The sequence below is a fragment of the Symplocastrum torsivum genome, assembly GCF_059505465.1.
The window spans coordinates 1-56,299 of sequence record NZ_JCACKQ010000022.1 but is presented as its reverse complement, the minus strand read 5'-3'; the positions used below and the strand labels follow the sequence as shown (position 1 = coordinate 56,299).

57 protein-coding genes and 1 tRNA gene (1 of these 58 cut by a window edge) are annotated in these 56,299 nt (G+C 45.3%); 25 read left to right on the top strand and 33 right to left on the bottom strand.

Going from position 1 to position 56,299, the window contains the following annotated elements; genetic code table 11:
- From AC5JL3_RS07795 to AC5JL3_RS07785, 3 genes are all read left to right on the top strand, one after another.
- Positions 1-382: the 3' portion of a Uma2 family endonuclease gene (locus AC5JL3_RS07795; protein WP_496073941.1), read on the top strand. 302 nt of this gene lie to the left of the window's left edge; the window shows 382 of its 684 coding nt (coding positions 303-684); the start codon falls outside the window, past its left edge; its stop codon occupies positions 380-382.
- Between the two features lie 128 nt (positions 383-510).
- Positions 511-747, top strand: coding sequence for a hypothetical protein (locus tag AC5JL3_RS07790; RefSeq protein WP_496073940.1), 237 nt, complete (start codon positions 511-513; stop codon positions 745-747).
- Between the two features lie 8 nt (positions 748-755).
- Positions 756-1,238, top strand: coding sequence for a PIN domain-containing protein (locus AC5JL3_RS07785; RefSeq protein WP_496073939.1), 483 nt, complete (start codon positions 756-758; stop codon positions 1,236-1,238).
- A 78-nt stretch (positions 1,239-1,316) separates the two neighbouring features.
- On the opposite strand, the gene AC5JL3_RS07780 is transcribed toward AC5JL3_RS07785, so the two are convergent.
- Positions 1,317-3,170, bottom strand: a complete 1,854-nt coding sequence (locus tag AC5JL3_RS07780) for a nuclease-related domain-containing DEAD/DEAH box helicase (RefSeq protein ID WP_496073938.1) — start codon at positions 3,168-3,170, stop codon at positions 1,317-1,319.
- 417 nt (positions 3,171-3,587) lie between these two features.
- Positions 3,588-4,193, bottom strand: coding sequence for a hypothetical protein (locus AC5JL3_RS07775; RefSeq protein WP_496073937.1), 606 nt, complete (start codon positions 4,191-4,193; stop codon positions 3,588-3,590).
- Between the two features lie 231 nt (positions 4,194-4,424).
- On the opposite strand from AC5JL3_RS07775, the gene AC5JL3_RS07770 reads away from it, so the two are divergent.
- Complete coding sequence (locus tag AC5JL3_RS07770) at positions 4,425-5,396, top strand: NAD-dependent epimerase/dehydratase family protein (RefSeq protein WP_496073936.1); 972 nt, start codon at positions 4,425-4,427, stop codon at positions 5,394-5,396.
- Between the two features lie 228 nt (positions 5,397-5,624).
- Positions 5,625-5,915 (top strand): DUF1830 domain-containing protein, encoded by a 291-nt coding sequence (locus AC5JL3_RS07765; RefSeq protein WP_496073935.1) that lies wholly within the window; start codon positions 5,625-5,627, stop codon positions 5,913-5,915.
- Positions 5,916-6,156: 241 nt separating this feature from the next.
- Here the strand turns inward: AC5JL3_RS07765 and AC5JL3_RS07760 are convergent, their stop codons facing one another.
- Both AC5JL3_RS07760 and AC5JL3_RS07755 read right to left on the bottom strand, forming a co-directional pair.
- Positions 6,157-6,357 carry a CsbD family protein gene (locus tag AC5JL3_RS07760; RefSeq protein WP_496073934.1) on the bottom strand — a complete coding sequence of 67 codons (201 nt, stop codon included), beginning with the start codon at positions 6,355-6,357 and terminating at the stop codon, positions 6,157-6,159.
- A 140-nt stretch (positions 6,358-6,497) separates the two neighbouring features.
- On the bottom strand, positions 6,498-7,427 hold the full coding sequence (locus AC5JL3_RS07755; protein ID WP_496073933.1) for a hypothetical protein: 930 nt from the start codon (positions 7,425-7,427) through the stop codon (positions 6,498-6,500).
- A gap of 183 nt (positions 7,428-7,610) precedes the next feature.
- Between AC5JL3_RS07755 and AC5JL3_RS07750 the strand changes: the two genes are divergently transcribed.
- The 4 genes from AC5JL3_RS07750 (at position 7,611) to AC5JL3_RS07735 (ending at position 10,906) form a co-directional block, all read left to right on the top strand.
- Entirely contained in the window at positions 7,611-8,249 is a 639-nt protein-coding gene (locus AC5JL3_RS07750; protein ID WP_496073932.1) for a DNA-3-methyladenine glycosylase family protein, read from the top strand.
- Between the two features lie 46 nt (positions 8,250-8,295).
- The gene (locus AC5JL3_RS07745; protein WP_496073931.1) at positions 8,296-9,183 is read left to right on the top strand and encodes a phosphodiester glycosidase family protein; all 888 of its coding nucleotides are present in this window, start codon (positions 8,296-8,298) and stop codon (positions 9,181-9,183) included.
- Between the two features lie 189 nt (positions 9,184-9,372).
- Positions 9,373-10,338, top strand: coding sequence for an ATP adenylyltransferase family protein (locus AC5JL3_RS07740; protein ID WP_496073930.1), 966 nt, complete (start codon positions 9,373-9,375; stop codon positions 10,336-10,338).
- A 4-nt stretch (positions 10,339-10,342) separates the two neighbouring features.
- The gene (locus AC5JL3_RS07735) at positions 10,343-10,906 is read left to right on the top strand and encodes a Uma2 family endonuclease (RefSeq protein ID WP_496073929.1); all 564 of its coding nucleotides are present in this window, start codon (positions 10,343-10,345) and stop codon (positions 10,904-10,906) included.
- 143 nt (positions 10,907-11,049) lie between these two features.
- On the opposite strand, the gene AC5JL3_RS07730 is transcribed toward AC5JL3_RS07735, so the two are convergent.
- Positions 11,050-11,122: transfer RNA gene (locus tag AC5JL3_RS07730), tRNA-Ala, on the bottom strand.
- A gap of 139 nt (positions 11,123-11,261) precedes the next feature.
- Between AC5JL3_RS07730 and trhO the strand changes: the two genes are divergently transcribed.
- Positions 11,262-12,245: an oxygen-dependent tRNA uridine(34) hydroxylase TrhO gene (gene trhO, locus AC5JL3_RS07725; protein ID WP_496073928.1), complete on the top strand. Its 984-nt coding sequence runs from the start codon at positions 11,262-11,264 to the stop codon at positions 12,243-12,245.
- Here the strand turns inward: trhO and AC5JL3_RS07720 are convergent.
- Together AC5JL3_RS07720 and AC5JL3_RS07715 are read right to left on the bottom strand one after the other, a co-directional pair.
- Positions 12,196-12,858 (bottom strand): class I SAM-dependent methyltransferase, encoded by a 663-nt coding sequence (locus AC5JL3_RS07720; RefSeq protein WP_496073927.1) that lies wholly within the window; start codon positions 12,856-12,858, stop codon positions 12,196-12,198. The genes trhO and AC5JL3_RS07720 overlap by 50 nt on opposite strands.
- Before the next feature lie 453 nt (positions 12,859-13,311).
- Positions 13,312-13,557, bottom strand: a complete 246-nt coding sequence (locus AC5JL3_RS07715; protein ID WP_192220596.1) for a GIY-YIG nuclease family protein — start codon at positions 13,555-13,557, stop codon at positions 13,312-13,314.
- Between the two features lie 200 nt (positions 13,558-13,757).
- On the opposite strand from AC5JL3_RS07715, the gene AC5JL3_RS07710 reads away from it, so the two are divergent.
- Positions 13,758-16,436, top strand: a complete 2,679-nt coding sequence (locus AC5JL3_RS07710) for a WG repeat-containing protein (protein WP_496073926.1) — start codon at positions 13,758-13,760, stop codon at positions 16,434-16,436.
- Between the two features lie 204 nt (positions 16,437-16,640).
- Here the strand turns inward: AC5JL3_RS07710 and AC5JL3_RS07705 are convergent, their stop codons facing one another.
- The 3 genes from AC5JL3_RS07705 to AC5JL3_RS07695 form a co-directional block, all read right to left on the bottom strand.
- A complete protein-coding gene (locus tag AC5JL3_RS07705; protein WP_192220599.1) occupies positions 16,641-16,985 on the bottom strand; it encodes a ribulose bisphosphate carboxylase small subunit in 345 nt (114 codons plus the stop codon).
- A gap of 69 nt (positions 16,986-17,054) precedes the next feature.
- Positions 17,055-17,444, bottom strand: a complete 390-nt coding sequence (gene rcbX / locus AC5JL3_RS07700; RefSeq protein ID WP_496073925.1) for a RuBisCO chaperone RbcX — start codon at positions 17,442-17,444, stop codon at positions 17,055-17,057.
- 91 nt (positions 17,445-17,535) lie between these two features.
- Complete coding sequence (locus AC5JL3_RS07695; RefSeq protein ID WP_496073924.1) at positions 17,536-18,966, bottom strand: form I ribulose bisphosphate carboxylase large subunit; 1,431 nt, start codon at positions 18,964-18,966, stop codon at positions 17,536-17,538.
- A 592-nt stretch (positions 18,967-19,558) separates the two neighbouring features.
- Between AC5JL3_RS07695 and AC5JL3_RS07690 the strand changes: the two genes are divergently transcribed.
- Entirely contained in the window at positions 19,559-20,674 is a 1,116-nt protein-coding gene (locus tag AC5JL3_RS07690; RefSeq protein WP_496073923.1) for a ligand-binding sensor domain-containing protein, read from the top strand.
- A gap of 111 nt (positions 20,675-20,785) precedes the next feature.
- On the top strand, positions 20,786-21,574 hold the full coding sequence (gene panB / locus AC5JL3_RS07685; protein WP_496073922.1) for a 3-methyl-2-oxobutanoate hydroxymethyltransferase: 789 nt from the start codon (positions 20,786-20,788) through the stop codon (positions 21,572-21,574).
- A gap of 264 nt (positions 21,575-21,838) precedes the next feature.
- Here panB and nthA read toward each other — a convergent pair whose 3' ends face one another.
- From nthA to AC5JL3_RS07670, 3 genes are read right to left on the bottom strand one after another with little or no spacing between them, the layout of a single operon-like run.
- The gene (gene nthA, locus AC5JL3_RS07680; RefSeq protein ID WP_496073921.1) at positions 21,839-22,483 is read right to left on the bottom strand and encodes a nitrile hydratase subunit alpha; all 645 of its coding nucleotides are present in this window, start codon (positions 22,481-22,483) and stop codon (positions 21,839-21,841) included.
- A gap of 10 nt (positions 22,484-22,493) precedes the next feature.
- Complete coding sequence (locus AC5JL3_RS07675; RefSeq protein ID WP_496073920.1) at positions 22,494-22,778, bottom strand: SH3-like domain-containing protein; 285 nt, start codon at positions 22,776-22,778, stop codon at positions 22,494-22,496.
- A gap of 7 nt (positions 22,779-22,785) precedes the next feature.
- Positions 22,786-23,091: a hypothetical protein gene (locus AC5JL3_RS07670; RefSeq protein WP_496073919.1), complete on the bottom strand. Its 306-nt coding sequence runs from the start codon at positions 23,089-23,091 to the stop codon at positions 22,786-22,788.
- 250 nt (positions 23,092-23,341) lie between these two features.
- On the opposite strand from AC5JL3_RS07670, the gene AC5JL3_RS07665 reads away from it, so the two are divergent.
- From AC5JL3_RS07665 to AC5JL3_RS07650, 4 genes are all read left to right on the top strand, one after another.
- On the top strand, positions 23,342-24,010 hold the full coding sequence (locus AC5JL3_RS07665) for a GIY-YIG nuclease family protein (protein WP_496073918.1): 669 nt from the start codon (positions 23,342-23,344) through the stop codon (positions 24,008-24,010).
- A gap of 286 nt (positions 24,011-24,296) precedes the next feature.
- Positions 24,297-24,692, top strand: a complete 396-nt coding sequence (locus AC5JL3_RS07660; RefSeq protein ID WP_496073917.1) for a J domain-containing protein — start codon at positions 24,297-24,299, stop codon at positions 24,690-24,692.
- 230 nt (positions 24,693-24,922) lie between these two features.
- Positions 24,923-25,558, top strand: coding sequence for a DUF4351 domain-containing protein (locus AC5JL3_RS07655; protein ID WP_496073916.1), 636 nt, complete (start codon positions 24,923-24,925; stop codon positions 25,556-25,558).
- A gap of 97 nt (positions 25,559-25,655) precedes the next feature.
- Positions 25,656-26,306, top strand: coding sequence for a Uma2 family endonuclease (locus AC5JL3_RS07650; RefSeq protein WP_496073915.1), 651 nt, complete (start codon positions 25,656-25,658; stop codon positions 26,304-26,306).
- A 188-nt stretch (positions 26,307-26,494) separates the two neighbouring features.
- Here AC5JL3_RS07650 and AC5JL3_RS07645 read toward each other — a convergent pair whose 3' ends face one another.
- Positions 26,495-27,583, bottom strand: a complete 1,089-nt coding sequence (locus AC5JL3_RS07645) for a class I fructose-bisphosphate aldolase (protein WP_496073914.1) — start codon at positions 27,581-27,583, stop codon at positions 26,495-26,497.
- A 186-nt stretch (positions 27,584-27,769) separates the two neighbouring features.
- Entirely contained in the window at positions 27,770-27,895 is a 126-nt protein-coding gene (locus tag AC5JL3_RS07640) for a hypothetical protein (protein ID WP_496073913.1), read from the bottom strand.
- A 113-nt stretch (positions 27,896-28,008) separates the two neighbouring features.
- On the opposite strand from AC5JL3_RS07640, the gene AC5JL3_RS07635 reads away from it, so the two are divergent.
- Complete coding sequence (locus AC5JL3_RS07635) at positions 28,009-28,773, top strand: alternative oxidase (RefSeq protein ID WP_496073912.1); 765 nt, start codon at positions 28,009-28,011, stop codon at positions 28,771-28,773.
- Positions 28,774-28,801: 28 nt separating this feature from the next.
- On the opposite strand, the gene AC5JL3_RS07630 is transcribed toward AC5JL3_RS07635, so the two are convergent.
- Together AC5JL3_RS07630 and AC5JL3_RS07625 are read right to left on the bottom strand one after the other, a co-directional pair.
- On the bottom strand, positions 28,802-29,842 hold the full coding sequence (locus AC5JL3_RS07630) for an SGNH/GDSL hydrolase family protein (protein ID WP_496073911.1): 1,041 nt from the start codon (positions 29,840-29,842) through the stop codon (positions 28,802-28,804).
- A 391-nt stretch (positions 29,843-30,233) separates the two neighbouring features.
- The gene (locus AC5JL3_RS07625; RefSeq protein ID WP_496073910.1) at positions 30,234-31,646 is read right to left on the bottom strand and encodes an S-layer homology domain-containing protein; all 1,413 of its coding nucleotides are present in this window, start codon (positions 31,644-31,646) and stop codon (positions 30,234-30,236) included.
- 185 nt (positions 31,647-31,831) lie between these two features.
- On the opposite strand from AC5JL3_RS07625, the gene lepB reads away from it, so the two are divergent.
- Positions 31,832-32,491, top strand: a complete 660-nt coding sequence (lepB, locus tag AC5JL3_RS07620) for a signal peptidase I (protein ID WP_496073909.1) — start codon at positions 31,832-31,834, stop codon at positions 32,489-32,491.
- A 22-nt stretch (positions 32,492-32,513) separates the two neighbouring features.
- Here lepB and AC5JL3_RS07615 read toward each other — a convergent pair whose 3' ends face one another.
- Both AC5JL3_RS07615 and AC5JL3_RS07610 read right to left on the bottom strand, forming a co-directional pair.
- Positions 32,514-33,062: a helix-hairpin-helix domain-containing protein gene (locus AC5JL3_RS07615; protein WP_496073908.1), complete on the bottom strand. Its 549-nt coding sequence runs from the start codon at positions 33,060-33,062 to the stop codon at positions 32,514-32,516.
- 5 nt (positions 33,063-33,067) lie between these two features.
- Positions 33,068-33,463: an NINE protein gene (locus AC5JL3_RS07610; protein WP_496073907.1), complete on the bottom strand. Its 396-nt coding sequence runs from the start codon at positions 33,461-33,463 to the stop codon at positions 33,068-33,070.
- A 275-nt stretch (positions 33,464-33,738) separates the two neighbouring features.
- Between AC5JL3_RS07610 and AC5JL3_RS07605 the strand changes: the two genes are divergently transcribed.
- Positions 33,739-34,062 (top strand): DUF1825 family protein, encoded by a 324-nt coding sequence (locus AC5JL3_RS07605; RefSeq protein ID WP_192220622.1) that lies wholly within the window; start codon positions 33,739-33,741, stop codon positions 34,060-34,062.
- An 887-nt stretch (positions 34,063-34,949) separates the two neighbouring features.
- On the top strand, positions 34,950-35,186 hold the full coding sequence (locus tag AC5JL3_RS07600) for a hypothetical protein (protein WP_348259542.1): 237 nt from the start codon (positions 34,950-34,952) through the stop codon (positions 35,184-35,186).
- 86 nt (positions 35,187-35,272) lie between these two features.
- Here the strand turns inward: AC5JL3_RS07600 and crtW are convergent, their stop codons facing one another.
- The 3 genes from crtW to AC5JL3_RS07585 form a co-directional block, all read right to left on the bottom strand.
- Entirely contained in the window at positions 35,273-36,103 is an 831-nt protein-coding gene (crtW, locus tag AC5JL3_RS07595) for a beta-carotene ketolase CrtW (protein ID WP_496073906.1), read from the bottom strand.
- Positions 36,104-36,222: 119 nt separating this feature from the next.
- Positions 36,223-37,347 carry a THUMP domain-containing class I SAM-dependent RNA methyltransferase gene (locus AC5JL3_RS07590; RefSeq protein ID WP_496073905.1) on the bottom strand — a complete coding sequence of 375 codons (1,125 nt, stop codon included), beginning with the start codon at positions 37,345-37,347 and terminating at the stop codon, positions 36,223-36,225.
- A gap of 27 nt (positions 37,348-37,374) precedes the next feature.
- Complete coding sequence (locus AC5JL3_RS07585; protein ID WP_496073904.1) at positions 37,375-38,076, bottom strand: DNA-binding response regulator; 702 nt, start codon at positions 38,074-38,076, stop codon at positions 37,375-37,377.
- Between the two features lie 115 nt (positions 38,077-38,191).
- Between AC5JL3_RS07585 and purT the strand changes: the two genes are divergently transcribed.
- The gene (gene purT, locus AC5JL3_RS07580) at positions 38,192-39,364 is read left to right on the top strand and encodes a formate-dependent phosphoribosylglycinamide formyltransferase (protein ID WP_496073903.1); all 1,173 of its coding nucleotides are present in this window, start codon (positions 38,192-38,194) and stop codon (positions 39,362-39,364) included.
- A 64-nt stretch (positions 39,365-39,428) separates the two neighbouring features.
- Here purT and AC5JL3_RS07575 read toward each other — a convergent pair whose 3' ends face one another.
- The 8 genes from AC5JL3_RS07575 to AC5JL3_RS07540 form a co-directional block, all read right to left on the bottom strand.
- A complete protein-coding gene (locus AC5JL3_RS07575; RefSeq protein ID WP_496073902.1) occupies positions 39,429-39,626 on the bottom strand; it encodes a hypothetical protein in 198 nt (65 codons plus the stop codon).
- 39 nt (positions 39,627-39,665) lie between these two features.
- A complete protein-coding gene (locus tag AC5JL3_RS07570; RefSeq protein WP_496073901.1) occupies positions 39,666-40,127 on the bottom strand; it encodes a hypothetical protein in 462 nt (153 codons plus the stop codon).
- 61 nt (positions 40,128-40,188) lie between these two features.
- Entirely contained in the window at positions 40,189-43,200 is a 3,012-nt protein-coding gene (locus tag AC5JL3_RS07565) for a hypothetical protein (RefSeq protein ID WP_496073900.1), read from the bottom strand.
- Positions 43,201-43,398: 198 nt separating this feature from the next.
- Positions 43,399-44,691 carry a histidine--tRNA ligase gene (gene hisS, locus AC5JL3_RS07560; RefSeq protein ID WP_496073899.1) on the bottom strand — a complete coding sequence of 431 codons (1,293 nt, stop codon included), beginning with the start codon at positions 44,689-44,691 and terminating at the stop codon, positions 43,399-43,401.
- Positions 44,692-44,716: 25 nt separating this feature from the next.
- Positions 44,717-45,037 (bottom strand): hypothetical protein, encoded by a 321-nt coding sequence (locus AC5JL3_RS07555; RefSeq protein WP_496073898.1) that lies wholly within the window; start codon positions 45,035-45,037, stop codon positions 44,717-44,719.
- Positions 45,038-45,086: 49 nt separating this feature from the next.
- Positions 45,087-46,028 (bottom strand): hypothetical protein, encoded by a 942-nt coding sequence (locus AC5JL3_RS07550; protein ID WP_496073897.1) that lies wholly within the window; start codon positions 46,026-46,028, stop codon positions 45,087-45,089.
- A 349-nt stretch (positions 46,029-46,377) separates the two neighbouring features.
- Positions 46,378-47,154: an RNA polymerase sigma factor SigF gene (locus AC5JL3_RS07545; RefSeq protein WP_496073896.1), complete on the bottom strand. Its 777-nt coding sequence runs from the start codon at positions 47,152-47,154 to the stop codon at positions 46,378-46,380.
- Between the two features lie 672 nt (positions 47,155-47,826).
- Positions 47,827-48,663 (bottom strand): photosystem II manganese-stabilizing polypeptide, encoded by an 837-nt coding sequence (locus AC5JL3_RS07540; protein WP_496073895.1) that lies wholly within the window; start codon positions 48,661-48,663, stop codon positions 47,827-47,829.
- Positions 48,664-49,026: 363 nt separating this feature from the next.
- On the opposite strand from AC5JL3_RS07540, the gene AC5JL3_RS07535 reads away from it, so the two are divergent.
- The 3 genes from AC5JL3_RS07535 to rdgB all read left to right on the top strand — a co-directional run bounded on the left by AC5JL3_RS07535 (position 49,027) and on the right by rdgB (position 51,593).
- Positions 49,027-49,365 (top strand): hypothetical protein, encoded by a 339-nt coding sequence (locus AC5JL3_RS07535; protein WP_496073894.1) that lies wholly within the window; start codon positions 49,027-49,029, stop codon positions 49,363-49,365.
- A 152-nt stretch (positions 49,366-49,517) separates the two neighbouring features.
- Positions 49,518-50,948 (top strand): phosphoglucomutase/phosphomannomutase family protein, encoded by a 1,431-nt coding sequence (locus AC5JL3_RS07530; protein ID WP_496073893.1) that lies wholly within the window; start codon positions 49,518-49,520, stop codon positions 50,946-50,948.
- Between the two features lie 72 nt (positions 50,949-51,020).
- The gene (gene rdgB / locus AC5JL3_RS07525; RefSeq protein ID WP_496073892.1) at positions 51,021-51,593 is read left to right on the top strand and encodes an RdgB/HAM1 family non-canonical purine NTP pyrophosphatase; all 573 of its coding nucleotides are present in this window, start codon (positions 51,021-51,023) and stop codon (positions 51,591-51,593) included.
- Between the two features lie 95 nt (positions 51,594-51,688).
- Here the strand turns inward: rdgB and AC5JL3_RS07520 are convergent, their stop codons facing one another.
- The 3 genes from AC5JL3_RS07520 to AC5JL3_RS07510 all read right to left on the bottom strand — a co-directional run bounded on the left by AC5JL3_RS07520 (position 51,689) and on the right by AC5JL3_RS07510 (position 56,146).
- On the bottom strand, positions 51,689-52,027 hold the full coding sequence (locus AC5JL3_RS07520; RefSeq protein WP_192220638.1) for a P-II family nitrogen regulator: 339 nt from the start codon (positions 52,025-52,027) through the stop codon (positions 51,689-51,691).
- Positions 52,028-52,186: 159 nt separating this feature from the next.
- Positions 52,187-55,906, bottom strand: a complete 3,720-nt coding sequence (locus AC5JL3_RS07515) for a hypothetical protein (protein ID WP_496073891.1) — start codon at positions 55,904-55,906, stop codon at positions 52,187-52,189.
- A 36-nt stretch (positions 55,907-55,942) separates the two neighbouring features.
- Positions 55,943-56,146, bottom strand: coding sequence for a UPF0175 family protein (locus tag AC5JL3_RS07510; protein ID WP_496073951.1), 204 nt, complete (start codon positions 56,144-56,146; stop codon positions 55,943-55,945).
- Positions 56,147-56,299 lie beyond the last annotated feature (153 nt).

Here is a 56,299-nt window from a genome sequence, read left to right as displayed (position 1 = left end):
CGATTTAGTGCTGTATGTCGGAGAAGGTGTCCCACAATGGCAAGAAGGGGAACCGCGTCGAATTGACTTGACTCAATGGCGAGTTCCTGACTTGGTGGGTGAAATCTCTGACACAACGCTGGCAACTGACCTAGATGAAAAGAAAAAACTCTATGCTGATCTGGAAATCCCTGAGTATTGGGTAATTGACGTGTTGGGGAAACGAGCGATCGCGTTTCGGTTGCAACCCGATAAGAAGTATCAGCAATGTGTTTACTCTGTAGCGTTGAAAGGATTGCCAATTCCCCTCCTAGACCAAACCTTAGAACGCCTGGTTGAGGGAACTAATATTAGTGCGGCTAGCTGGTTTGCCCAACAAATTACTGGTTTGAATGTAGAGTAGTAGCGCTTCATTTGCAGGTCAATTGCACCCCAACTTGCGATCGCATTATCATCTATCCCAAGAGTGATCGCACTCTTCACCTCCCTACAATGATTGATGTAATAATTCAGTTTATTGAGTCAAAAGTGATGATAAATACAGAAGTTGTTAAAGGCATTGCCTCGGAAATACAGATATTTCAAGATATTGAGCAAAAGGAGAGCTTTTTATTTGTTCTTGGTGCTTTAACTGCCAGAGTTATTAGCTTAAAGAAAGCAGCAGAAGTCATGGATGTAGAGCCGGAAGTCTTTCTGAAACTACTAGATTTGATAGGGTTTGACTACTCTTTTTTATCAAAAGAAGATGTTTCGATGGAAAGAAGCTAGTAATTCTGGTGAAAATTGTTTTCAATTCGTCCCCTTTGATTTTCCTGGCTCGATTGCATTTCTTAGAAAAATTTGTTAACTTCTTGGGCGAGTTTTATCTGCCAGAAGTAGTAAATGATGAAATCAAGGCTAAACAGGACGAAGCTAGCGAATATATTCAACGTTTAATTGATGACAAAAAGATAGAAGTTAAAGGAACAAATCTAATTTCCTTGGCTAGCAGTCTGAATGCACGTCTTGGCAAAGGGGAGTCAGAAGCGATCGCACTAAGTACAGAATTACAAGCTGATTACGTTGTTCTAGATGACTTTGCAGCTAGAAGAGAAGCTATGCGATTAGGGTTGAATGTCAAAGGTACTCTAGCTATTATCAGGAAGCTGAACTCAGAAGGTAAAATTACTATTGGTAGCTTGGAAGAGCTTTATCAACGACTGATGGCGATTAATTTCAGAGTCAAGCGATCACTATTTGATGCCATCTTTGAAGATTGAGCGGGAGGCTGGATACTAGGTACATAGAGCGATCGCATGAAAGTGGAGAGTGGGGGAAGTGCGATCAGTATCTACTGACTATGCCTTGTGCATTGCTTTCAGTACATTTTCAATAAAAGTATTTACATCTGACTTAATTTTTGTCTTAACGCAAATCACACATTCAAAAGCTGAGCGTGAAAAGGTTATGTAACCAAGATTTTTCAAGCTAATGTTGGTTTTCTGGCATAAACTTTCTAGTTGTTCAATACCGAAGATAATAACACGCCTTCCTTCAATACCACGAGCACTGTGAAAGGTACACAGTCTTACCATATTAGGTTGTGCAATATCACGGCGGTAATCATCATTTGTATAATCGATAAAATCGATTTTCAGTCCTTCTATTGCTTTCAGAGCGCATATACGCTCTATTCCATTAGTATCTGGAACCAAAACTAAGCAGTCAAGAGGACAATCACCTCGGCTCTTATCTAAGAGTTCAATTTGATTTTTAATTATTCTCTTGTATTCATCACTAATGATTTCGATATAAAAAGAAAAACCAAAATCATCACTGCATGATTCATCAATGTTGATCAAGCTAGGAGGTTGCCCGTCTGGTCTCTCAAATAGTAACGGTTGTATAATTTTGCTATCAGTTTTTTTATCAATTTTACTCAGAGGTTCTTCTATTTTATTAACATCAAGACCAGCCTCATAAAAAACATGAGCAAATTTAGCCATAGGCGCAGCATTACGGAAGATTCGTCTTAAGCCTATCTCCCTACTAGCGTTTTGCTTAAAGTTCTTAAGCCACTCTGCTGATTGACCATACAGTTCCTGACCTGAGCCAGCAGCCACACAAACTGTAGCATTTGGTGTACTCAGTAATTCAAGTATTTCCAGTGCCCAGTCTTTCATATCCTGAGCTTCGTCAATTAGAACAGTTTCGTATTTCGGCAAACTATGAGCGATTTTTTTCATTTTTTTGAGTACAAGTTCCCCCCATGTATCGTGATCTTCTGCCCATTGCCCGTCAGAATACCCTCGTGCGATAGCAAAAATGTCTTGCACAAAAATATGCCCTTCAGCTTTCGGTAGTTTTTGTGAGTAAGAAAATATCCTGCGAATATCAGCAGCCAGTACTTTGTTGAAACATACAAAAAGTACCTTCTTCCGTCCCTCAAAGGCATGATATGCTCCAATCTGGAGCAATCTAAAAGTTTTTCCTGTACCTGGATAGCCGTAATAGAAAATACGCTTTTCGCTGTCTGGAGAAACTTCCTTTAGTGTCTCTCTGGAGACCTTATCTTCAATAATCCTTAGCTTGTCTAGATCGCTTGGCGCTGCTTTCTTCCTGGCTTCTACGGAAAGGCATTCTTTGACCTTATAAAGTTGGTCTTCTTTGTGAAAGTGTGGATATCTTGGAGGTTCTTTTACTGGAGGATTTGACCAAATGTACTTAAGCCTATCCAATAGAACATCAAGACCACTTTCAATATCCTCTTTAAAGAGCATTCGCTCAGAAAATTCTCCTACGACTCGCTCATCATCCCAACAACGATTCCATCCTTCGCGAGATATCAGTGGCCAACAAGCTGTTCCTACAAGAAATGGAAGTTTTCGATAAGGCATCTGAGGGCGTAAATAGTTACGCAATGAATTTAAAGCTCTGTCAGCTTGCCTACATGGAGAATCATCTACAGGACGCTTTTGAATCTGATAACTTTCCCAGCCAAAAAACTCTATAGCTTCGAGAATCACAGCCTTAACTTCAATAATGAACACGCCCTTTGCTTCATGCCATAGCAGAACATCGATATCACGAACTCCAGGAATAAAATCAAGCCCGAACCAAAGGTGAAGCTCCGGATCATCGAACGAGGTAAGTTGCTTGGCAAGGTTTCGCTCACCTGGACGCTTTGGAAGCTTAGTGTAACACTGGGTCATAGTTGTAGTCTTATTCAAGCAATGGTTAGGGAACTTGCTGGCTGATAAATTTCAGAATACTTACTTATAGATTTCCCTGACATCCTGATAAAGGAACGTAGGAACCCGATACAACATCAAATCTAGAGTTACCGCACGGTTTTGACGATGAAAACACCAAATTGCCAGATATCTCAGTTGTCACACCACTATACAAAATAGCCTCATCTGACTCTAGCCAAGTATCCAGAGCAATCAATTCCACCGCTAGCTGTGTAAACCCTCGCGTTAAGTCTGCCTGCTTAGCTTCTACTATGAAATTCGATGGAATGAATCATTCCAGAGAACACAACAAAACCTTAAGGCTGCGGCAAAACGTGCCAAACAGGAAATTGCTGAGGGGCAAGCTACTGTGATGGACTCATCGGGAAGCGATCGCTAACCTTCCTGCACCATCCACACCAAAAAGCCCAAGATTTGTTCCACAGGAGGAAGGGGGTAAATTATCAAGTCAATAGTTATAGTTTGCCCTTCCAGTTTCAGGAATTGCCACTGAACCCCGTTGCTAACGCTGCCATAGATAATGGGGATAGATTTTTCCTTAGACTCATTAAACTTTTGTGCCGCAACCATCTCCGCCACACATTGCCCAAACCCTGTTTTTAGGTCAGCCTGTTTTGCTTCTATAATCACTACAGCTGGAGCCTCGATCGCCAACATTTCAGCAGAGCGACTAATCAAGAAATCACAGCGTCCATTCAGCCCTAAACTTTCATCAACAGTAAAATCTTCCCCAGAGAACAGCGTCACTTTGCGATCGAGAATCCGTCGTACCTCTACCAATACAGGAGTGATAATTAATTCTGAACGTGCTTTTTCGCTGCCCGTTGCGATCGCAATGGGTAAAGTTTCCTCCAGATAGTCTCGTAAAGTATTAGAAGGTGAGATAGGAGCAATCTCTGGTAAAAAACGAATCCCTTCTCTAGTAGAAAGGTTAAAGGCTTCTTTAACTTTAGTGATGGTTGTGAATTGACTGTAGGGCATAAGAGAAGAGTTAGCAGATCAAGAGAGTGATAACGATCGCTCCTATGTGCGATCGCTACTCGTCATAGTTTACTGACTTGGTGAGTGAAATCTCTCACACGACGCGGGCGATCGCTTTCCTGTTCATGCCGTACACATAGCCCTTCAGGATGAGAGAATTTGAACTGAATTAGCAACAGGCTGAACTGGCAGCACGGGAGAGAATGCACTCATGCAGATAAAGGAGAAGCAATGAAAGCGTTCGTAACGGGAGCAAACGGATTCACAGGCTCTCACTTAGTGAAAGCGTTGGAACAGCAAGGTAATTCTGTTGTTGGTCTAGTTCGCAAGTCCAGTAATCTAGAGCGTCTATCGGATTGCAAGGTGCAACTCGTTTACGGCGACATTACTGATCGGGATGCACTCCAGAGTGCCATGACTGGAGTAGATACAGTGTTTCACACCGCTGCCTATGTAGAACTGGGGCTTGTTGATGCTATTCAGATGGAACGGGTGAATGTTGAAGGTACCCGTGCTGTAATGGAAGCCGCTCAATCCTCCGGCGTGTCTAAAGTAGTTTATTGCAGCACAATTGGTGTACTTGGTGATACCAAAGGTCAAGTTGTTGATGAAACCTTCCAACGGACACAGGCTGATTTTTCCTCTGCTTATGACCGTACAAAGTACCAAGCTCAACAAATAGTAGACGAATTTGCCGCTCAAGGCTTGCCTGTTGTGAGTGTCTTACCTTCTGGGATTTTTGGTGCAGATGACCCTCATTTTGGCCCTGTGATGCAGCAATTTCTCAAAGGAAGACTGAAATTGTGGGCAGGAGGCGATCGCGTTACGGGTATCGTCCATGTCGATGACTTAGTGGCGGCGATGATTCTAGCCGTAGAAAAAGGTAAACCTGGAGAACATTACATCATTTCTGCGGGTGACCTTACCACTCGTGAAATGTTTAATCTTCTTAGTCAAGAAACAGGGATTCCAGCACCGAGTGAAGCTCCCAAATCCATAGTCAGATTAGCCGGAAACCTACTTGATCCAATCGGACATTTACTCAAATGGCAGCCCCCCTTAAGTCGAGAGCGTGTTCACTATATTTATGACCGTTGTGTGCGGGTAGATGCCACGAAAGCGCGTCAGGAACTGGGTTGGCAACCTCGCTCAGTCCCAGAAACCTTGCGGGAGATTGTTGGAACAATGAAAGCAAACTTGTGAGGCAGATGCGATCTAAAAAACCAGTCGTACCCGATGAGCAATTTTCCCAGAAAAAGCAAACTCCTCAACTAATAGACAGAGGGTTGTTTCCTTACTGCAACTTAAACAGGCTAATGCTTCTCCTAGGCTCAAGTTGAACACAAACTCATCCATAAGTTAGACATTATGCAGACACCACCCTAAACATCAGCCTTTGATACTGAAAACAGAAGTAAGCGGTTTTCCTCCATGAATTCACTGGTAACTGATTCCTGCTGCCAAGTTCTCTGTGGCTATGCCAACACCACAAGCGCCGTACAAATTATTCGGATTGTCAATATTCCTAACTGGTACTTCGAGAAGGTGATTTTTCCAGGGCAACGTCTTTTATTTGAGGCTAACCTCGATGCAGAACTAGACGTTTATACCAGTCGCTTTGGTCAACCTGTCTTGGTAAAACAGATTCCTGCTATTTACCTGCAAGTTGAGCAGGGTTCTGAATCTATAAGTGGTAGTAGCACAAAAGTGATGAGCAACTGATTCTCCAAAATCTCCTTTTACCACCTAGCGGCAGTGGGATAAGCTTAACGTTCGAGGTGGATTTAGCTTAGACGTTAATGTGTATCTAAGCATTTATACTTAGATATCTAGTAGATTTGGCGGATGCCTACAACCAAGTATTTTTGCGAAGATTATATTGTAAATCGCAAGCACTCAACAATTTAGATTAGATAACACCTCAGCAAAATGTCTGAGGTGTTTCATTTTTTGCCGTTTCAGATCAGTCAGCTGAGACAACATCAATGTTTTCGTTTTTAGCTTCGTCTTTTTTATCCTCTGCTATCTGACGAATCTCAGCTTCAGCCTGCTTAGCTTGACCTTCCATCTGAGTGTCAGAGTCTCCTGTGACATTACCTACAGCTTCAGTGATTTTCCCCTGGATGTTCTGAGCCGTTGCCTTTGCCTTTTCTTCTAAACTCATGATTTGTCTCCATAGTTCTAGACTGAACTTCCATTGCAACAAGAAACATGAGCTTGTTTCATCTACTTTTTTGCTGAATTATTACAGCAATTTGCCTTCTGCCTTCTGCCTTTTTTGCTTCGGGAATTGGCGCTTGGTTTTTAGGGACTACTAGGAGAACTTGAGTCGGGTGATGTTGCATCTGGAATGTTTGAGGCGGGTGCTGTTGTGCCTTGTGCAGGAGAACTTGAGTTCGGTGGTGGTGTTGTCGCACCTTGAGCAGGAGCGCTTGTATCCGGAGCCAATGTATTGTTGTTACAGCGCGAATTCAAGGGAAACTTCTGACACAAACTCTGTACCTCTTGTGGAGAAGGCTTGCGTTCTGGAGCTAATAAGGCTTCAAGAGTGGCAAAAGGTCGCGTATCTTGGCAACGTGAATTCAAGGGGAACTTCTGGCACAAACTTTGTACCTCTTGTGGAGAAGGTTTGCGTTCTGGCACTGGAGACGCTTCGGGAATACTAAAAGGTAGTGTCGGCGTTGGTAGTTCCTCTGGTGGACTCGGCAAAGTTATAGCTTGAGGTGAGGGTATAACAGTCGCTTCTGGTGTCTTTAAGGAAGATTCAGCTTCAGCCGCAGCAAAAGGTGGTGTTGCTACTACTCTTTCTGGTGGGCGCAGCGAGATTAAAGCTTGTGATGAGAGTCTAAAGGCAGGTTGAGATTTTGTTGGTGATGAAAGGGTGCTGGAAACTGCTACTTGTCTAGGGGCAATTGGAGGTGATGTCGTCACAGAAGCGATCGGTTGTGCAGGGCGTGCCAATACGGGTTTAATTTTCTTTGGTAACGGTTTGATGTCGAGAGCCAGAGGTTGTACTGAAGGCGCTGAGACTGGCTCTTTCGCGGAAGATGGTAGTAGCAGCTCTTTCGCTTGGTCAGGTTTTTTTAGTGATGGCTTGGCATCGGGAGCAACTACAGGTTGACTTGAACTATCGTTGGTCGCTATTGGCGCTTTAGGTGTCAAGGCTATTACTAGACCTACTATAGGAAGCGTAACAGCATTAAAAATCCATAGGGTCGGAGTCAGTTTAGGCATATCGTCAGCACCCCCATTCGTTAACTGAATGATACTACTCGCTCTCGAAAGCGTCGGATAAAATCTTAAACTCCTTCCGTTTGGATTTCTCTGATGATTCTCAGCACATTTCTGGGATAAAGAACTAAGGTAGCATCACCTTGCTTCAATATGTGATCCAAGCGTCTGAAGTCGGAGGGGAAAATGAATTACTCAGTTGCGATCGCCTTTTTATTGCACTCAGATCCTGTCCTAGCAAAAGTCATTGAAGAAGTTGGCCCTTGCCAACTTCTTCAGAGTCAACCGGAGGGAGACTTGTTCTTTTGCCTATCCCGATCAATTCTGCATCAACAACTCTCCACCAAGGCAGCGGGTACTATCCACTCCCGGTTTCTCCAGCTTTACCCTGATAGCGAGTTTCCGACAGCACTAGATATCCTCAATACACCCGACGAAGACCTCCGTCGTGTTGGTATCTCACGTCCCAAAATCTCTTATCTCAAAGACCTAGCTCGTCATGTGATTGAAGACTTGCCTACTCTTGAAGAGTTGGACGTGATGGATGATGAGTCTATTATCACAACCCTGACGCGGGTTAAAGGCATTGGACGTTGGACTGTTCAGATGCTCCTAATCTTCCGTCTCAAGCGGTGGGATATTCTACCTGTTGATGACCTGGGGATACGAGCAGGTATTCGGAAAGTCTATGGTCTTGAGACACTGCCTGACCGAAAGACTACAGAAAGCTTCGGACAACGTTGGAAACCTTATTGCAGCATTGCCTCGTGGTATCTGTGGCGCAGTCTGGAGATGAAACCGCAGCCAATCGTGACAACTCTTTAGCCAATTCTGATTCGTCTTGCCGTTATTGGGCTACAGGAGAAACGGTGTGAGAAAAATTTTTGCGTTGAGCTTGCTCATAATCGGCTTAGGGATTGTACTGCTATCTATCTCTCATAAGGAACCTCCGAGAACAGCCTCTTCAACGGTTGAGCCTCTGCTAGAGAAAGAGGTTCAATACAAGTCCTACACCTTGGAGTCAAGTGTTGTTCACACCTTGTTGATTCCAGGGGATAGTCGTTTTTTGGTGATTCCTGCTGTCTCCCAGGAACTCAGCAGTTTGGAAAGCTTTGCTCAAAAGCATGAGGCTGTTGCAGTAATCAATGGAGGCTTTTTTGATCCACAAAATCAAGAATCTACATCTTACGTTGTCCAGCAAGGGGTTTTAGTGGCTGACCCTCGCAAGAACGAGCGGCTGATGGACAATCCCAAATTAGCGCCTTACTTGGAGAAAATCCTTGACCGAACGGAGTTCCGACGATATCGTTGTGGGTTAACTGTTGGCTATGATATTGCCCTTCACAGTGAACCCACTCCAAAAGAGTGCCAGTTAGTGGATGCTTTGGGAGGCAGCCCTCGCTTGTTGCCAGAGATAACTTCTGTTGCAGAGGGTTTTTTGGATGTTGAGAACGGGTTAGTGATCCGAGACTCGCTGAATAGCCGTCAATCTAACGCTCGGAGTGCGGTTGGCATTACTCGCGATCGCAACATTCTTTTGGTGATGGTGGCTCAACAACCTCTATCTCAAACCAGTGGGATGTCTTTAGCCGCACTAGCTGACTTCATGAAAACTCTAGGGGTTGAAAAAGCGATGAATCTGGATGGGGGAAGCTCTTCTTCGTTTTATTACAAGGGTAAGACCTTTTACGGGAAAGTGGGCAATGAGGGGAATCCGCTAAGGCGACCTGTTTTGTCTGTTCTACTCGTTAAAGATTAGACTTCTTGCATAAATCCTGGAATGCCCCCTAAATTCCCCAATTTTGGGGGACTTTTTTCAAGACAGGTATAGTCAGCAATAGGCTAAGCCAGACTATGATTGAGTCGCAAGGTGAGGCACTGGCAATCGGGCGATTGTTAGGCTTTTACTAATAGATGCGTTTGAGAAGCGGATGTTTGAGGTTTGACTATGCCCAACGAAGAACAAAATGCACGGGAAACACTACAGCTAGAACCGGGCACGTTGTGGGATAAAGCGATCGCACAAACCGAATACGCAAAAAGCTGTGGCGCACTTCAGTTTCTCCCAACCGAGTATGAGTTCATAGAGCAAGATGGGATTAACTTCCTCGTTCGAGTTTTGCCTCACCTTGTACGCAAAGATGAGGCGAAAAAGAAGCAGGACAAAGATACTGCCAATTCAGGAAAAGGCTTTAATCCATTCCTACCCTACGAGGAAGACTTGTTTGTTGCTGATATTTCTGACACGCATCTGTGTCTGTTGAACAAATTCAGCATTATCGACCATCATCTGCTCATTGTGACGCGAGCGTTTGAGGAGCAGGAAACTTGGCTCACGCTACAAGATTTTGAGGCGATGTGGGCGTGTCTTAATGAAATTGATGGCTTGGTGTTTTACAACGGAGGAAAGATGGCTGGGGCAAGTCAGCGACATAAGCACTTGCAACTCGTTCCACTACCACTTGTAGAAGAGGGACTAAAGATACCGATTGAACCTGCGATCGCATCTGTTATATTTCAAGACTCTGTTGGGACTACAACTCGCTTCCCCTTTGTTCATGCGATCGCCAAGCTAGACTTTCATCCAGAGAAATCTCCACTAGCATCTGCCGCGTCTACGCTTGAGTGCTATCACAATCTCCTCCGGGCAGTGGGTTTGATTAGCGATACCCCAGTGAATGGAGAAAAACAATCGGGTGCCTACAATTTTTTGGCAACACGAGATTGGATGCTGGTAGTACCACGAGCGAATGAGTGTTTTTCAGACATCTCCGTGAACTCGTTAGGATTCGCGGGTACCCTCGTAGTACGTTCCGTTGAGCAAATGAATCTACTAAAAGATAAAAGTCCGATGACGGTACTAACGAGTGTTGCTGTACCCACGGCACTTGAAACTGAAGGATTAAAGAGGTAATGCTATGACAACGGTACTGAATTTGGAGCCAATTACTACGCTGACACGGGAGCAGTTTTTTCAATTGTGTCAAGCGAATCCGGATTTACAGCTTGAACGTTCACCTAATGGAGAATTAGTTATTGTGACGCCTATTGGTGGTGAAAGTGGCAATCAAGAAGCGAGTTTGATTGCGAAGGTCGTGGTCTGGAATGAACAGACTCACTTAGGTGTGGTGTTTAGCTCTCAGACTGTATTTAGTTTACCCGGAGGTGGCGATCGCTCTCCCGATGTTGCTTGGGTAGAGTTGCAACGGTGGCAAGGATTGAGTCAGGAGGAACGGGAGGGGTTTCCGCCGATTTGCCCGGATTTTGTAATTGAGTTGCGTTCTCGCACGGATAGGTTAAAGCCGCTACAGAATAAGATGCTGGAGTATTTAGCGAGTGGGGTGCGGTTAGGTTGGCTGATTAATCCTAAGGATAAACAGGTGGAAATTTATCGCAGGGGGCAAGAGGTGGAGGTGGTGGAGATGCCTGTGCTGTTGTTGGGGGAGGAGGTGTTGCCGGGGTTTAGTTTGGAGGTGAAATAGGTAAGGATAAGGGATGAGTTGAGGATAGTAGCAGATTTTTGGGTGAGCGATCGCTTTTCTCCGCGTCAGTACTTACGCAGAACCTCTACCTGTAGGGTGCGTCCTGACGCACCCTACTACTAAAGTGTTATTCGACTTTTTAGTGGAGGTTAGCGGACTCGAACCGCTGACATCCTGCTTGCAAAGCAGGCGCTCTACCAACTGAGCTAAACCCCCAAGCACTAAAATAGTGTAACGCAAGAATGGAAACTTATCTACCATAGTTATCTTACTCCTTATCGTTCCATTCTTGATAGAGGATGAAGAAAAAAGATCAGGGGTATATCATCATCTTGTAGCTGAGTGCCTGTAAAGTATGCAACAAGCCGAATGTAGCACCTCTATCTCTCAGTCGATCGGGAAAATGACCCAGGTTGTTGCAACATTTTATAAATTTGTTAAGTTGCCGGACTTTGCTGAGAAACAAAGTTCATTGGTGGAATACTGCGAAAAGCAGGGTATCAAAGGGACAATTCTTCTTGCGGCAGAAGGAATCAATGCCACTCTCTCTGGTTCACGTCAGGCAATTGATTCAGTTCTCGCTTTTATACGCTCCGATCCACGTCTAGCTGACTTGGAACACAAAGAGTCTTATACTGATGCTCCACCCTTTGACCGTCTGAAAGTTCGGTTGAAGAGTGAAATTGTCACCTTGGGCATTCCTGAAATTGATCCGAATGACCAGGTTGGTACTTATGTTAGCCCGAAGGATTGGAATGAGCTGCTGTGCGATCCGGAGGTACTGGTTGTTGATACCCGCAACGATTATGAGGTGGTTATTGGTACGTTCAAGGGCGCGTCTAATCCTCAGATTGCTTCATTTCGAGAATTTCCTGACTATGTGACGCACCATCTCAAGCCGGCTGTACACAAGAAGGTAGCGATGTTTTGTACTGGCGGGATTCGCTGTGAGAAAGCGTCATCGTTTATGCTCTCTCAAGGCTTTCAGGAGGTGTATCACCTCAAAGGTGGCATTCTCAAGTATTTGGAGGAAGTTCCAGCCGAAGAGAGTCTATGGCGGGGAGAGTGTTTTGTCTTCGATCAGCGCATTGCTGTTAAAGCTGGGTTGGCAACGGGATCTTACGATCTGTGCCGAAGCTGTGGACATCCAATTTCTGAGGGCGATCGCATTTCTCCTCATTACCAAGAAGGCATTTCCTGCCCGTACTGTTTTGACAAGCTTACAGAGGAAAAACGGGCGCGTCAGGAGGAGAGACAGCGACAGTTTGAGCTAGCGAAGAGGAAGCATTTCAACGCTTCAGCGCCAGAGTCAAGCCATCCCCAATCGGAACTAGGCTAAGGGTTACTCGCTGATCTTGATGGAGCTTTTGATTTAGCGATCGAATTGCATTGGTTCTATTGTCCTGCACTTGGGCGTCTGCTACTCGCCCCGACCAAAGTACATTGTCTACAATAATCAGCCCACCAGGACGCACTAATTCTAAGGCGAGTTCGTAGTAGATCTCGTAGTTGCTCTTGTCTGCATCAATGAAGGCAAAGTCAAATGTACCGGCTTGTCCTTCTGCCAGTAGCGATTTCAAGGTTTCTTGTGCTGGGGCGATATGGAGGTCAATTTTGTCAGCTATTCCTGCTTGTTGCCAATAACGACGTGCAATGTTTGTATATTCCTCACTCACATCACAGGCAACTACCTTGCCTTCTGGCGGTAGCGCTAAGGCTACAACTAGAGAACTATAGCCTGTAAACACCCCAACCTCTAGGGTTTTCTTTGCTCCGATTAACTGCACTAGCAATGCCATAAACTGTCCCTGATCTGGGGCAATCTGCATCTGAGCCATTGGATGCTGCGCTGTTTCCTGCCTTAGCTGAGTCAAAATTTCTGGTTCTCTGAGAGAAACTGACTGCAAGTAGTTGTAAAGCTGAGTGTCGAGTCCTAGTGTTTGATTAGACATTATGGGTTTCGAGTTGGAGTCAGAGGTGCAAGAGTTAGGCTATCAGCTTTGGGGAGTCAGCAGTCAGGTTTTAGGGCAAAAGTTGCGTTTCAATCCCTGAAAGGGATTAGAGGTAATTGAAAGACGATAGCCCTGAAGAGGCGATAGAGCAGGGAGTTTCAATCCCTGAAAGGGATTAGAGGTAATTGAAAGAGCGGGAGCCTGAAAAGCTTGCTGTATTCGGTTTTCAAGGTGCTTTTTCGCGAATGATTTAATCATCTCCAAAAATCTCTATTCTGTCAAGAGTCAAAAACGCTGAAAGCCTTTCCCTGTATGGTGCGCGGATGTCCCAATTGTCTCAAAAGCTTCAGATCCTTATGGAGTCAGCCATCCAGCCTAACTTTTAGCAGCGTCATTTCAAACATCTACCCATCCGCGCCATTCATGATTCTCAATCGATTGAGATGCTAGGGCTTACGCATCGTCTTCGGCTTTCTCAATCCCAATAATTTCTTGGTTTGCTAAATCTTTCCATGTGTGAAATGTAAAGCGGCGTTTGCCTCCCTCCAAATCCCATACCCTCTGCAATGTAGCGTTTGGGTAGGTGCCATTGTCGAGTTGAGCCAATAGTGGTGGCCAAACGTTTTTGATGCGGCTTGTCTCACCAACGTAAAGCTTTAGATGACCAATGTGTGCGATCGCATAGATCCCAGAAGCCATGACTGAGAACCACCCAGCTAAGATTGAGTAAGTCTTTAAGCTTCTACAGCGACAGTAATGTCTTTTCCATTCTTAACTATTTTTGCATTTTTGGGAGAAAAGTCCAGTATCGAGGAAGTGAGTCGCTTAATCCCAACGAGAGTGAGTCTAGACTGTTGAGAGGCAATTTGAAAGCTTAGTAACGCTTCCTCTCTCAGTCAATGTCAAGTAATTTGATTTTTTCCGATACTCAGAACCATTGGGCTAATGACAGTATTAGCCAACTCGTGGCGAGAAACTTCATCAGTGGCTACCCAGATGGTAGTTTTCGACCCAACGCATCTGTAACTCGTGCTGAATTTGCTGCCCTTTTGTCTAAGGCGTTTGCCAACACGCCTCCTATCCGCAGCGCCATCACCTTTAAGGATGTCTCCTCCAATAACTGGGCAAATTCTGCTATTCAAACCACTTATCGAACGGGTTTTCTCTCTGGCTACCCTGATGGCACATTTAGACCTAACCAGCCAATTCCGCGAGTGCAGGCACTGGTAGCATTAGTGAGTGGATTGAAGTACACCGCAGGAGCGCAAGGTGTTGCATCCCTATCACGGTATTATGATGACGCGGCTTTGATTCCGAGTTATGCGCTAAATGCGATCGCCGCAGCAACCGAAAAGCGTCTTGTTGTTAACTATCCAAATATTAAACGCCTCAACCCCAATCAAAACGCCTCAAGAGCTGAGGTAGCCGCATTTATTTGCCGCGCCTTAAACATCCCTGGTGTCCCATCTCAGTACATTCCTGGGTTAGACTTATTTGCCATTCCTCCCCAATTTGAGGAGGCAGATTCCTTTTCCGAAGGACTAGCGCGAGTCAAGAGTGGGAATAAGTGGGGTTACATCGACACAACCGGGAAACTCGTGATTCAGCCACAACTGGATGAGGCGAATTCATTTTCCGAAGGAGTAGCATTAGTTAGAACGTATCAGAGGACTTCGCCCCAGTCTATCTCACGTCAAGGAGACGTTGTAGAAACACGCGGAGTTTGGCTGACGACTACCGCTAGCCAAGTTCTCAACTCCAAGCAAAACATTGCTGAGGCGATGAATTTTCTTGCCGAAACCGGGTTCAACGTTGTGTTTCCTGTTGTCTGGAATAACGCCGCTACGATTTACCCCAGTCGCATTATGCGGGACACGTTTGGATTGGAGATTGACTCACGCTATGCTGGACGAGACCCTTTGGGGGAACTGATTGTCGAGGCAAAGCGGGTTGGACTAGCGGTTATTCCCTGGTTCGAGTATGGATTTGCCAGTTCCTTTAACCAAAATGGCGGACGACTGCTGGCGAAAAAACCAGAGTGGTCAGCACGCGATGCAAGTGGTAATCTGCTGAAAAAGAATAACTTTGAGTGGATGAATGCGCTTGATGTAGAGGTGCAGGATTTCCTTCGGAGTTTGGTACTGGAAGTTGTTAACAACTATGATATTACGGGCATCCAAGGCGATGACCGAATGCCTGCACTCCCCTCGGAAGGTAGTTACGACGCGAGAACCATTGACCGCTACTTTCGGCAGTTCAACCAAAACCCTCCCCAAAATCCAAAAGATCCACAATGGCTTCAGTGGCGTGCCGACATCCTCAGCGACTTCTTAACCCGACTCTATCGAGAAGTAATTACAATCAATCCCAACCTAATCATTTCAATGTCTCCGAGTGTCTACCCTTGGGGAATGCAAGAGTACCTTCAGGACTCGCAAGCTTGGATTGATCAGGGACTCGTGGATCTAATCCATCCCCAGTTATATAGCCGTAATTTTGAGGGGTATAAATTACTGGTTGATCGGCTTGTTACGCAGCAATTTACATCATTACAAATGCCTTCTCTAGTCCCTGGTGTTCTACTCAAGTCCGGTTCGTACCGCATGACTCCAGAACTATTGTTGCAGACGATTCAATACAATCGCGATCAAGGAATTCTAGGAGAAGTCTTTTTCTTCTATGAAGGTTTACGAGAAGAGAATGATGCTCTAGCAAAAGTCTTACGCACTGGTCCCTACGCTCAACGCGCACAATTCAGTTCCTCAAAAATCAAAGAACATGGTTTTACTGAACGGAGACTCGGTGGTCAATATCTTTATATTGACAAGTTAGGAAAATCCGTTAGCCAACCCCAATTTGATTGGGCAGATTCCTTCTCCGAAGGGCTAGCACCCGTCAAAATGGGGTATAAGTGGAGCTACATCGACAAAACAGGAAAACTCGTTAGCCGCTTTCAATTTGATCAAGCTGAGTTTTTTCCTTCTAGCGAAGCAACTCCGGATAACACAGGACTCGCGCTAGTCAGAATCGGCAGCAAGTATGGCTATGTTGACAAGACAGGTAAGCTTGTAATCTCAACGCAATTTGATGCAGCAAATTCTTTCCAAGAAGGACTAGCCGCTGTAAAAATTAATGACACTTGGCTTTATATCGACAAAGCGGGAAAACCAGTAATCCTACCGCGATTTGATAAAGCGGGTTCTTTTAGTGCAGGATTGGCATGGGTTAAGGTTTCTGGCAAGTATGGCTATATTGACAAATTAGGTAAAGTTGTGATTCAGCCACAATTTGATGAAGCAGAGTCTTTTGCTGAAAGCTTAGCGCCTGTAAAAATGGCTAACAAGTGGGGTTATATTAACTCAACAGGGCAACTGGTAATTGCGAGGCAATTTGAGAAAGCTAAATCGTTTCAGGAAGGATTAGCAGCGGTGAAAGTCGGCAGTTTGTGGGGCTATATCAACAAAACCGGAAACGTTGTAATCACTCCAGAATTCAATGAAGCTAATTCTTTTAGTGAAGGATTTGCTCTGGTGAGTAGTGGTGGAAAGTGGGGCTACATTCGGAATATTCTTCGCTAAGTGTATTGGGGAGTATTGAAATGCGATCGCATTTATCTGTAGTTCTGACTATCTGAACACAATAAACGTGACATACTCCTACACCAACTGAGTACAGATATGGCGTGAGGCTTCCGGCGAGAAAGCTAAAAAATAAACAAAAGGAGGCGGAATAATCCACCTCCTTATTCATCCAAATGTCAGAAAATTTCAGCCAGAAGCCTATTAGTAGCGGCTACGGGTGTTGGCAGTAGGTTTGTGAACGATGAAGCTAAGAACTTGGCACTGCTTTATGTTATCGAAACCTACTACACGGATGTAAGAGTCGCGGTAGTCAGAGCGACAACCATCTACTTCTTGCATCACTTCTTGAGGAGTGCGAGCTTTGAACAAGGGCAGTTTCCACAGTGTCCAGTAGTGCTGTTTTGGTTCTGAATCTTCGCTAAATTCTACGGCTGGGATATAGCCTTGATCCAAAATGTACTGGACTTGCTTGAGAATCTGCGAATCAGTCAGGGGTGGCAAGTAGGAAAGAGTTTCGTAACGACGTTCTTTCGGTAAAGTTTGCATGGGTTATGCTCGTAAATTGAAGTAGGGGTATACAACTAGAGACTTTATGGTGTCCCTGACTCGGTAGTCTTAGTTTTCTGAATCAGGTTGCTGTTCGGGGTAGCTAGGGGGTTCAGAGCTTGTAAATTGCGTAATGCGCTCTAGATGCTGACGCCGATGTTCTGTGTTTGACTGCTGGATGCTAGTGCAAACCATTTCTGGTAAGAACTCTGCTACTTCTTCTGCCATGTGCTGCCGTACAGTCATCAGTCGAAGCGCTAGCTCTTGTTTCTCTTGAAGTAAGGCTAGGAGGAAAGCTTCGCCATCTTGGATACTGTTCCTTGAGCAAAAGGAATGCAGCCATAGGGCTTGAGGTGGGTCATTTTCACTCAACTGAGCTAAAACCGTCCTCAGTGCTTGATAGGTAAAATAGCTAGTCAGCACCTTGGCTGTATCTTTCGCAACTTGTTTTAGATCCATCTTCTGAACCCTGCCTAGTAAGTGCTGAATCTTGAGTACTTAGTCTTTGAGTATACTTTGTCACTCAGGACTCAGCACTTGGCACCTTACATCAGACGGTGTCCATTGCCTCGAACTCGAACTTGATTTCCTTCCAAAGTTCGCAAGCAACAGCCAATTCAGGACTCCACTTGCAAGCTTCACGGATTACATCGCCACCTTCACGCATCAGGTTGCGACCTTCGTTACGGGCTTGGACACAAGCTTCTAGGGCAACGCGGTTAGCGGTTGCACCAGGAGCATTACCCCAAGGGTGTCCGAGTGTTCCGCCACCGAACTGTAGGCAGGAATCATCGCCGAAGATTTCAACCAACGCAGGCATGTGCCAAACGTGGATACCACCGGAAGCAACGGGCATTACTCCAGGCATAGATGCCCAATCTTGGGTGAAGTAAATCCCGCGATCGCGGTCTTGTTCAATGTGGTCTTCGCGCATCAGGTCAACGAAGCCCATGGTGATGCCTTTCTCACCTTCCAACTTACCAACGACGGTACCGGAGTGGAGGTGGTCACCACCGGACATCCGCAGACACTTAGCAAGAACGCGGAAGTGGATACCGTGGTTCTTCTGACGGTCAATTACCGCGTGCATTGCACGGTGGATGTGCAGCAGGATACCGTTGCGGCGGCACCACTTAGCCAGGGTGGTATTAGCGGTGAAACCACCTGTTAGGTAGTCGTGCATGATGATTGGAGTGCCAATTTCTTTGGCGAACTCAGCACGCTCCATCATTTCTTCGCAGGTGGGGGCGGTGACGTTGAGGTAGTGACCTTTAATTTCACCGGTTTCAGCCTGGGCTTTCTCAATGGCTTCTTGAACGAACAGGAAGCGATCGCGCCAGCGCATGAATGGCTGAGAGTTGATGTTTTCGTCGTCTTTGGTGAAGTCTAGACCACCGCGTAGGCACTCATAAACCGCACGTCCGTAGTTCTTCGCAGATAGACCCAGCTTAGGCTTAATCGTACAACCCAAGAGAGGACGACCATATTTGTTCAGCTTGTCCCGCTCAACGGTAATTCCGTGAGGAGGGCCTTGGAAGGTCTTGAGGTAAGCGATAGGAATCCGCAAGTCTTCTAAGCGCAGGGCACGCAAAGCTTTGAAACCAAATACGTTACCCACAAGTGAGGTGAGCAAGTTGGTAACGGAACCTTCTTCAAACAAATCTAATGGGTAAGCAACATAGGCGATGAACTGATTGTCTTCCCCACGTACTGGCTCGATGTCGTAGCAACGGCCTTTATAGCGATCGAGGTCAGTCAGCAAGTCTGTCCAGACTGTTGTCCAAGTACCTGTAGACGACTCAGCCGCAACCGCCGCACCGGCTTCTTCCGGTGGCACCCCAGGCTGTGGGGTCATGCGAAACGCTGCCAGAACATCGGTGTCTTTGGGTGTGTAGTCCGGAGTATAGTAAGTTAATTTATAATCTTTTACCCCGGCATCGTAACCAGCTTTTGACTGAGTTCTGGTTTGTGAGTAAGACATGTTTTCCTTCCTTAGGAACTCTTGAATATTGCAACTACTTCCGCTGCTTTTTGGTGTTGTAGATTTTGACCTAAATTGTAGGTACGAAAATCCTTAAAAAGGCTTGTACAAATAGCCCCTTGTGGATGCAACATCACACCCATTATCCCCCTGCAAATCACTCATGCCTGGGAGTACCTAACCTATGCTATTTGACCACAAAATTGGCTTTATGGGGACAATTTTTTTTGGCAAACCAAACGGCTGAGGTATTAAATAATTTCTTAATGCTTAGTTACTATAACAAGAATTCGATAAGTTGAAGTTCAATTATTCTTTACGAATGTATAAACTTTTTTTATATCTAAAAGTAATACAACTTTTTGTAAATTTTCGTGAAATAAGTAGAAAAAGTGTCCCCTTTAAAGCATTGACAAGGAGAGCAACTTTCTATGGCAATTCTCATGGAATGGAACACAGAAAGCTTGCCTTGGACAAGAAAAATAAAGAGAAAGCTCTTCATTCCTCTCTCGGCGTCCCTGGCTTATTTTCAATCACAGTGGCGTAGAAAGTATTAAATGGAATCCTAGGAACACAAGTAAGGAGAATCACTATGGCGTTTTTGATTACCCGTATAGGTCTTGTCTTTACTGCAATGCTGTTGTGCTTGAACTTACTAGTCCCAAACGCAAAAGCTCAAAGGCAAGGACAAACTGATAGAGATTGGCTAGTGGCACAACGTGAAACTAACCAAGATGTGTATAGCCCCACCTATGTAGATGAACCACCCCCACCCTTAAACGAACCGCTACCTTCTGAACGCCTACGGCAAGATACTCAACGTTTATCACCAGATTTTCGTGTAAGTGCCTTACAACCTGACTTTACAGGTGACCTCTGGATTGGTTCATGGTTAGGGTTATCGAGAATCAACCCCAATACTGGAAAGGTGTTAGCTCGTATTCGCCTACCGAACTATACTGTTGGTGCTTTAGCGCAAGACCGAGTTGGACGGATTTGGGTGGGAACCTATGAAGGGCTGTTGCGTGTAGACCCACGTAGCAATGAAGTGACTGCACAAAACTTCACATTACCCTCTAATCGAGTCCTGTCGATGTTGATTGACCGTCGAGGCTATCTGTGGGTAGGAAGCGATCGCGGTCTTACCCTAATCAGCCCCGATCAGGGATTATTAATGACTACAGTCCAAAAACTTCCTGGTGTCAGTGCCAACGCTCTTACCTTGGATAAAGAAGGTCAGCTATGGGTGGGGACGCTAAACGGCATCGTGCGAGTCGATACAGCGAGTGCTTTGCCTAGAGGACGAATTGAAGGCATCCCTGGAACTGTTGTGCAAACCCTTACCCTTGGCACAGATGGGATGCTTTGGGCGGGGACTCCCAACAGCTTACTCGTGATTAATCCTGAAACGTTTCAAGTTATCCGCTCTGTAACACCACTTCGGGGACGTAATGTTACATCTATACGCTTTGCTCAAGATCGTAGTGTTTGGGTTGGCACCGATAATGGCTTGTTGAAACTCAAACCGGATAGCGGCGAAGTACTCGGTCAGATAGCCAACCTTCCTTCTGACAGTATCCTGTCTCTTTCGCCGGATACTGGCAACAAGTTATGGGTTGGCACAAGTGAGGGATTAGCTTGGGTTAGTTTAACGAGTGGTCGCGTTCGTCCTCATTTTGCCTTTATTCGCGAACCTTCTCCTCAATAAGTCGTTACGATTCAGTTGTGAATCTGCGAACCCTAGACATTAATAGTGATGTCTGAGACAACAAATTTCCTCAGATTCGTGCAAACAATCAAACCTCAACGCTAAACCAAAATGGCAGTCACCACTCAGCAATTAATCCAATGGAAGCGGCAGTCTCGTCCGATTGTGACACTCACGGCTTGGGATTATGCGATCGCGCAACTATTGGATGCGGCTGGAGTGGATGTCATTTTGGTAGGAGATTCCATGGCGATGGTGACGTTAGGCTACCAAAATACCTTGCCCCTAACACTAGAGGAGACACTGCACCATACGAAAGCGGTGCGTCGGGGTGTTAAACGAGCATTAGTCGTTTGCGATTTACCGTTTTTAACTTATCAAGAAAGTCCCCAACAAGCGATGCACTCCGCAGGTCGAGCGTTGAAGGAAACGGGCGCACAGGCGGTAAAGTTGGAAGGCGGGTATCCTGCGATCACACAAACAGTTGCACAACTCACAACTGCGGGAATTCCAGTGATGGGTCATGTCGGGCTGACACCGCAATCTGTTCATCAGTTAGGGTATCGCAAGCAAGGGAAAACACAAGATGCGGGGGGGCGAATTCTACAAGAAGCGATCGCGCTTTCTGAAGCAGGGGCCTTTGCCATTGTTTTAGAGCATATCCCTGATGATTTAGCCTTGCAGATTACCCAAAAGGTTCCTATTCCGACGATTGGAATTGGTGCAGGTCCACATTGCGATGGGCAAGTGCTAGTCACATCTGATTTATTGGGACTTTCAGAATATAAGCCACCGTTTGCTAAGTCTTATGTGGATTTGCGGCAGATAATTACACAAGCCGTACAGGAGTTTAGTACTGAAGTCCGAGAGCGACAATTTCCAGAACCGGAACAACATTAGATCAGAAGCCTCTGTCCTGAATAGGCAACTGAAACTGGAGCTATGCTTTAAAAATATTGGCTGAGGAGGAAGTCATTAAAAATGAGTAACTTTTACGTAACTGATAATGCTTCCGCTGCTTATGAAGAGGATTTTCATAAGATGATGAAGATTTTCCTTCTGAATGTCCCTATAACTTGGAGCAATTGTTAAGCTCTGTATTTCTTCCAGGGGAAGGCATTGACTGTTGAAGATAGCCATAGCTAAGTAGACTGTTGCTTTAGTTCATATAGATGACTTTCCTGTAAGCGAAGCTTCCGGAGCATTAACTATTGTCACACCAATCATGCTGTCACGGGTGACTAGCGCAGCGAGTGCTTCCTCATCCATCCCCTCGGTTGATGCTGGACGCTGGGGTAAAACAAGATAACGCATCGTCGCCGTACTGTCATGTACGCGAACTTCGACAGATTCAGGAATATGAGTCCCAAATTCAGCAAGCACTGCACGCGGTTCTCGTACAGCACGAGAGCGATAGGCTTTACTCTTGTACCAATCGGGTGGCAATCCTAAAATCATGCGGGGATAGCAGGAACAAAGAGTACAAACGACGAGGTTGTGGACTTGTGAGGTATTCTCGACTACGACTAGCTTTGTCACCCCCACTTCTATACCTAGTTCCGTAGCGGCTGCACTCCCGTCCTTAAGCAATCGGGTTTTGTAGTCTGAGTTAGTCCAAGCACGGGCAACAATTTTAGCTCCAAGGGCAGGACTACGTGCATCCATTACCTCGACGGTTCGACGCACTTCGTCAGCAGTAATCAGCCCTTTCTCAATGAGCAACTCACGCACAGCGATTTCTAACTTCTGGTAGTAGGTTAGAGGTGCATCATCGTCGGGTCGCACTTCATGATTAGAGTGGTTGTGCATCGTCCTAGATTTAGGCTGGCTCTAGCCAGTGTTCGGAAATCTCAATTACAAGTGTGTCATTCTTGGAGCCTGTGTACTCAGTCCAGACATCACTCTGCTGAAACCGTACCCAATAGAGAGGCTGTTTTGGAAGTCCATCACGTCCGTAAGCAAGTTCTTCTGGATTGGCAAACTCTCCACAAATGCGTTCAACAACCCCAATCTTGCCGCGAATGTAGAACGGTGTACGAACATGACCAGGGGGATAAGCAACACGAACTGAAACGCGATCGCCAACAGTAAAACGTGTACTCATCGTATAACTATTGCTCACGCTCCTCAATCTCCGCTAACTTGCGTCCTAGTTCATCCACTGTCAGAACACCTTTCTCTAAGAGGACTTGAGTAAGCGAAGCAATCCAGCGCTCATAGTAGCTCAGCTTTTCGTAAGCCTCAGCACCAAGAGACTCAATCCCACGCCGCAGTTCATCATCACAAATTAATGGGGGATTCCTATTTGATAGGAGTACGACAAGAGCATCAACACGCTTTTCCCATAGCTCATAGTTGTGTTCAGCGCGTTCTATTGCTCCAGTCGGCAAACCCCCAACATCGTGATACCCTCTCATGACTCAACTTGCTCACTTCTTGCTTAAGGATTAGCTTTCGAGACTGGCTACTTGTCCAGATTTATCAATTGTCCAATTATCAGGTCATTGTGGAAGTGAAATCAATTGGTTGAAATGCGATCGCTTGCAAATAGTTAACAACTGTGCGTCTTGATGATGAATCAAAGTCCCTACTCTGTTTTCTTAGACAACCGACTTGTTTAGGGTTCAATGAAGAAGCAGAGAAATTAATCAAAGGGGGATAATCGGCATGGAGACAAACAAGGACGTAGCAATCGAACACCAAAATGTACCTGTTGAGCATCGGGGATTGCATGATTTTTTGTACAGTTCTCCAGATGAACACGATACTACTGATGTAACTGATAAACAGGAACTTGAAAGTAATAGCAATCAAGTCTTATCGCTTGAGGCTTGGTGCGCCCTTTCGCAAAATGCAAAGGTTGCTGGCGTATATGCGGTGCTGAACGATAAGCAACAAACACAGTACATCGGCTACTCGCGCAATGTGCTACTCTCCCTCAACAGCCATGTTGCCCAAAATGGGACGGCAGCTTGTGCCTTCGTGCGAGTGCAGACGTTCAAGTTCCCGAAGCGCCAAGAAATGGAAGACTTGCGTGAAGCGTGGCTTTCCGAACTGGACTACATTCCTCCAGGAAACAGTGAGGAGAGTGCAAATTGGGCAAGTACAGTCGGTGAAGCTGCAAAGGCAACGATGTCAGCAAGTGAGCGTAATGCTTATGAGGAGAAGAAGCTTAAATTGCGTAAAGCGATGGCTGACACTGCACTGGTTAAGGAACTAGAGGCAAAGGATAGGAGTACTACCGAAACTCGTCATCAGATTGAGGCAGCAGTGGAGAATGACGATTGGAGTACTGTTATAGACGGACAGACGCAGGAAACCAAGCCTGAAAACTGAGATCGCGATCGCTTTTCCTTCAGTAACTAGTTTCCATTGGGCATTCAATCATAATAATGCCAGAGTGTCCCAACGTTAATTGGATGAAGTGCAGACTGTAAAAGTCTCTTAATGTAAACAATGCTGTGATTGGAGAAATGTGAGAGCGTGAACTTAAGTTAACGAAAGACTACAAAATATATCTTTCCTAAAATCATGTGTTTTTTTCCTTGCTTTCACGGTCAGCCACTTGAGATTTGAATTACTATTTCGTCTACCATGTCCCTGTCACTAAAGGATGTTGTAGATGATAGAAGCAGAGCGATACTACAGAATCCTTGAGCTGGAGCCAGGAGCTTCACCAGAGGAAGTTCACCAAGGCTACCTCGATTTGACTTGGGTTTGGCATCCTGACCGCTTTACAGGTCATCCCCGGCTACAACAGAAAGCTCAAAGTAAGCTTCAAGAACTTAATGAAGCTCATGAACAGTTGCGATCTTTCCGATCAACTCCTCGAACAAGAGATTTACGCACTCAGACCAAATCCCAAACCTCCCCAGCTTCATACGACCAATCCTCTACAGAAGGCTTACACCAATCCAACGTGCATCGAGCTTGGGTAGCAGAAGATCAACAAACAACCAAAGAATGTCGGCGTCCGGTTAGTTTCAAAAGCCGCGATGTCAATGAGTGGTTAGATTAATCAGGAGGTTGAGGAGAGTGCTTTCACTGATGGTTGGGTGATATATGTCTACGCTGGGGCAATTTCGGTTTTGCCCTTGCCCCAAAGTGTCATTAATTTCTAATGCTTATAGATGATGCCTTCTGGCTAACAATAGTGCTTGTCACCTGAGTTATGTCAGGAGGCATTTAAGGTATGACCATCGTACTCTGTGCCAGAACCTAGAGAATGTCATCAATCAACGAATCATTGTGTTGCGATCGCCTTTTGGTATCCTTAGGGCTGTGATAAACCTTACAGAATGTTTTGCCAAGGCTTTCTCCTTAAAATCCCGTTTTACCAGCAATAGAGAATTAAGGCAGGTGAATCGGCTTCAGTGGCAGGATTTTGTGAATCAGCAAAATCCCGTAGTAAGTGCCTTGATGTCCAAAATGAGGATAGATGCTCAAGAACGGTTTACAGTTAAGTTAGTATCGCTGCAATTGTTGGCTAGTTTGGGACTGAATCCAGCACAAGTGCAGCTAATCTCTGGATTTATTGATACTTACCTCAAGTTGAATGCCGAGGAGGAAGCAATGTTTCAGGCAGAGCTTGCTAGGATTGAACCAGCTAGAGCAGAGGGAATTATGGAGATTGTCACTAGCTGGATGGAACAAGGTATTCAACGGGGACTGCAACAGGGACTGCAACAAGGATTACAACAAGGAAGGCAGCAGGGAGAATTTGCACTGGTGATGCGTCTACTTACTCGCTGCCTTGGTGTAGTAGCTCCTCAGTTACGAGAGCGTATTGGGATGCTGTCTATTGAGCAGTTAGAGAATTTGGGTGAAGCGCTGTTAGACTTTACCAATATTGCTGATTTAGAAGCTTGGTTAGGTGGGCAGTAAGCGATCGCTTCTCCCTTTGTGAACTCATGGGTTGTGCTTCTAGTTTGCTCAAGAATCTCTGGTCAAAACTCAAAGGGATTTTTCGTTAAGGTAATCTATGAGTGAATTACAGACAAAAGTGGCTAGTGATACCTGGGTTGTAGCTAGCTGGGATGAGTATATTCAGGTAATTGAAGACCCTACTTATGGAAAAGCTAAGGGCTACTACAACAAAGGGCAACTAAGAATTGAAATGCCACCAGTCGGAGCTGACCACGCTGATAATAACGGAATTGTTGTTATATTAGTCAACCTCTTTGGAATTGCAAAAGCTATAGCACTCAAGCTATTTGTCAACTGTAGCTACCGGAAACAAGGTCTGCGAGAAGCTCAACCAGATGCGTCTTATTACATTGGAGAACGAGTTCAATCAGCCCCAACAGGTAGTTCTGTAGTTAATCTAGATAACAACCAAGCCCCAGATTTAGTGATAGAAATTGCTGACACTTCTTTATCTGATGACTTAGGTGAAAAACGAATACTGTATGAAGATTTAGGTGTTAGAGAATACTGGGTAGTAGATGTAAAAAAAGCACGAATTACTGCCTTTAAGATGATTGCTAATGGTGGTAGTCAACGGATTAGAGAATCAGAGATGTTGCCAGGATTAGCTATTTCCTTGCTAGAGGAAGATTTACGGCGTAGTCGTGAAATGGATAACACTGAAGTCGGTACTTGGTTTTTGGCTCAGGTACAAACATCAGGGTAATGATAATTAAAGGACACCTTTTGCCCTTTGCCAGCTTGAGAGAAGCCTTACAGTTGAATCAGCCAGTTTGAGTCTTTACCTAAATGCGATCGCCCTCACCACCAGAGATGAAGCGCGATCGCAAGTGCTACTCCGATTGAGTATGGGTAGTAGCATCTGTTGCAGAGGAAGAGTAAAAGGCTATTGAGTTAAGCAATTGTCACTTCCGTAGACAAGTAGACATCCTGAATTGCGTGAAACAGCTTCACACCTTCCTCAAATGGTCGCTGGAAGGTCTTGCGACCAGAAATAAGACCTGAACCACCAGCGCGTTTATTAATCACAGCGGTGCGAATTGCTTCGGCAAAGTCGCTTTTCCCTGATGCCCCGCCGGAGTTAATTAAACCAGCACGACCAGCGTAGCAGTTGAGAACCTGATAGCGCGTTAAGTCAATGGGGTGGTCAGTACTGAGTTCAGAATAAACTAGGTCATTGGTTTTGCCGTACACCTTTGCACCAAGCGTTTTCCCAACCGCACCGTAGCCATTGTTACATTCGGGCAACTTCTGCTTGATGATGTCGGCTTCAATGGTGACACCCAGATGGTTTGCCTGACCTGTCAGGTCAGCCGCAAGGTGATAATCCTTCTCATCTTGCTTAAATGCACTATTACGGAGATAGCACCAGAGAATGGTTGCCATACCGAGTTCATGGGCGCGGGCAAAAGCGCGGCTTACTTCCTGAATCTGGCGAGTAGATTGTTCAGAACCAAAGTAAATCGTTGCCCCCACAGCAACAGCCCCTAAATTCCAAGCTTGCTCAACGCTAGCAAACATTATCTGGTCATATTGATTCGGGTAGGTGAGTAGTTCATTATGGTTGATTTTCATAATGAACGGAATGCGGTGGGCATACTTACGAGAAACCATGCCCAGAACACCCAAGGTAGTAGCAACTGCATTACAGCCACCTTCAAGGGCGAGTTTAATGATGTTTTCTGGGTCGAAGTAACTAGGATTCGGCGCAAAGGAGGCACCAGCCGCGTGTTCTATCCCTTGGTCTACTGGGAGGATGGAGAGATAACCGGTATTGGCAAGACGTCCAGTTGAGTAAAGCTGATAGAGACTGCGTAATACTTGGGGGTTGCGATCAGTATTGCTAAAAATTCGCTCTACCCAGTCAGGGCCAGGTAAATGTAACAGCTGTTTGGAAACCTTAGGCTGGTACGTGAGTAGGTCTTCAGCTTCTCCACCTAACCAGGCTTCAATCGATTCAGGTGCGGATAATGTAGCAGTCATACTACTTTTCCTCAAAGTTTCACTAGGAAGTATCTATCCTTTGATTGTGACAGCCGCTTACGGTAAGAGCCGTCTCTACAGCGACAGAGTAGTTACTCGAATTATTAAAGAGCTTAAGGAAAGCGAGTGTAACAGCGTCAGGTCAAACTCAGAGCTGACTGTAAAGAAAAACTAAAAATTAGCGATTTAGGGAAAGTTTTGCTGATCGCGGTTTTCTATTGTGTTATTCGCTACATTGCAAATCACTCTGTCTGAACTATTGAGTTCCAATGTGCCATTTGCGATCGCCCCTAATGCCCCCTGTTCAAGCATTGCGATTTCTAGAATCCGACCCTAATGGGATATAAGCCGCTTATACACAAAGATTTAGCTCTTTGTGATGAGGGCAGTTTCACCAGGAAATATTTTTAATTTCTATATGAGAAATGCTCCAAAACGATACCAAAATGATCAGGCTCCTCGTTAAGTTTTTAAAAGCTCTTTTGAATACCTTTTATCGCGATCGCATATATCCGCGATTTTTTGTGTTAGAGACAGTTGCTCGTGTCCCTTACTTCGCCTATACCTCAGTCCTCCACCTTTATGAAACAATGGGTTGGTGGCGTAAGGCAGATTGGATAAAAGTTCACTTTGCCGAATCCTGGAACGAATTACATCACCTGCTGATTGCCGAAGCGCTTGGTGGCGATCAACATTGGATTGACCGCTTCGTTGCTCGCACAGGAGCTTTTGTTTACTACTGGATTATCGTCTTGGTGTATATGGCTACTCCCCAATCTGCCTATCACTTCATGCAATTGATTGAAGAACACGCTTACCACACCTATGACAACTTTCTGCAAGAACAAGGAGAGTTTCTCAAAACCCAGCCTGCACCGGAAGTTGCAATTAGCTACTACCGTGATGGCGACCTCTACTTGTTTGATGAATTTCAAACATCTCATCCAGGAGAAGAACGTCGTCCTAAGATAGAAAATCTCTACGATGTGTTCGTTGCTATCAGAGATGACGAATTAGAACACGTCAAAACAATGATTGCTTGCCAGAAACCCAACGCCCAAGAAACCTTTCAGAGTCCCCACAACGCCAAAAGACCAGCTATGCTGGAACCCACGAAGGGTTCCATTGACTCGCATTCAGTTGACATAGCGCAAGGGGCAGTCGAGAGAGAGCCAGTAGAAATGTCCTAAAACATCGCTAAGTAGTAAGTTAAGTAAATCACTTCAAATCGGTTTTAACCAAAACTTGACAGGAGCGATCGCGTTTTTTGCGCTTGAGTACTGAACCTGTACCTAAAGCACCAATAGCCAATAAACCCATAGCCGAAGCGGGTTCAGGAACACCCGTAGGATCTTCTGCATTTAGTGCTGCCAAGGCTAAATCTCCCACGTATTGATGCGCTGCTGTTGTTGGGTGTCTATCGTCCCAAAATAAATACTGGTTCTGCTCATCTGGGTTAGCAACGCATGATTGTACTAATAGACAAGGAGTAGTTACATTCGTAAAGCCAAATTCCTGGGGTGCAGCAAAAAGTTGATCGATACCCTCACTAACATCAAACAAGATAAGGTTAAGAGCAGGATCGAAGCTTTCGCTTAACTCTTCAAGAGCAGCATTATGAGCATCTACCAAAGCGCTAAGCTCCTCAGATTCCGGGGTATTGAGAGAAACTGGAGTCTTTCCCAAATCCGGTAGGTTAACGACCATGATATTTTGCGCTCCAACATTAGCAAGGGATGTCACAGCTTGCGATATGTTGACAATAGTTGTGTCAGGGTCTTCAAAGGGTACAAAAGTTCCATCAGTGGGTCCATAATCATTAGCACCTGCCCATATTATGTAGAGTGCATCCGGATCAGCAACAGGTGGAAGGTTTGTAAAAAAGTCAATCTGCTGCTCTAATCCTGGTAAAGGAGGTAACTGAGGAAAAGTCAGAGAAATCGTATTCTCCACTCCCGTAGTTGCACCCCCAAAAGCAAAGTTTATGCCTTCAGTTAGGTCAACATTTCCAACGAACGGATTAACTTCTAATCCTAGATCTTGGGCAAGATAATCTACCCAAACCAATCCATTGGAAAAACTTCCCTCAGAGTACGGTGGGCTTGGGGGGATAGCTCCTCCAGTCGCGTTAAATACATTACCCTGATCGGAAAGACTATCGCCAAAGACATAAATATTACTAAAACTTGCTGCTGAAGCTCTAAGCGGAAACAGGAAAGATAATAGGAAAAACCCAGTCGCTACAGCTTTTTTGTTCATAGTAATTTTGTCCCCTGATAGTCTTGGTTAATTTTTGACTCGAACACATAGCATCTGAGCGTTTTGGCTTCAATCTGAGAAGAAGCTATACGGAAATTCAGTACATGAGAGTAGAAGTTGAAATCACTCCTCATATCACGTTCTAACCACCGCTCATACCAAGTCGTATTTAAATAGCGTACCTGAGTCCGAGTGATTAGCTCAAAACTAACTGTTCGCTAACGGCTACTTGGTATTAAATTGCAAAGTGTGTTTCTATAAACCGTAAGTTTACAGAAACAATTATTCTCTCAGTAACAGCAAGTAAATCGACAGAACTAACTTAAAGATTTTGTGAACTATTTTCAGGCTTTTTTCCTAAAGCTACAAAGACCATAATCTTTTAAGACAACTACTGCTCATCAGAACTTGATGGTGATGGCGTTGGTGTCTCTGATGGCTGAGCGTCTTCACGTTTAAGTTGCTGTGCTTCTTTTGCTGATAGCCCTTCACCTTGGGAGCCAAAGTACCAAAGAACTGATGCGGCTTCAGCACGAGTTACAGGCTTTTTGGGCTGGAATAGCGTTGTATAACCCAGCATCCGGCGGATGTTAGCGGACTCTCCATTCTGAAAATCTGCTAATACAGCGCGTAACGCCTTTGGTTCAACCTTTGCGGCATCTTGGAAACCCCAAGTCTGTTTCACGGCATCAACCGAAGCCGAAGGCAGAGACTGACGGGTATCCAAAGGGACTTTCCACAAAATGAGGTTTTCTCTGGTTAAGGGGGCATCTGGACGAAATAAAACGGCTGTAGCGTCGCCAGTTAAGGGACTAGGAATCAAGCCAGCTTCCGCTAAGGCTTGGATGCTTTGGAAATCGCGATCGCTTCGTGGAACATCCCGGAAGGCTGGTTGAGTGGTTTCTGATGCCGAACGAATTTGTTGCCCTGGACGATTGGCATAAATCTGATTATTCGCCGCAACTAGCCAACGCGCATACTCCCGACGGGTAATTGTTTTATTCGGCTCAAATGTCGTACCACTAGCACCGGCATTAGTTTTAGAACCAGAGGAATCAACGGTTAAAACTCCTAAAGTCGCCAAATCTTCAATATATTGGCGCAACTCTTTAGGGGCTTTATCAAGGTCAGTGAAATCTTGCGCTTCCCCTGCTGATCGGCTAGGAACGTAAGACGGGACTTCTGATTGTGACGAATCCTGTCCAGATTGCTCAGAAGCTGCCTCGCCTTGATTACGGATGTACTGAATCTCGAACTCTGTAACAGCGTTGGAAGTTCCACTGGTAGATGGTTCTCTTGCTGAAGATGTTTCCCCTGAGTTGTTAGTTGCTGCACTTGATGGAATAGTTACAGTCACTTGTAAACCATTTCGACGTGCGACAAATGTGCCACCTGCTTCATCAGTGGGTTGAGACGTAATCTGCCAGTTATTCGACTCAAATTCTCTCTTATAAAAGCTCTGAATGGCATCAATCGGGTCAGCGGATGACCAGCTTGTTTGCTCACCTTGAGCATTTGGCACAGTCAACGGCTCAACGTTCTCTAGCGTTGCCTCTGGATACAGTGGAATCTCTGAGGGGAAACCCTCTGGCAGTTTTGCTGTAGTTTGACTCGGAGAATTTCCCTGTGATGAACCACCTAAAGTAGTTGAGTTATTCCTCAACTTGGGGTCTGCTGCAAAGGAACGCTCAAGCGCCTCACCCGTTGAGCTGTTGGCACAGGAGGTCAACAACCCTAGGAGGCAAGCAGCAAAACCAGTAAGTAGGACAGGGCGTTTATCAAACAGCACGGATGTTCTTGACAAAGAGTCTCACTTCCTACGCTAGCGCAAATTGACTAGCGATTATTGGCACCGCGCTTTGCCGCATTACCATAGGCTTAGAAACCTTATTAAGCGTGGTATCTTGGCTGAGAGCCAAAACTGGCAAAGACTTATGAAGTGCTGGTGAGGTGAAGATACTATACCAGCTATTTTCCGTTCAAACTTTTATGGCTTTAGAGAAAAAAAATGCTTCAGCGGCTAGCCAGTCTCCTGGATTAGCGAATTCAACATCAGAAAAAATCACATTAGGTCAAGCAAGCGCTGCGACTCAAGAGACAGAAAAGGTAAATCGTCAGTCAAAATTCTGGCAGCAAACGCGGGAAAATCTACAAATTATTGCGATCGCACTTGCCTTAGCTCTGTTCATCCGTGCGTTTGTTGCAGAACCTCGTTACATCCCCTCGGATTCGATGTTACCGACGTTGGAAGTAGGCGATCGCTTAGTTGTAGAAAAAGTCTCCTACTATTTCCGACCACCTGCCACTGGTGAGATTGTTGTCTTTGACCCACCTCAACAACTCCAAATTCAGGGTTATGCCAAAGACCAAGCTTTCATCAAACGAGTGATTGGGACACCCGGACAAACGGTTCAAGTTCAAGACGGTAAGGTTTACATCAATGGTCGTTCGTTAAATGAGAACTACATTGCTGAACCACCTGCCTATCAGATGGAACCTGTGCAGGTGCCTGAAGACCAACTATTTGTTATGGGAGATAACCGTAATAACAGCAACGACTCTCACGTTTGGGGCTTTTTGCCTAAGCAAAACGTGATTGGTCACGCTTGTTACCGCTTCTGGCCTTTCAGTCGTATTGGTCGTGTTTGATGAAAGTGCTGCCGCTTTGAAATCAGAATCGCAAGTAGTACATTAGCTCAGAGATCAACTGAGGGTTTAGAGAAAGACGCTGTTGGAAATTGGCAAGATTACGATAAGCGCCCAACTCATGACGATTTTGTACAATCGCTCTGGCAAGAAATAAGTCAACTGCTGGGATTTTCGTGAGTTGTTCTACCGTTGCTGTATTTGGGTTGATTGGCTGAGGTGTTAAAAGACTCTCCGCGTCGTAATAGCAAAAACTCAGAATCGGCTGTAACGGCATAAGCCGCTGTACGGGTACACTCAGAGCTGCCGCTAAGTCTTCCATACAGCAAAACTGAACACCTGCCTTAGTGAGTTCAAAAAGCGATCGCGCTTGATGAATTGATAGTCCTGGTAATCTTAGCCAATCATCGACACTTGCTTGATTAACATCAATTTTGATGCCTAGTGCTGCGGCTACCGCAATTTCTTCTGCTGATTTCAGCCGATAGTAGGGGTCGCTCTGGAGCCGCGTCCGGATGGCTTGCCAATTTGGATTAAGTCGAGCAGCAGGAGTGAGCCAGTCAAACAGTGCCATTTTCCTCATGCAATACGGTCAAGTAATTGGCGACGCTTTTGCTCAAACTCATATTCTGACATCAAGCCATCCTGGCGTAGGCTATCTAGCTGTCGGAGGGCATCTGCGATCGCTCCCACCTGCGCTGGGTCAACTCCCACCGATTGAGTCTGTACCGACGCACCTGCGGGAATTACATTCAGATTAAAATTACGGTCAAACTCATCTTGACCTTGTGCCAAGTACCAAAATCCTTCAATTACACTAGCGACCTTAGGAATGGGTGTCCAGCAAAGTAGCAAATACAACATTCCCCAAAGTGGCTGCCCCAAATAAAACTTGTGGAATCCAGCGATCGGTACCACTGCCCCACTAAAGGCTAAGATTGCCGCAAGTTTTCGATTTTTTGGCTTGCTCAACATATTTGCTCCGACCCGTGATGTAGCTCTGTTTGCAGAAAGAATCAGCGATTCATTTTTCTATGATATTGACTTACGCTGTTTGTCGTAGAAGCGGTAATGACTTTATTCGTTCGTGACCAAGCGAACCTAAACAGTCCCTCTTGCCTTTGTTGCGTTGGAGAGCATCTCCCCCTCCTGTAGTAATACGGAAAACCGAATTATACGGAAGCTTTACGCTCCACTAAAATGTGACTATGACGACGCAGTAGTACAACCTACTTGGTTGATGAGGAGCAATGGGGTTCTTTGATTCGGAAATCGTACAACAAGAAGCCAAGCAGCTGTTTGAAGATTATCAGTCTCTAATCCAGTTGGGAGGCAGCTACGGCAAGTTTGACCTCGAAGGGAAAAAAATCTTTATCGAGCAGATGGAATCCATGATGGAGCGCTATCGCATTTTTATGAAGCGCTTTGAGTTGTCTGACGACTTTATGGCACAGATGACTGTGGAACAACTTAATACACAGCTTGGTCAATTTGGCATGACGCCTCAGCAAATGTTCGACCAGATGAACATGACTCTGAAGCGGATGAAGTCAGAGATAGAAAAGCAACCTTAGCGATCGCCGATCAGTAGTCTATCCATTATTCGTCCTTGAGTGACAGGTCAATAAAACGGCACCGATGACAAGTGACGAGGAGGAAAAGCTTGTCGTAGGGTTTTGCTGGATGCTTTGAGGAAAACAAGGGCTGTTTTTCCTACTCATGATTAGGGAATTTCGACAAATCAGGTAGACAGCCGTGCTACCAGAACTTGCTATTGATAACCTTGTCCAGAAACTAGAAGTTCTACAACCCACTGAATCTTAAGGGATGCAGTGGATATTAATACTTAAAAAGAGACTCTTGTTAAAAATAATAAACGGAGCAGAAAGAATTTTTTCTAAGATGACTTGTGTAAAAGTTACACACAAAGCTCATAATAATCTGTGACTCTCAACTGTCGTTTGTATCCAATCCAGAACGCCGGAAGCTTACTGTAGAGGTAAATCGTAGCATCTACCGCAGGATAGGACTAAATAAACCATTGACTTTCTTCACAAATTCTTCACACTGAATTTAAGAAATCTACTAAGTCTTAAAAATCATAACTGTACACCATTATTGATACTAGCTGACTGAGGGGAGGTTCACTCCCATCTTCCCTGCCTTCCCTAAAGTTATCTATACTTTATTTGAGTTCTGAACGGCGTACCCTTATGGAAACAAGAGGGTGTTTTCAGGCGCTCGTGCATTTAATTTGCTATGTGAAGCCAGTTAATTTTAAGAAAAAGCAACGGACGCGAATCGTAAGAGTTTACCTTGTTCCCTTGCTTCTTCCCCTGTAACTGAATGCTGTAATAGCCCATTTGAAGGCACAACCGCTTATAAGCTGTTCTCACCCCAAAGATGGGCAGCTATGTGCTGACTCTACATATTACTAGACCTAACAGGAGTGCATTAGTTCATGCCAAACTACAAATCAGTTGATGATTACACACAAAGAAAAGCTCGTTTAAAAGCCGTTCAAGACGCCCAGGCAAAACTTCCAGAGGTGAAAGCTAAGGTAGAGCGTTTAAGGAAATTGCACTCTGAGCTTTGCAAAAAATGTGGTGATAGCGGTAGTGTCCGACAGCAGCTAGAGGATGCTGAAAATTCTTTAGAAGAACTACAAAAGGTTTTAAAACAGCCCGTCAGTTCATAAAATAACAGCGCACAGCCTAGTATTAGAGCTGTGCGCTGTTTAAACCTCCAAAGCTTGGCAACTCAACACGCCATGAAAATCACGTCTCAAGAAATTCCTTTGTTCAATTTATAAATTTCTGGTAGTTGCCACCAAGGAACATGAGGATACTCGTGATGTTCTTGATGGTAGCCAAAGTGATAACAGGTTATAAATGACCAGAAAACTGGTAATTGATTGCTTTTAGCACGACAAGCGTTCGTGTAGCCTTCTTTGGGTTCTTTGTGAGGCAGGAAGCTACCAAAGTAAAATAGCTGTACTGAACTCAAAATAGAGGGTATTACCCAAAATAATGTAAGATTGGCATCTGGAATATGTAGGGTGTGTGTAACGAGATTAAAGATTGCCATCAATCCTAAAAGTCTTGTCCAGCTCCAGTACTCCGTTGTGAATTGCCAATACCAGGCGAAAAAGTTTTTGTGATTGCCATCATGATAATCGGGGTCGAGTTCACTGGCAGGATGGTTATGATGTTGCCAATGCTTTTCTGATAATTTCTTAAACGAAAACAGGGCATAAACTAGAGCAGCTACTGAACCGACGAAGTTATTAATTTTTCGGTTTTTTGGAAATATGACTCCATGCATGGCATCATGAGTTGTGACAAACAAACCTGTATAGACAAAGGTTTGCCAAATCATGGCTGACACTATCCAATAAACTGGAAGCTTATCAACATCTAAGGAGACTAAAAAGATTAAGCTAATTGCCCAAATGGCAAGGATTGAAAGAGCAACTAAAAGCCCGTAATTTGTATCTTCACTTCTCGCTATTCGTGTAGATTCTGCTTGCAGTAGAGGTACGTGGTCAAGTTCGATCATTCGTTTACTAAGGCGTAACGTTGTCGTGAAGATTTGTAACGTTACAAATCGTAACACTATTTATCTTCTCACAAATGCTACCAAGGCATAATCATTCCTTTGAGATAAATCTGCAAAAATCAAATGATTTCGCCAATTTGTCGCAAGGAGTAGGCAGAGATTCTTGCAATCCCCTATTAATAAAGCTCGTATTTGAGGAGGGTACAGGCGATCGCACCATTGTACACAGGTATCCGGCGAGAGGCTCTTAGCCCCACCCGTTTTGCCAATTCCTTATTCCCAGTCAAAACAAATGCAGTCCAACCTTTAAAGCGTTGCTTAAGGACATCACCAAGTAGTTTGTAAAGTTCGCCCAGTTCTTTAGCCTCTCCCAGACGTTCCCCATAGGGAGGATTGCAGATAAGAACTCCACTGTCGGCTGGTGCTTCTAGCTGTGATAGTTCCCTTTGAGTAAAGGTGACTTGATCAGCAACACCACATTGTTGAGCATTGGTGCGGGCTTGACTGATGATATCAGCATCGCGATCGCTTCCTAAAATGGGGGCATTGAGTTCCGGCAATTCGCTTTCATTCGCTTCCCTGAGCAACTCATCCCACAACGCTTCGTCAAAATCCAGCCACTTCTCAAAGGCAAACTGCTGACGAAATAACCCAGGCGCAATGTTTAACGCTTTTAAACTAGCCTCTAGGGGTAGGGTGCCAGAACCACACAATGGGTCTAAAAATGGTTGACTTGGCTCCCACTCAGCCATTTCCAAAAGCGCAGCGGCAAGCGTTTCTTTAAGAGGAGCAAGTCCAACAGCAGGGCGATACCCCCGACGATGCAGGCTTGTACCCGAACTATCTAAACTTAGAATGCAACGGTTTTCATGGATGTGGGCGTTGACCAACACATCAGGATTTTCGGTATCAATGCTAGAGCGTTGGTCAAATTGGCGACGCTGTTGATCAACGATCGCATTTTTGACTTGTAGCGCTGTAAAGTGAGTGTGATTGAGTTTCTGATTGCCCCCTGTTGCATTTACTGCTAGGGTTTGGTGAAGTTGGAGGTACTGCTCCCAATTGATTTTTTGGACTTCTTGGTAAAGGCGATCGGCATCTGGACAGGGGAATTCCCGCAGCGTCACTAACACACGGAAAATGGTTCTCGCCCAGAGATTCACGCGATAGAGTAATGCCACGTCACCCACAAAATGCACCCCAGTGAAATCAGGACGTACTTGTGTCGCACCCAGACGTTTCAGTTCTTGGGCAGCAATTGGTTCTAGTCCACGGGCAACCGTAGCAAAGTAGTGGTTCATTCGTTGTAGGCGATCGCGCTATGCTTATTAACCTATTCCAAGGCTGTAATCAAAATTGCCTTCCCCTACATTCTCACGAAGCGTCTTGAGAATGTTGTTGGGGTCGTCATAGGGGCCACTGACGTAAAAGGGCTTGCCATTACGACCACACTGGATTTTCAGTTTTCCACTCCACTCACCTAAATGCGATCGCGATTTCTCAAAATCAGGATGAGGCTTAAACCCTAACTGCCCCGCATAATTTATTGCGCTGAAAACTAATGCTTGGGCTTGTTCTAGAGTAATTTTCTGTGTTTCTTCAGCAAAGCCACGATACACAGCATCTATGAATTGTAGATACTTCATCCGATTCATCTGGCGTGGACCAATGGTATCTTTAACACCCAGACACCATAAATCCAGCATATACGTGCAGACAGTTAAACGATTGTAACCAACTTGTCGGGTGACTGAAACAATCGCTAACCCACCGTTCATGTCCTCGTCTGATTCTGGCTCTTGGGTAGCGCTATTTTCCAGAAATTTCTCAGCACAACTAGCATTCACTAGGCACTCCACTACTGGATTTAGTTCTCCTGTAGCTGCACGGGTAAGTGTTGTTTGCTCAGCTTGTTCTTTAATTGCCACACTTACCTCAGCCACCTTCAATCCCAACTTTCGGGCAATTTGCTTGGGTGTCAGCTTCTGAACTCGTAAATTGATAATTTCTTGCTGTTGTTCTGGTGTCATCGGTTTCTCCTAACCGTTTATTCTCATGCGTAGAGTTTAAAAGTTGTTCTATCTCTAGTGCTGAGCGAGTTTTACAATAAATTGGCGCAATATTTAGCTCGAACTTAACTAATCAATGTCAGATTCCCTCAGACTCCCTCAAAAATTTATGCTCCTTGGTTCAGGAGAACTCGGCAAAGAATTTGTGATTGCGGCTCAACGACTGGGCAATTATGTTGTTGCTGTTGACCGTTATGAGAATGCTCCAGCCATGCAAGTCGCTGATTGCTCAGAAGTTATTTCTATGCTAAGTGCTGAGGATTTGGAACGAGTTGTTACCAAACATCAGCCAGATTTCATTATTCCAGAAATTGAAGCCATCAGAACTGAGAAACTGCTGGAATTTGAGCAAAGAGGAATCACGGTAATTCCTACAGCGATGGCTACTAACTACACAATGAACCGAGACAAAATTAGAGAATTGGCGCATCACCAGTTAGGCATCAGAACGGCTAACTATGCTTATGCAACGACTTTGGATGAGCTAATCGAGGTTTCTCAAAAAATCGGTTTTCCGAATGTTGTCAAACCCGTGATGTCCTCCTCTGGCAAAGGTCAATCGACTGTTAATTCTCAAGCTGAAGTAGAAAGGGCATGGAATTATGCCATAGAAGGGTCAAGGGGCGATAGTCAAAAGATTATTGTTGAAGAGTTTATTCAATTTGAGTTAGAGATTACTTTACTCACCATTAAGCAGTGGAATGCACCGACAATATTCTGTCCAGCGATTGGGCATCGTCAAGAACGAGGGGATTATCAAGAGTCCTGGCAACCTGTAGCAATTTTTGAAAAACTGATTCGAGAAGCAGAGGCGATCGCAAAAAAAGTTACTGATGCTTTAGGTGGTGCTGGAATCTTCGGAGTAGAGTTTTTTCTCACTAAAGATGAAGTAATTTTTTCTGAACTTTCTCCCCGACCTCATGATACAGGCATGGTCACTCTAATCTCTCAAAACCTTAATGAATTTGAGTTACATCTCAGAGCTATTTTAAGCTTACCCATTCCTAAGATTGAACAACTCGGAGCTTCTGCTAGTGCTGTAATCTTAGCCAAAGATTATTCGGATTCAATTGCGTTTGAAGGTGTAGCTGAGGCTTTGTCAGAACCCGATGTCGATTTAAGATTATTTGGTAAGCCAGATTCCCGCCCGTTCCGGAGAATGGGAGTCGCTTTAGCTAAGGGAAACGATACACAAGAAGCCAGGGAAAAAGCAAGTAGAGCAGCCAACAAAATAAAGATTGTGAGTTAATCTAACCTGTGGTTTTGCTTGGAGCGATCGCACTAGTGCGGTGCGGCAAAAATAACCCACCAGTCTAGACCGCTTCTGGGTAGCCTTCATACTTCCACTCAAACGGTTTAGCCAGGGTTAGGTTGAAATATTCGATAAATGCCAAAATGCGATCTGCGCTAGCCTTCGGCAACGCCAAGGGCGAACGCAGCAGCGCTTCGCTATCACTTAAATCTTGAGTGGAAGTGAATCTCCCCCATCTCCCCAATTTCTCTAACGACAATAAATTAGTCCTGCTTACCAAGCAGGGCTGGGGAGTTCTTCAATCATCCGGGATTCGTCGGGAGGAAGCGTCTTTCGCAGACGGTTCTGTGTACTCACAAAACACATTGAGTCCAATTTTAAGAATGTAAAGGACAACAACAGTTGCGATCGCTCTTTCAAGTGGAAAGCCATTAGTGGCTGCCACCCCTACCAAAGAGACAATCAACCCCGTAAGCAATGGTACACTCCTGGGATTCTTGTTGTAATCCGAGACTTGAGCGCGAAACCCCTCATTCCCACAGACTGCCTCTCGTAGTTGCTTGAGTGTTATCTGCAACAACGACTTGCCCTCCGGCATATCCGGTAGGCTTCCGAATTTCTCGCTGTAGATCTCATTCAACGAGTCATCAAAACTACCGTTATTTTTGTCCAGAATAGTCAGAACCTCTTGTGCTGGGTCATCGTTTGGGAATATCTCCCGATAATCATTAATTTCAGCCGTGCTTAATTGAGCAGCCATAGTAAGATTGGTTGTTTGAGTAAGCGATGTTCCCTAACCCTATCTTCAGCGATAGAGACTGTTATGTCTCAAAGTCATCTAGAGAGAAGTCCGGCATATCCGGCGGAACAACAACACAATCAACCGTCACCTTATGGCTTTCTCGTTGGCTGTAGATATCAACTGCGATCGCCTCAAACCGGATTTCTGTCGTGCCAAATGGGATAAGCAACTGAGTCATCGCCTCCAGATTTCCTGCACCGTCTGGTAACAAATCCACCAACCAACGGGGGCCATCCAAAAGCGATCGGCTTTGTCGATCTTGCAGCCACAGCTTGATACACAGCCGCGTCGGATGAGGCGGTAACTTGATACGGATAATTACAGGTTCTCCAGCCGCCAACTCAGTCGAAGGGACGAAGAGGACAGGGGCTGGCAATGGCGACTCCAACTCCTGCGGGGAAAGCGGTTCCGGTTTCGGTTCAGAACTAACCACCTCTGTCGGATAAGCCATTCCTGAAGCATCATGCTTGACTTCTGGTTGTTGAGTTAATTCTTCTTCGTCTTCTACAACAATTTCTTGAGCCGTCCAGTCTATTGGCTCAACCTCTACCAAAGGTGGCTCAGCTAATTCCTCCGCTTCTGAAGCCGTCTCCTCTTCAAAATTTGGTGGTTGTAGTTGGTCTACCTCCGCAGGGACATTCCCAACCTCGTCAGAACCTTCCCACATCGATTCATCAAAATCAGCCAGTAGCCCATCAGAATTCGGCTGTTCTGTGACTTCAAGGTTGTCAGCGAGTGGAGTGTCATTTTGTGGTGGTACGTCCTCCTCATCCGTTGGAGGATGAGACGGCGATAGCTCAAATTTCAGCCATTCCGATAATTCAGCATCGGCTGCCAGAGAATTCAGCCGCAACCAGAAACGGTCTTGTAGGTTCAAGGCTTGAAAAGCACTATCCACAGTCGTAGAGTCATTGGCAGCAGGTGCCTCAGTGGATTTCTCTAATTCTGGCGCGTCCGACTCACTCTCCTGGGAATCAACATCTGGCGTAACAGTAGCTGGCACATCAATTGTCTCTGAGGTATCTAACTGAGAATTTGTCAATGCTGAAGGCTCAAGCGTTTCAGTTACCTCTGGAGTATCTAGCCCGGAATCTATTACAGAAACGGAGGAATCTGACCAGGCGATCGCATCCCAGGTACTCGCTGAAGAATCTGCCACAACGATATCGTCCTCAGACGTTCCCTCCTCAAATAGTTGTCCAACGTCCTGGAGTGAAGCAGCTTGCTCCAAAGCCTCAACTGGCTCAGGAACACTTAGGGCAACGGGTGGCACCTTGGGGAGTTTAGGCAGTTGCAAAAATTTTGAGGCTTTGGGAGTAGGTGCAAATTTCTCAGGTGCAGATTTGTTAAGTTGTGGCGGTAGGGGCTGTCGAGATGCTGGCTGCAAGGATATAGGCTGATGGCTTTTAGGAGCATCTACCAAGTCAAGTAATGCCTGATTGAGCGGTGGTGGTGCGGGTTCGGACAACTCTTCCTGAAGTTCTTCTGCAGCAGCAAGCTTGTTAGAGAGAACTAGCATTTTCGCGACAGGCATTGCCTTACTCGCCGGGATAATTGCTCCGAGTAGCTCATCCAAATCAGCCGTCACACTAAACGGTTGACTTGCCAAAGCCCTTGAACTTGACCCATAAAGTACAGCTTTTCCTAATATCAGGCGAGTATTGCAGTCTGGCGGAATCTCTAGAGTATGGCGAAACGCTAACGGTAACTCCTGTTCCGGTAAGGGTTGTTCGACATTGAGCAAAACTTGTAGGGTTTGAGGGTCACGCAATTCATAACGCAGGGTGCCATGAAAAATAGAGTTCAAGGGACTCGACTGCTCACCGTTACTGAGCTGATTGACTTCCAACGCATCCACTTGCCCCGTAATCGTCAAAGGCTCACCCCGTCTCGCCACTAAAGCGTCTTCGTTAAGGGTTAACATTACCCCTTGCTCATTGACAACCTCTTCTGAGAAGTCGGCATCAGGCGTTTCTGATGTCTCCTGACTAGAAGGCTCAGGTCGGTCAAATTCTTGCAAGACTGGCTCAAGCACCTGCTGGAGAATTTGCTCCAGCATTTGCAGCGACTGGTCTAAAATCGGGTTTGCCGCCGCTGTCACCTCTGCTGGATTGTTGCTGGCTGCTACTGGGGTTTCTGGATTGTTGTTTCGCTCAACTGGATGAAGGGGAATTATTTTGTCTGTTGTGGTGGCTAGCTTAGCCTCATTAAGTTGGGGAGTGGGGACTGAATCGACCTCAGAAATTAGAGAGGTTAAATCCTCCATCAATTGATCCATCTCAAGGTCTAGCTGTTCTTCCGTAAATTGTTCCTGATTCGCCCCTAAAGCCTTGGTTTCCTCCATTATCTCATCTTGGTTATTGGAAAGGGCTGAGGCTACGGGAGTAAGCGGACTAACCTCGGTTTCGATAGGGATAGGTTCAACAACTTGGTCAAAGTCAGAAGTCGTCGTCTGTTGGAGAGTGGGGAAAGCCTTTTGTGCCAAGATTGAAACGGGGCTAGGCTCTGCTATGTCCTGCTGACTGGCTTCGCTACCGTTTAGACTTGTGATTTCGTTACTCTCCCTTAGCTCCTGATTCTCTTTCTCCGACAGATGGTTAGAGGGAGAATTGGCAACCAGTTCTGCTTGGGTGATGTCTGTTATTGGTGCTACAGATTCAGGAACTTGTAATACTTCGCTGGCTTTGGGTAAGACTTCTAAACGAACCGCTTTCTTCCAGGATTTACCCAGCAAGTCGGACATAATATCACCACAGCAACGTAACTCCCACGACCCTGGTTTAAGGTACGTGAAGGGAATTACAACCATTAACCCTTCTGGATTGGTACGACGCGATCGCTTCTGAAACCGTCGCTTGGGTGGGTCTTCTTCGGTACACTCATGCATCACGCAAATTTCCACATCAGTATTGGTGCAGCTTGAGTGAGCCACTACCCGATACCGACCCGCTTCAATTTTAAATTTTGGCGACTTAATGGGACGCCAAGAGCGATCGCCTTCTTTCTGGAGTAGAAATTCCCAATAATCCATAGTTGTTAGTGGTTCTTCTCGTAGCCATTAGTTTAGACGTTGGAAGGTGCTGCCGCCCTTGAACCTAATATCATCTAACGTCCTTTATGAAAATAGGCAAGGGCGGAAGATTTTCATCTTCGATGGCGGCAATTTTCCCATACGCCTGTAATTTAATTTCTTAAGTTTAATGTCTACCAGAAGATCGTTGACTAACAACTAATCAGCTTGTTGAATGTGAGCAATCTTGCGGCGTAAATCCTCGGCTTTTTCCAGCAAGTCAGCTTGTGCGATCGCTTCCTGTTCCTTAGACTTCAGCCACTTCAAATTCACTGTTTGTTGCTCTGCTTCAGCATCACCCAAAACCAAGCAAGCGACTGCACCACTGCGATCGGCTCGTTTAAACTGCTTACCAAAGGCACTCCCACTCAAGTCCAGTTCTACAGCAAACCCAGCCTGACGAAGCTTTTGCGCCAGTTTCAGCGCTTGTGATTCTGCCGCTTCGCCTTTCGAGACGACATAAAAATCGAGGGCTTGGCGCGACGGTTGCGAGAGTTGTTGCAACAATAGTATCAAACGCTCTAGACCAATCGCCCAACCGACAGCAGGTGTTTTTGCTCCACCCAATTCCTCTACCAATCCATCGTAGCGACCGCCACCACAAACTGTTGCCTGCGCTCCCAAGTCATCAGACTGGATTTCAAAGGCGGTGTGGGTGTAGTAGTCTAAACCTCGTACTAAGCGAGGGTTGAGCTTATAACTAATTCCTAAATCACTCAGTAACTGCTTTACCTGCTCAAAGTGACGCTTAGAATCTGAGCCAAGGTAGTCCAAAATACTTGGAGCATTAGCTGCAATTTCTTGAGTACGTTTATCCTTGCTGTCTAATATCCGCATCGGATTACGAGTTAGACGCTCCTGAGAGTCTTTATCTAACTCATCCTTGTAAGGTGTTAGATAGTTGACTAGCGCTTCTCGATACTGCTGTCGGTCTTCTGGATTTCCAACGGAGTTGAGGTCTAAATTCAAGTTAGAAAGTCCCAACGTTTTCAGGATATCAGTGGCGATCGCAATCACTTCAGCATCTGCCCGTGGGTCAGCACTACCAATTACCTCTACCCCTAGTTGGTGAAATTGCCGCTGACGACCCGCTTGAGGTCTTTCGTAACGAAACATCGGACCTGTGTACCAAAGGCGTTGTACACCTCCGGCTGCATAAAGACTATTTTCGATAAAGGCTCGGACTACTCCGGCTGTCCCTTCTGGTCTTAGTGTCACAGAACGGGGTGGGGTAGCGCGGTCATTGAAGGTGTACATTTCCTTCCCAACCACGTCTGTCGCTTCCCCAATCCCCCGTTCAAATAACTCTGTTCGCTCAAAAATCGGGGGACGAATTTCCTGATAAGCCGCCCTCGTGAGAATCTGCCGTGCGATCGCTTCGACGTGCTGCCAATACCCAACTTCGTTTGGCAGTATGTCTCGTGTTCCTGGTAAAGCCTGAATCGAACCCATTAAATTTTCGCTTCCAATCTACATCTCACGGCACGACTTCAGTCGTTACGTCTTCCCAAGCACCATAGCGATTTTGATAATACGCCAAAATTTGGTTCACCCGTTCTTGATTCTCTAAATCAACAGCCTCGGTGTACTGAATCAACAAGCCACCAATCTGACTGTCTTTGTAGTCAAACTGCTGTGATGTCTGAGGAATCAACTCGGCTTCCACCCCTGTGACTTGCCGTAAATGAGCCGCCACCTCCCGATATATTGCCAAGGGTAACCCAGGACAACGGATTTGCGATCGCCTTTGAAGCTGCTCATTAGGCGATCGCGGCTGTTCGTTCACTCCCTGCTGCACGCTCTAAACTCCTACATCCAAGCTTTACAGGTAGTACTCACACTTGAGACTAAACATTCGGTCGAACAACTGGCGGGGGTGGAGGTAAAGCGGCACTCGGTGACCCTGCTCCTTCAGCAGCCTCTACTGGGGCTTCTCCAACTGCTCTGCCAACCTCAATACCGTATTGCTCCAAAATCACCACCGGAGTAGGACCACGATTCAGTTCAATCCGCTTGACTAACACCTGTCCATTGGCTAACCGCTGTCCTGCTTGCACGTAACGGCTAGTTGGCTCATTCGGTACTTGCACAATGGCATTAGTCCGACCTCCAGCTTGAACAACTCCTGTTACTGCAATCGCCCGTGCAATTTCTGGTTCTGGTAACGGCGGCAATTCTGGTACTAATCCTGGCAGAGTTGGAGGTGGGGGAGGCAAAATAGGATTGCCATTTGCATTATTAGGACGACCTGGCGTAGCGGTAGGACGGCTAGTTGCTGGAGTTCTTGGTGCCGGTCGAGTCGTGCGAGGGACAACATTTCCTCTGGATGCAGTTGTTCCCCCTCTAGCTGTTCCCCCTCCAGATGTTCTTGGTTGATTCGTCCCGGTATTTCCACCACCACCGGGGCGTGGAAGTTGGGGAAGTACAGGCACGGGTCTAGCGGTAGAGCCACCCCGACCCTGACCAGTTTGCGTTACTTCTACTTGCGGTTGCACTGGAACTACCGCAAATGGATCAGTCCGCCCTTTAGGAATCTGACCAATTCGTACTTCTGCTGGTAGAGATGGAACTAAGCCTGTCACGGCTGGCGCACTTCCCGGTTGCCTGGGTGCTACAGGATTAGCAAATGGTGTTGCGGCAGGTGAGGGTGAGGGTTGAGCAGTACGTTGGCGGCGAACAGGCGATGGGCTAGGTGTGATCTCACTAACATCCTCACCTTCGTTCCCTGCTGGGCAGCCCCCGATGAATAGAGCCACACCCACTAACACAAATAATGAAGCTTTACGCATTAATCCCTCCCCCCAACCTTTATTACCAAGGCTGTCGAAATTACCCTATCAGAAATCGATCAATCAGCAGATATGTCAATAATCTATTATAGCTTTGTCGTGTTTAAGGAATAGTTGCTTTACTCTTATTCCTTTTCCTTACCGTTTAAGTGTCAAGAGCGAAATGCTAAGTTGAATGCCTATTAGCTTGGTAAAAGCTGTGCTAAATAACTCCAACTAATCAACTATCAAAATGTAGGGTTTTTGTGCGATCGCTTATGTGAGTTAGCACTTACCAAACCTGGTGATACGGTGACTGGCTGTACCCTAGTGGCTAGAATCCAAGGATGAGTTGCACCGTCTTTCAATTTTAACGTTCGCTTCCAACCATTAACTTTTTCAGTGAATCCAGTCCTTTTTTAACGCGACGGGAAACCGTTACAACACTGATGTCCAATCGTTCAGCCACTTCTTTTTGAGTTAGGTCGTGTAAAAACACGAATTCTAAAACATCACGGGTACGCTGTTCCAAGTGGGCTAAAGCCTGTTGTAGACGAATTTGGTCTTCTTGCGCTAACTGGAAACTCCGATAGCGAGGATCGGGGACAAGTTCGCCTAAGCTAGTGGAGCCTTCGTCTGCATCCCCAATCGGTGTATCTAAACTTAGAGGTTCCCTGTTTTGATGAGCTAGCTTGATTTCTTGCCATTCCGCCAGAGAGATATCTAAAGCTGCTGCTATTTCAGAATCTGTTGGTTGTCGATTAAACTTACCCCGTAGGTTTTGGGTAACTTCCACAGACTGCTGTCGTAGTGCTAGCCAACGTCGCGGGATACGAACTGAACAACCGCGATCGCGTAAGTAGTGCTGAATCTCGCCACGAATGTAAGGAATGGCGAACGAACTAAAAGCGCTTCCCTTGGTTATGTCAAATCGCTCAACGGCGCGAATTAGACCAATACAGCCAACTTGAAGTAAATCTTCATAGCTCTCACTACACTGATTAACCCAGTGGTGAGCCTCTTTCCTAACCAGTCCGAAGTTGAGATGAACTAGTTGATTGCGGATCTTAGCACAATTGCCTAATTGGTACTCTCGCAACAACCGTAGACTTTCGTGCTTCAGTTCATGGGTGACAGGAGTGGACATAGCATTAATTGGGTGGTAGAGCACAGTCTGATCAAAGACTCTTTTTCTAGTAGGAGTCCTCTTTAAAGGTAGTCGCTGTGATTTGGAACACAGCCATTAGCTATTTTGCACCCATGAAATGACGGACTTAAGCCGGGAAAAGATTGACGGCTTTTTAAAGTCTTCAATCCTATAACTAGTAGAGATGCTGTTTGACTAATCTTAACATTCAATCAAGATTTATTAAAACCGCAATTTCACTGACTTGAGTCCTAATAAAAACGGTATTTTTACTGAAACAGTCTTATCGCTCCCCAACGCTTACTGGTGGTTCTTACAGCGATAGAAGAACAAGCTAATTACCATATAGCGGTTAACCGAGATTGTCAATAGCCATAGATTATAAAGTGGTTGAAACCACCAAAAGAGTGATTGTCGGTCTTTTGTGACCTCTAGGAGTGAGATTATTTGAAGCACCGAGCCTTCTTGCAAAACTGTTGAGTTGAGGTACGAAAACTACATGAAATAAGGCTCAATTTATTCTCTCTACAGAGTGATTAGCAAGCGTTACCTTAACTAAGTTTCCTATTGAAGGTCTGTGCAATAAAAAAGGGGCATTTGCCCCAGTTTGACTATTTTTTTAAGCAGCCAGTCAGCGCGTTACTCACCAAGGGAGTTAAACAGCGCTAAACTCTACACTTGTTCGGGTTCAATTCGACCATAAAAGATACCTCGAATTAGTACTTCTTTTGGCTCAGCCGCACCTAAGTCAGTATCTGAGGGCTGTTCGCTCTCAAACGTACCAGCAATTTCTCCAGTACGGCTATCGACCTTGGCGACTTGCAGGGAGATAGAACCAGGGATAGTTTCCACCCGCTTAACATTGGCACGAGTTAAGTCTTCCCGGTCAGCTTGAGAGGGAAGGGCGATCGCATTGTCGTATCCAGATGCCACACCACGACCCTTCGGATCGAGGAAAACAGCGCCCCGGTAAGAGGGGACTTGAAACTCGCCTTCAAAGTCTGTAGAGGTGTTGATGCTGTCTAGACCCGATTGAGTCTTGGCAACTAGGTTTTTAATCGTGAACAGGAATGGTACTCGTTCACCACCCGGCAACTGTACTGTAATCGGTTGAAAGTCTAAACCATCTTTTTCAATAAAGGTTAGGCTTCCATCTCCACCAACTTTTAAGTCTCCTCGAACTTGGTCAAGGCTAGACGTGTACCGTGTCAACAACTTGCCTGGAATAAATTCTGCCACTTGCCGCTTATTGGCAGGCTCTTCCTTGACAAAGAAGGTCGTTGGCTGTAGACACACATCCAGCAGTACATAGGACTGTCCGGAATCTAAGGGAATAGAACCGCGAGTGGTTTCTGCCAGTTGTGGACAGTTATTCGCAAGTCCAGTATTTCTAATCTGGTCATAGGTTAATTTCTCAGTGCTGGTCGCATTAGCTGAACCATCACTACAAGCTGTTAGCACTCCTAAGCACAAAGCCAGGAAGGCAACAATGAAAGCGCGATACCTCATGGTCAACCTCAATCGTCAATCTCTAGATCTGAAAATTTCTGTTAGGGTTTTGCTATGAATTGGGTTCCAATGAATCGGAGTGAAACAACTGCTGTCCTCAAGACGCCGACAAGAGATGCCCACAATTCACTTTCTACCCATGCTATATTTTGGGGCACACGAATACTTTCGGTTAGCGCATACGTTCAGTTGAACTGCTGCGATAATTGAGCAACGTTCTTAGAATGGCACCGAATGCGTGAGCCTCTGTTCTTCTAAGAAAGCATTGTACACGGGAAGGGTCGCCTTTACTCGCTTGACTTAGCTCTCCCAAAGCCTCAGCTAACTTTATAAGTCAATCTTAATTTCTGTGAAATTGATCGCATGAACGGTGACAAAGATTTGGAGTCGCGGCAATTACAGGTCAAACTGCAAGCCATTACTGCCGATATTCGGACTTTAGCCGATAGCCATCAGGGTAACACTCTAGCGTTGCTATCTTTACTTCGGGCTTTGGAGCATTCACATCGGGAGATTCGAGAAAACCTGTTTCAAGCCTCGCTGCCAGATAATCGACAGGCGCTTTATTCCCTCTTAAGAGATATTGAGGAAACGGGAGGCTGGCCGTACATCGATCGAATGAAGCTGCAATTGCTCTTGTGCAATCTTCTTTTGGAAGCAGAGCCAGAAGTGTTGACGACTGACGTGAGCAAAGAGGGATGAGCTTCTTGAGCAGGGGAGACTCTTAGGGAACTCTATAAATAATCAGTAACGTCAGTTAGCACGAGCAAGACAGTGGGCATCACAAGTGCTAAGATGCTGCCGTTGGTCTTGAAAGTTTAGAAAAACAGTACCTTTTTGTGATACCGGTTGCCGTGCAATCAATTAAATTTGGGACAGACGGCTGGCGAGGGCTAATTGCCGCCGATTTCACGTTTGAGCGCCTCGCTTTGGTCGCACCTGTGGCTGCAAAAGTCTTGGCGGACGTTTATGGTGATTCCACGGGTAGCAACACGCTAATTGTGGGTTACGACCGACGCTTCATGGCAGAAGATTTTGCCAAAAAGACAGCAGAGGTTGTGACAGCGGCTGGATTTGATGTCCTGTTCTCAGAGAGTTATGCTCCGACTCCCGCATTTAGCTGGGCAGCGAAGCAACAAAACGCTCTAGGAGCTTTGGTTCTCACAGCAAGCCACAATCCTGGAGGCTACCTGGGATTAAAAGTAAAAGGAGCGTTTGGTGGGTCAGTTGCCCCAGAAATTACTCAGCAGATTGAAGCTCAACTAGATTGGGAACCGTCCTCAGTTACAAAACCTGGAAGTCTTCAGACATTTAACCCCTGGTTGAGTTACTGCGAGGCACTGCGGGCAAAAGTCGATCTAGCTCAAATTCAGGAGGTGATTCGACAAGGAAAGCTGACTGTCTATGCTGATGTGATGCATGGGGCAGCAGCAGGTGGTTTAGAACAAATATTGGGTGTTCCGATTCAGGAAATAAATAGTTCACGCGACCCTTTATTTGGTGGTGGTGCCCCAGAACCATTGCCGAAGTATCTTTCTCAGCTATTCCGGGTAATGCGAACTCATCGGCGTAAAGAAGGTACGGAGTTGGCAGTGGGGCTGGTGTTTGATGGTGATAGCGATCGCATTGCTGCTGTCGATGGCGAGGGGAACTTCCTAAGCTCTCAAATTCTCATCCCTATTTTGCTCGAACATCTAGCAGAACGGCGTCACTTTACTGGTGAACTTGTCAAAACGATTAGTGGTTCAGACTTGTTTCCGCGTGTAGCTGCCTTGTATCAGTTGCCAGTCTACGAGACTCCTATTGGCTACAAGTACATTGCTGATCGGATGTTAACAACTCCCGTCTTGCTAGGTGGCGAAGAGTCGGGAGGAATTGGTTATGGGAACCATATTCCAGAACGAGATGCTTTGCTTTCAGCACTGTACATTTTAGAAGCGATCGCCCAATCAGGACTCGATCTGAGTGACCTCTACAAACGCCTCCAGGAGCGCACAGGCTATTTCTCTGCCTATGACCGTATTGATTTACATCTGTCGGGGATGGACGTGAGAGCGCGGTTGCTGGAACAATTACAAACTCAGCCCTTAACCGAAATTGCTGGGCAGTCGGTGGTAGATTGTCAGACGACGGACGGATATAAATTCCGTTTAGCTAATGACAGTTGGCTGCTGATTCGTTTTAGTGGCACTGAACCTGTATTGCGACTGTACTGCGAAGCTGCCACTCCTGAGGAGGCACGTCGCACCCTCAACTGGGCGAAGGATTGGGCAAATTCTGTATGATTTGTCTTTAGTCATTAGTGATTTAGTTGAATACAGGGCAACTATCAACCAAGAATTAACAACCAACGACTAATGACTAAACTTGTTGTAGCGACAGGAAATCCTGGGAAGTTGCGGGAAATGCAGCTCTACTTGGAAGCTTTGGGGTGGGATTTACAGCTAAAGCCACCTGAATTGGAGATTGAGGAAACGGGTAATACATTTACCGAGAATGCTTGCCTAAAAGCGTCAGAGGTGGCGAAGGCAACTGGAGAATGGGCGATCGCAGATGATTCCGGTTTACAAGTTGATGCCCTCAATGGGGCACCAGGGGTTTACTCAGCACGTTACGGTAAAACAGACTCAGAGCGGATTGAGCGGCTGTTAGGGGAACTTGGCAATGAGCTGAATCGGGAAGCGCAGTTTGTTTGTGTTGTAGCGATCGCACATCCTGATGGTGCGATCGCTCTCCAAGCAGAAGGTATCTGCCGGGGTGAAATCTTACGCGCTCCTCGTGGAACGGGTGGCTTCGGCTACGACCCAATTTTTTATCTACCAGAGCCAGGGTTGACGTTTGCCGAGATGAAGCCGGAGATGAAGCGGCAATATAGTCATCGCGGCAAAGCCTTTGAATCTCTACTGCCTCAGTTGAGCCAGTTGGCTTAGTCTTGGCTGATGCTGTGGATATAACCAAGCAGCGCTAGAAGCTGAGGCACTAACTAGGGATAGTACCTCAGCTTCAGTAATTGGGATGAGATTAGTTAAACAGCTTCCAGATTCTTTTCTCCTGTCCGAATCCGAATGACCTGATCGACAGGACTGATGAAAATCTTGCCATCACCGATTTCACCCGTTCGAGCAGCGGCAATGATTTTTTCTACCACCATGTCAACCTGATTGTCCTCGATCACAATTTCTACCTTGAGCTTTTGTAGGAACTCAACGGTGTACTCAGAACCACGATAGCGTTCAGTCTGACCTTTCTGGCGTCCAAATCCCCGGACTTCAGAAACTGTCATTCCCACAATACCAGCGTTGACCAAAGCGATTTTCACTTCGTCTAGCTTAAATGGACGGATAATTGCTTCTACCTTCTTCAAGGTCTTAGCTCCTCACTAATTTGTCTATCTATGCTTTGTAGAACAAGCATGACATTTTCTAGCACCGTCAAGTGCGAAAGTTTTGTAACTGCTGTTACAGTTTGTTTTAGGGAGCGATCGCCTTGGTGTTATACCTGGAGAGTCGCTAGGCTGATTTTCCTAATCTAGCGCTCCCCTATAAACAGCAAATCGAGTACTCTCCTTTATCTTGGCAATCTCATTGGGTGAACCCTCTATTGTGTATTGATCCAAGATAGACAAATCCTTACGAGTACCCACGGATTGAATACAAGCGGCAGCAATCTGGAGACCTTTTACGGTAGGATTGAACGCAAGCCAGCAATCTACAATGGTTAAAGCTCGGCTTTTTGAAACGTGCCGTTTTTCAAATTTGTCTAGCCAGTTAGTAACTCGCCATACACCGTTTTCCTTTGCTGCCAACTCATCCAGTTCTTGAAGTAGGTCATCATTGGATGGGTAATACTCCTTTCTATGGCTTTCATTAAGTTTGGTAGCAAGGTATTTCTGACCCCATTCAGGAACCCCAAGTTGTTGACAAATTTGCTCTAATAGCCATAGTTCACATTCATCTAGGTAATTCAGGTATGGCACCAGTCTTTCTAAATGCTGTACAGTCAGATAATCCTTCTTTTTATGAATCGAACAACCGAAGGTAACACTGATACCTTTAAAGACGGATACATGACCCAGACATCGGTTAATACTGAATGTAGCTAGATTTATACATCTAGATGTACCAATATACAGAGCAGCTTGGATAAATGGAGGACTATAACCTAGATATGCCCAATACTTTTCTAGAAGCATTTCTGCATCTTTTAAGGGAATCAGAGTAAGTAAGTTTGATAATGTGTAGTGTTCATCTAACCAACCACCTGAAAAATCTGTTGGAATGTTATCCTTAAATGATTCTAAGTAAGATTCTGCTGCGGTCATAACCTCATCACACCACACCTGATGAGCAAACTGCAACCAGCAAGTATGCATTGCTATAAGAGGGAGAATCTCCTTGACAACGGTTTGATCTCCTAGTTCTATACGCTTTTCCAATGCCTTGTAGAAAAAGGTTGAATTAGATTGTACAGCTTTTAAGTCTTGAAGCTGGTTATTATCAGCGCTTTCAATCCATAGATCAAATGCTTTCTGCTTCAAAAAATCCTCACTTTCTAGGCTTTGCCACAAAATTCTGAGTCGCTCCATAGAAGTTTGTGATAATTTCTGTCTATTTGAATTGGCAGAACGGATACGAACCCAGAGGGATGCGAAGATATGTGCCCAGTGTGATAATTCGTCAGAATCTGTTTCAACTCTTTGGATGTCAGCTACAGTTTTTAAAAGCCACTCAAGGACATCTGGGTGTTCAATAGCAATAGGAAGAAATATATTAGCGATTGACCAGTGCAAAGATTTGTGGACATTGCACTGAGCAATAAAGTAGTTTATCACTTCATCATTGAGTCCATATACCAACGTCCAACAGAAAATGCCATATAAATCTTTTTCATCAGATAACCCCGCCCAATACGTCACCAGTGGGTCTAGTAGTTTTTTAAACTCAGTACTACAACATTGAATGACAGCCCAAATCGCTGCAGGAAGAACAAATGTCTTGTCTGTCGCAAGTTGCCAACACGTCTCGATATCATCTTCTAGCTCAGGAAAACCTAAAAAACCTGCTAATGTCAGAGCACCATCCCGCAATTCATCAGTAGCATCATACGATTTCAGAATTTGCCTGAGTTCTATCAGAAGTTTCTCTTTATGATGGTGTTTTGCTTGTTCCAGTATCTGCTCGCGTAGGCTATCTTTACAAGAAGGTACAAAATAATATCGATTTTTTTCATAGATGCAGTAGCGAACACCACTGACAGTACAACCATTTCGGAGACGAGCTAGAAGAACAGGTCGGTAAGCAGGGAATTTTTTAGTTATTTCTAGCACTGCCGAAGAGTTTGTTTCTCGCAAGCTCCAACATATTGCATCAAGAACTGATTCTGGAACAGAGCCAGTTGTGGCACTGCTATTTGCCCATTCTTTAACTTCTTCGATGATTGCTTGATGATAATCAGTGGTGGGAGTGCCAAAGCACCGTGTTGCTTCCACTAAGGCTAAGGGAAGCTGATTTCGCAGTTCTCTCAGAAACACCTTACTTTGTGGAGAACGTGCGATCGCTCGACCAATTATTTCTGCATAGAATGGCTCATATAGAATGTCTAAATCTAGATTAGTGTCTGTCAGTATCTCAATCATGCTCTCCACTAGAAGAGTCTGTTGGATGCGATCATGACGAAAAATAAACTTTTTTTCTGGCGTTAATCGGCATAATTTCTCATGTCTGGTTAACTCCCTCAATGCAGTCAACTCATCGGGAGATTCCCTGAACCAGTTCCGAATCTCTTTCCACTTTGGAAAGAGCCTCCGGTTCTTTAGCATGAAAGTGGCTAGGCTAGATAAAGCGTCTCGATACTCGATTTCTAGAAGGGTGCCTGGACTAGAAGATACTTGTTTAATGGCAGTCTTGATAAATCGCTCAACAACGTTTTCAGTTAGACTATTTAACTCACAGGGCTGAGTGCTTGATAATAGTGAAGCAAACAAGCCAATAAGGATAGGGTCGTTTCCCAGACTTGTAGCTAAGGAAATAGCTTCTGTATTTGTGATTTCCATACCAGCGTCGGATGTAGTGGTTTGAACAGCGACCATGCCCTCTGCTGAAGTCATAGAGCTAATGAAGACGTTATTGACCCAGGCTGTCTCATTTAAATCACGGCTTATAGACCCCAAAATCTGAGACCATACAGGACATATAACAAAGTACGGTGAGAATGACGATGGTAAATCAGATGGCTCTGACTGCTTTGGTTTAGACCAGTTAACGAGGTTTTCCACTTGTCTTGTAGGGTTATTCGCTCGGTTCACATCGTCAACAATTAGCAGCAGTCGTGAACCCTCTGGGATAATTCGCAGTGCAACTCTCCCGGCATCAGGTAGCAAACTTGGATAAAGGTCTCGTAAAACTCTATCAATGGCGGTTTCTAGGGAGGTACATTCCCTAAGCCATTCGTCAGATACCCACAAACCATATCCGCCAGAGCCTAAGTGCTTTTTTAATATTTGATAAGCCGCCGCACTTTTGCCAGAGCCAGATTCACCAATAAGGAGCTGAATTGTGTATGTGTTAGTATGCGTCCCTTTTTCAATCTGGCTTTCAATCTCACGGTAAACCCAACTATTAGGACTCGTTAGGAATTGCTTTTCGTAATTGGCTAAACTCTGCTCACAAAGCCTACCTAGCAGAGACTCAGATAACATTTGAGCCTCAATATGAAGGTGCTCCTTACGAAGCCAGTGACCTTCAGGAGTAGAATCTAAAAAGTCAACTAATCGTGATTGCTCCCAGATATCAACATCAACTCCAAGTTCTGCTGCCTTCTTGTACACCTTGTTTAAAAGTTCAACTCCTTTAGATAAATGCTGGTTTGTAGTCAAGATGACTGTAAATTTAGCATCAGGAAAATCTTTTCTAACTTTTTGGGCTTCACGACCAGCTTTCAATAAGTCGCCATCTTTACTTTCAGAAACGTTAGTGCTTTTAGCAGTGCTGTGGTCGTACAGCCACTTTTTCTCTAGCCCGTCTCTATCTGTAGTGGTGTGTTCCACAACTATGAAGCGAGGAGGAACACTTTCAGGAACTCGACAAAATCCGTCTAATGGCGACCTGATTGTTTCCCCTTGAGCATTGATACCAGTATGTATAATAGCTGCGTAATCTCTGTTATCTTTACGAAGTACTGAAGTTACTAAAAGCTCGAACTTTGCGCGATCAGTTATTTTTTCGAGTTCTTCTGCTGTCTTCAAGTGCCTATCGCCTTCTCAAAGCATATTTCCCTGATTCTAGACATTGTTCGGGCAGCGCCGCGAATCGATGTCAAATCGCAACTGAGTGATACCACTCAATTCAGTATTTAGATCCGATTCGTCATAATCGAAAATCACAATCCCTTTTTGGGATAAAATATCCATAAAATCCAGCCGATTCATTCCTGCTAATTCAGCCGCTTTACCCAAGGAGAGTTTTTTTTCTTGAAAATAAGCGATCGCTTTTAGATAGTCTGCCTCTAACGGCTTATCTCTAATAGCAGTGGTCGGCTGTTAGGAAAGCTGGCAACCTAAATTTATAACAAATATAAAATCATAAACCCACATTCCGCCCTTTGAGTGTCACAAGCAGATAATTTAGTGGAGCGCAAT

What these genes read in the sequence shown, in the direction of transcription:
- AC5JL3_RS07550 (WP_496073897.1), bottom strand. Translation starts at nt 46,028, where the DNA reads ATGCGTAAAGCTTCATTATTTGTGTTAGTGGGTGTGGCTCTATTCATC.
- AC5JL3_RS07665 (WP_496073918.1), top strand. Translation starts at nt 23,342, where the DNA reads ATGGAGACAAACAAGGACGTAGCAATCGAACACCAAAATGTACCTGTT.
- purT (WP_496073903.1), top strand. Translation starts at nt 38,192, where the DNA reads ATGTCAGATTCCCTCAGACTCCCTCAAAAATTTATGCTCCTTGGTTCA.
- AC5JL3_RS07720 (WP_496073927.1), bottom strand. Translation starts at nt 12,858, where the DNA reads ATGTCTAATCAAACACTAGGACTCGACACTCAGCTTTACAACTACTTG.
- AC5JL3_RS07775 (WP_496073937.1), bottom strand. Translation starts at nt 4,193, where the DNA reads ATGCCCTACAGTCAATTCACAACCATCACTAAAGTTAAAGAAGCCTTT.
- AC5JL3_RS07535 (WP_496073894.1), top strand. Translation starts at nt 49,027, where the DNA reads ATGAACGGTGACAAAGATTTGGAGTCGCGGCAATTACAGGTCAAACTG.
- AC5JL3_RS07545 (WP_496073896.1), bottom strand. Translation starts at nt 47,154, where the DNA reads ATGTCCACTCCTGTCACCCATGAACTGAAGCACGAAAGTCTACGGTTG.
- AC5JL3_RS07640 (WP_496073913.1), bottom strand. Translation starts at nt 27,895, where the DNA reads ATGCTTGAACAGGGGGCATTAGGGGCGATCGCAAATGGCACATTGGAA.
- rdgB (WP_496073892.1), top strand. Translation starts at nt 51,021, where the DNA reads ATGACTAAACTTGTTGTAGCGACAGGAAATCCTGGGAAGTTGCGGGAA.
- AC5JL3_RS07645 (WP_496073914.1), bottom strand. Translation starts at nt 27,583, where the DNA reads ATGACTGCTACATTATCCGCACCTGAATCGATTGAAGCCTGGTTAGGT.
- AC5JL3_RS07565 (WP_496073900.1), bottom strand. Translation starts at nt 43,200, where the DNA reads ATGGATTATTGGGAATTTCTACTCCAGAAAGAAGGCGATCGCTCTTGG.
- AC5JL3_RS07710 (WP_496073926.1), top strand. Translation starts at nt 13,758, where the DNA reads ATGTCAAGTAATTTGATTTTTTCCGATACTCAGAACCATTGGGCTAAT.
- AC5JL3_RS07735 (WP_496073929.1), top strand. Translation starts at nt 10,343, where the DNA reads ATGACAACGGTACTGAATTTGGAGCCAATTACTACGCTGACACGGGAG.
- nthA (WP_496073921.1), bottom strand. Translation starts at nt 22,483, where the DNA reads ATGCACAACCACTCTAATCATGAAGTGCGACCCGACGATGATGCACCT.
- AC5JL3_RS07670 (WP_496073919.1), bottom strand. Translation starts at nt 23,091, where the DNA reads ATGAGAGGGTATCACGATGTTGGGGGTTTGCCGACTGGAGCAATAGAA.
- AC5JL3_RS07635 (WP_496073912.1), top strand. Translation starts at nt 28,009, where the DNA reads ATGCTCCAAAACGATACCAAAATGATCAGGCTCCTCGTTAAGTTTTTA.
- trhO (WP_496073928.1), top strand. Translation starts at nt 11,262, where the DNA reads ATGCAACAAGCCGAATGTAGCACCTCTATCTCTCAGTCGATCGGGAAA.
- AC5JL3_RS07650 (WP_496073915.1), top strand. Translation starts at nt 25,656, where the DNA reads ATGAGTGAATTACAGACAAAAGTGGCTAGTGATACCTGGGTTGTAGCT.
- AC5JL3_RS07540 (WP_496073895.1), bottom strand. Translation starts at nt 48,663, where the DNA reads ATGAGGTATCGCGCTTTCATTGTTGCCTTCCTGGCTTTGTGCTTAGGA.
- panB (WP_496073922.1), top strand. Translation starts at nt 20,786, where the DNA reads ATGGCAGTCACCACTCAGCAATTAATCCAATGGAAGCGGCAGTCTCGT.
- hisS (WP_496073899.1), bottom strand. Translation starts at nt 44,691, where the DNA reads ATGGGTTCGATTCAGGCTTTACCAGGAACACGAGACATACTGCCAAAC.
- AC5JL3_RS07715 (WP_192220596.1), bottom strand. Translation starts at nt 13,557, where the DNA reads ATGGCTTCTGGGATCTATGCGATCGCACACATTGGTCATCTAAAGCTT.
- AC5JL3_RS07755 (WP_496073933.1), bottom strand. Translation starts at nt 7,427, where the DNA reads ATGCCTAAACTGACTCCGACCCTATGGATTTTTAATGCTGTTACGCTT.
- rcbX (WP_496073925.1), bottom strand. Translation starts at nt 17,444, where the DNA reads ATGGATCTAAAACAAGTTGCGAAAGATACAGCCAAGGTGCTGACTAGC.
- AC5JL3_RS07790 (WP_496073940.1), top strand. Translation starts at nt 511, where the DNA reads ATGATAAATACAGAAGTTGTTAAAGGCATTGCCTCGGAAATACAGATA.
- AC5JL3_RS07705 (WP_192220599.1), bottom strand. Translation starts at nt 16,985, where the DNA reads ATGCAAACTTTACCGAAAGAACGTCGTTACGAAACTCTTTCCTACTTG.
- AC5JL3_RS07770 (WP_496073936.1), top strand. Translation starts at nt 4,425, where the DNA reads ATGAAAGCGTTCGTAACGGGAGCAAACGGATTCACAGGCTCTCACTTA.
- AC5JL3_RS07690 (WP_496073923.1), top strand. Translation starts at nt 19,559, where the DNA reads ATGGCGTTTTTGATTACCCGTATAGGTCTTGTCTTTACTGCAATGCTG.
- AC5JL3_RS07740 (WP_496073930.1), top strand. Translation starts at nt 9,373, where the DNA reads ATGCCCAACGAAGAACAAAATGCACGGGAAACACTACAGCTAGAACCG.
- AC5JL3_RS07630 (WP_496073911.1), bottom strand. Translation starts at nt 29,842, where the DNA reads ATGAACAAAAAAGCTGTAGCGACTGGGTTTTTCCTATTATCTTTCCTG.
- AC5JL3_RS07590 (WP_496073905.1), bottom strand. Translation starts at nt 37,347, where the DNA reads ATGAACCACTACTTTGCTACGGTTGCCCGTGGACTAGAACCAATTGCT.
- AC5JL3_RS07695 (WP_496073924.1), bottom strand. Translation starts at nt 18,966, where the DNA reads ATGTCTTACTCACAAACCAGAACTCAGTCAAAAGCTGGTTACGATGCC.
- AC5JL3_RS07610 (WP_496073907.1), bottom strand. Translation starts at nt 33,463, where the DNA reads ATGTTGAGCAAGCCAAAAAATCGAAAACTTGCGGCAATCTTAGCCTTT.
- AC5JL3_RS07570 (WP_496073901.1), bottom strand. Translation starts at nt 40,127, where the DNA reads ATGGCTGCTCAATTAAGCACGGCTGAAATTAATGATTATCGGGAGATA.
- AC5JL3_RS07615 (WP_496073908.1), bottom strand. Translation starts at nt 33,062, where the DNA reads ATGGCACTGTTTGACTGGCTCACTCCTGCTGCTCGACTTAATCCAAAT.
- lepB (WP_496073909.1), top strand. Translation starts at nt 31,832, where the DNA reads ATGGCTTTAGAGAAAAAAAATGCTTCAGCGGCTAGCCAGTCTCCTGGA.
- AC5JL3_RS07600 (WP_348259542.1), top strand. Translation starts at nt 34,950, where the DNA reads ATGCCAAACTACAAATCAGTTGATGATTACACACAAAGAAAAGCTCGT.
- AC5JL3_RS07750 (WP_496073932.1), top strand. Translation starts at nt 7,611, where the DNA reads ATGAATTACTCAGTTGCGATCGCCTTTTTATTGCACTCAGATCCTGTC.
- AC5JL3_RS07660 (WP_496073917.1), top strand. Translation starts at nt 24,297, where the DNA reads ATGATAGAAGCAGAGCGATACTACAGAATCCTTGAGCTGGAGCCAGGA.
- AC5JL3_RS07780 (WP_496073938.1), bottom strand. Translation starts at nt 3,170, where the DNA reads ATGACCCAGTGTTACACTAAGCTTCCAAAGCGTCCAGGTGAGCGAAAC.
- AC5JL3_RS07605 (WP_192220622.1), top strand. Translation starts at nt 33,739, where the DNA reads ATGGGGTTCTTTGATTCGGAAATCGTACAACAAGAAGCCAAGCAGCTG.
- AC5JL3_RS07760 (WP_496073934.1), bottom strand. Translation starts at nt 6,357, where the DNA reads ATGAGTTTAGAAGAAAAGGCAAAGGCAACGGCTCAGAACATCCAGGGG.
- AC5JL3_RS07675 (WP_496073920.1), bottom strand. Translation starts at nt 22,778, where the DNA reads ATGAGTACACGTTTTACTGTTGGCGATCGCGTTTCAGTTCGTGTTGCT.
- AC5JL3_RS07585 (WP_496073904.1), bottom strand. Translation starts at nt 38,076, where the DNA reads ATGACACCAGAACAACAGCAAGAAATTATCAATTTACGAGTTCAGAAG.
- AC5JL3_RS07765 (WP_496073935.1), top strand. Translation starts at nt 5,625, where the DNA reads ATGAATTCACTGGTAACTGATTCCTGCTGCCAAGTTCTCTGTGGCTAT.